Annotated in this window: 52 protein-coding genes and 6 pseudogenes; 36 read left to right on the top strand and 22 right to left on the bottom strand. The window is 66.0% G+C overall.

Annotation, left to right across the window (positions count from 1 at the left end):
- Window positions 1–228 precede the first annotated feature (228 nt).
- The 4 genes from BKG60_RS07830 to BKG60_RS32370 all read right to left on the bottom strand — a co-directional run bounded on the left by BKG60_RS07830 (window position 229) and on the right by BKG60_RS32370 (window position 3356).
- On the bottom strand, window positions 229–954 hold the full coding sequence (locus BKG60_RS07830; protein WP_047041163.1) for a hypothetical protein: 726 nt from the start codon (window positions 952–954) through the stop codon (window positions 229–231).
- Between the two features lie 18 nt (window positions 955–972).
- Window positions 973–1845 carry a P-loop NTPase family protein gene (locus BKG60_RS07825; RefSeq protein WP_224863914.1) on the bottom strand — a complete coding sequence of 291 codons (873 nt, stop codon included), beginning with the start codon at window positions 1843–1845 and terminating at the stop codon, window positions 973–975.
- 818 nt (window positions 1846–2663) lie between these two features.
- Window positions 2664–2966 (bottom strand): hypothetical protein, encoded by a 303-nt coding sequence (locus BKG60_RS07820; protein ID WP_224865614.1) that lies wholly within the window; start codon window positions 2964–2966, stop codon window positions 2664–2666.
- 111 nt (window positions 2967–3077) lie between these two features.
- Window positions 3078–3356, bottom strand: a complete 279-nt coding sequence (locus BKG60_RS32370; protein ID WP_224863913.1) for an immunity 63 family protein — start codon at window positions 3354–3356, stop codon at window positions 3078–3080.
- 245 nt (window positions 3357–3601) lie between these two features.
- On the opposite strand from BKG60_RS32370, the gene BKG60_RS07810 reads away from it, so the two are divergent.
- Window positions 3602–6637 (top strand): Tn3 family transposase, encoded by a 3036-nt coding sequence (locus BKG60_RS07810; RefSeq protein ID WP_011331220.1) that lies wholly within the window; start codon window positions 3602–3604, stop codon window positions 6635–6637.
- 126 nt (window positions 6638–6763) lie between these two features.
- Here the strand turns inward: BKG60_RS07810 and BKG60_RS07805 are convergent, their stop codons facing one another.
- Window positions 6764–7351 carry a TetR/AcrR family transcriptional regulator gene (locus tag BKG60_RS07805; RefSeq protein ID WP_011331219.1) on the bottom strand — a complete coding sequence of 196 codons (588 nt, stop codon included), beginning with the start codon at window positions 7349–7351 and terminating at the stop codon, window positions 6764–6766.
- Between the two features lie 101 nt (window positions 7352–7452).
- Here BKG60_RS07805 and BKG60_RS07800 point away from each other — a divergent pair, with 101 nt between their 5' ends.
- The 7 genes and pseudogenes from BKG60_RS07800 to BKG60_RS07770 all read left to right on the top strand — a co-directional run.
- The gene (locus BKG60_RS07800) at window positions 7453–8319 is read left to right on the top strand and encodes a CoA transferase (RefSeq protein WP_011331218.1); all 867 of its coding nucleotides are present in this window, start codon (window positions 7453–7455) and stop codon (window positions 8317–8319) included.
- Complete coding sequence (locus BKG60_RS07795) at window positions 8316–9491, top strand: thiolase family protein (RefSeq protein ID WP_011331217.1); 1176 nt, start codon at window positions 8316–8318, stop codon at window positions 9489–9491. The genes BKG60_RS07800 and BKG60_RS07795 overlap by 4 nt, the downstream gene beginning before the upstream one ends.
- Window positions 9492–9498: 7 nt before the next feature.
- Window positions 9499–11166, top strand: coding sequence for a long-chain-fatty-acid--CoA ligase (locus BKG60_RS07790; RefSeq protein WP_011331216.1), 1668 nt, complete (start codon window positions 9499–9501; stop codon window positions 11164–11166).
- Entirely contained in the window at window positions 11163–11951 is a 789-nt protein-coding gene (locus BKG60_RS07785; protein WP_011331215.1) for an enoyl-CoA hydratase/isomerase family protein, read from the top strand. Before BKG60_RS07790 ends, BKG60_RS07785 begins: the two co-directional genes overlap by 4 nt.
- An 8-nt stretch (window positions 11952–11959) precedes the next feature.
- Entirely contained in the window at window positions 11960–13120 is a 1161-nt protein-coding gene (locus BKG60_RS07780) for an acyl-CoA dehydrogenase family protein (RefSeq protein WP_011331214.1), read from the top strand.
- A gap of 91 nt (window positions 13121–13211) precedes the next feature.
- On the top strand, window positions 13212–13970 hold the full coding sequence (locus BKG60_RS07775) for a 3-hydroxyacyl-CoA dehydrogenase (RefSeq protein WP_011331213.1): 759 nt from the start codon (window positions 13212–13214) through the stop codon (window positions 13968–13970).
- A pseudogene (locus tag BKG60_RS07770) lies at window positions 13967–14206 on the top strand (MaoC/PaaZ C-terminal domain-containing protein); the annotation flags it as partial. The gene BKG60_RS07775 and the pseudogene BKG60_RS07770, both read left to right, overlap by 4 nt.
- A gap of 335 nt (window positions 14207–14541) precedes the next feature.
- Here BKG60_RS07770 and BKG60_RS07765 read toward each other — a convergent pair.
- Together BKG60_RS07765 and BKG60_RS07760 are read right to left on the bottom strand one after the other, a co-directional pair.
- Window positions 14542–15168, bottom strand: a complete 627-nt coding sequence (locus BKG60_RS07765; RefSeq protein ID WP_011331207.1) for a tyrosine-type recombinase/integrase — start codon at window positions 15166–15168, stop codon at window positions 14542–14544.
- Window positions 15169–15198: 30 nt separating this feature from the next.
- On the bottom strand, window positions 15199–15462 hold the full coding sequence (locus tag BKG60_RS07760) for a hypothetical protein (protein ID WP_225330463.1): 264 nt from the start codon (window positions 15460–15462) through the stop codon (window positions 15199–15201).
- Between the two features lie 167 nt (window positions 15463–15629).
- On the opposite strand from BKG60_RS07760, the pseudogene BKG60_RS07755 reads away from it, so the two are divergent.
- Both BKG60_RS07755 and BKG60_RS07750 read left to right on the top strand, forming a co-directional pair.
- A pseudogene (locus BKG60_RS07755) lies at window positions 15630–16053 on the top strand (transposase); the annotation flags it as partial.
- A gap of 40 nt (window positions 16054–16093) precedes the next feature.
- Window positions 16094–16372: pseudogene (locus BKG60_RS07750) on the top strand (serine hydrolase domain-containing protein); the annotation flags it as partial.
- 186 nt (window positions 16373–16558) lie between these two features.
- Here the strand turns inward: BKG60_RS07750 and BKG60_RS07745 are convergent.
- Window positions 16559–17332: a FadR/GntR family transcriptional regulator gene (locus BKG60_RS07745; protein WP_075909486.1), complete on the bottom strand. Its 774-nt coding sequence runs from the start codon at window positions 17330–17332 to the stop codon at window positions 16559–16561.
- Between the two features lie 695 nt (window positions 17333–18027).
- On the opposite strand from BKG60_RS07745, the pseudogene BKG60_RS07740 reads away from it, so the two are divergent.
- A pseudogene (locus BKG60_RS07740) lies at window positions 18028–19147 on the top strand (adenylate cyclase regulatory domain-containing protein).
- Between the two features lie 372 nt (window positions 19148–19519).
- Here the strand turns inward: BKG60_RS07740 and BKG60_RS07735 are convergent.
- Window positions 19520–19771: a zinc finger domain-containing protein gene (locus tag BKG60_RS07735; protein ID WP_420865449.1), complete on the bottom strand. Its 252-nt coding sequence runs from the start codon at window positions 19769–19771 to the stop codon at window positions 19520–19522.
- Between the two features lie 405 nt (window positions 19772–20176).
- Here BKG60_RS07735 and BKG60_RS32765 point away from each other — a divergent pair, with 405 nt between their 5' ends.
- Window positions 20177–20461, top strand: a complete 285-nt coding sequence (locus BKG60_RS32765; RefSeq protein ID WP_324614534.1) for an ANTAR domain-containing protein — start codon at window positions 20177–20179, stop codon at window positions 20459–20461.
- A 117-nt stretch (window positions 20462–20578) separates the two neighbouring features.
- Window positions 20579–20875: a hypothetical protein gene (locus BKG60_RS07725; protein WP_131721944.1), complete on the top strand. Its 297-nt coding sequence runs from the start codon at window positions 20579–20581 to the stop codon at window positions 20873–20875.
- Between the two features lie 95 nt (window positions 20876–20970).
- On the opposite strand, the gene BKG60_RS07720 is transcribed toward BKG60_RS07725, so the two are convergent.
- Window positions 20971–21207, bottom strand: coding sequence for a three-helix bundle dimerization domain-containing protein (locus BKG60_RS07720; RefSeq protein ID WP_047040632.1), 237 nt, complete (start codon window positions 21205–21207; stop codon window positions 20971–20973).
- Window positions 21208–21338: 131 nt separating this feature from the next.
- Between BKG60_RS07720 and BKG60_RS07715 the strand changes: the two genes are divergently transcribed.
- Both BKG60_RS07715 and BKG60_RS07710 read left to right on the top strand, forming a co-directional pair.
- On the top strand, window positions 21339–21935 hold the full coding sequence (locus BKG60_RS07715; RefSeq protein ID WP_052773270.1) for a Chromate resistance protein ChrB: 597 nt from the start codon (window positions 21339–21341) through the stop codon (window positions 21933–21935).
- A complete protein-coding gene (locus BKG60_RS07710) occupies window positions 21932–22387 on the top strand; it encodes a YkvA family protein (protein ID WP_047040634.1) in 456 nt (151 codons plus the stop codon). Before BKG60_RS07715 ends, BKG60_RS07710 begins: the two co-directional genes overlap by 4 nt.
- Window positions 22388–22730: 343 nt before the next feature.
- Here BKG60_RS07710 and BKG60_RS07705 read toward each other — a convergent pair whose 3' ends face one another.
- The 5 genes from BKG60_RS07705 to BKG60_RS07685 form a co-directional block, all read right to left on the bottom strand.
- Complete coding sequence (locus BKG60_RS07705; RefSeq protein ID WP_047040635.1) at window positions 22731–23543, bottom strand: enoyl-CoA hydratase/isomerase family protein; 813 nt, start codon at window positions 23541–23543, stop codon at window positions 22731–22733.
- The gene (locus BKG60_RS07700; protein ID WP_052773271.1) at window positions 23540–24709 is read right to left on the bottom strand and encodes an acyl-CoA dehydrogenase family protein; all 1170 of its coding nucleotides are present in this window, start codon (window positions 24707–24709) and stop codon (window positions 23540–23542) included. Before BKG60_RS07700 ends, BKG60_RS07705 begins: the two co-directional genes overlap by 4 nt.
- 11 nt (window positions 24710–24720) lie before the next feature.
- Window positions 24721–25866, bottom strand: coding sequence for an acyl-CoA dehydrogenase family protein (locus BKG60_RS07695; protein WP_052773272.1), 1146 nt, complete (start codon window positions 25864–25866; stop codon window positions 24721–24723).
- Between the two features lie 3 nt (window positions 25867–25869).
- The gene (locus BKG60_RS07690) at window positions 25870–27057 is read right to left on the bottom strand and encodes an acyl-CoA dehydrogenase family protein (RefSeq protein ID WP_047040638.1); all 1188 of its coding nucleotides are present in this window, start codon (window positions 27055–27057) and stop codon (window positions 25870–25872) included.
- A gap of 669 nt (window positions 27058–27726) precedes the next feature.
- A complete protein-coding gene (locus BKG60_RS07685; protein WP_047040641.1) occupies window positions 27727–28608 on the bottom strand; it encodes an SDR family NAD(P)-dependent oxidoreductase in 882 nt (293 codons plus the stop codon).
- Window positions 28609–28844: 236 nt separating this feature from the next.
- On the opposite strand from BKG60_RS07685, the gene BKG60_RS07680 reads away from it, so the two are divergent.
- From BKG60_RS07680 to BKG60_RS07655, 6 genes are all read left to right on the top strand, one after another.
- Entirely contained in the window at window positions 28845–30443 is a 1599-nt protein-coding gene (locus BKG60_RS07680; RefSeq protein WP_047040644.1) for a long-chain-fatty-acid--CoA ligase, read from the top strand.
- Window positions 30444–30700: 257 nt separating this feature from the next.
- Window positions 30701–31855: an acyl-CoA dehydrogenase family protein gene (locus tag BKG60_RS07675; protein WP_047040646.1), complete on the top strand. Its 1155-nt coding sequence runs from the start codon at window positions 30701–30703 to the stop codon at window positions 31853–31855.
- A gap of 111 nt (window positions 31856–31966) precedes the next feature.
- Complete coding sequence (locus BKG60_RS07670) at window positions 31967–33151, top strand: thiolase family protein (RefSeq protein ID WP_047040673.1); 1185 nt, start codon at window positions 31967–31969, stop codon at window positions 33149–33151.
- Window positions 33148–33552: a Zn-ribbon domain-containing OB-fold protein gene (locus tag BKG60_RS07665; protein ID WP_047040647.1), complete on the top strand. Its 405-nt coding sequence runs from the start codon at window positions 33148–33150 to the stop codon at window positions 33550–33552. Before BKG60_RS07670 ends, BKG60_RS07665 begins: the two co-directional genes overlap by 4 nt.
- Window positions 33552–34565, top strand: coding sequence for an FAS1-like dehydratase domain-containing protein (locus BKG60_RS07660; protein ID WP_052773273.1), 1014 nt, complete (start codon window positions 33552–33554; stop codon window positions 34563–34565). Before BKG60_RS07665 ends, BKG60_RS07660 begins: the two co-directional genes overlap by 1 nt.
- Window positions 34562–35383, top strand: a complete 822-nt coding sequence (locus BKG60_RS07655) for an enoyl-CoA hydratase/isomerase family protein (protein WP_047040650.1) — start codon at window positions 34562–34564, stop codon at window positions 35381–35383. The genes BKG60_RS07660 and BKG60_RS07655 overlap by 4 nt, the downstream gene beginning before the upstream one ends.
- Window positions 35384–35739: 356 nt before the next feature.
- Here BKG60_RS07655 and BKG60_RS07650 read toward each other — a convergent pair whose 3' ends face one another.
- Window positions 35740–36927 carry a lipid-transfer protein gene (locus BKG60_RS07650; protein WP_047040653.1) on the bottom strand — a complete coding sequence of 396 codons (1188 nt, stop codon included), beginning with the start codon at window positions 36925–36927 and terminating at the stop codon, window positions 35740–35742.
- A gap of 808 nt (window positions 36928–37735) precedes the next feature.
- Between BKG60_RS07650 and BKG60_RS07645 the strand changes: the two genes are divergently transcribed.
- From BKG60_RS07645 to BKG60_RS07590, 12 genes and pseudogenes are all read left to right on the top strand, one after another.
- Window positions 37736–38503, top strand: a complete 768-nt coding sequence (locus BKG60_RS07645) for an MlaE family ABC transporter permease (RefSeq protein ID WP_176470772.1) — start codon at window positions 37736–37738, stop codon at window positions 38501–38503.
- A gap of 9 nt (window positions 38504–38512) precedes the next feature.
- The gene (locus BKG60_RS07640; protein ID WP_082131860.1) at window positions 38513–39367 is read left to right on the top strand and encodes an ABC transporter permease; all 855 of its coding nucleotides are present in this window, start codon (window positions 38513–38515) and stop codon (window positions 39365–39367) included.
- Between the two features lie 6 nt (window positions 39368–39373).
- Window positions 39374–40771 (top strand): MCE family protein, encoded by a 1398-nt coding sequence (locus BKG60_RS07635; RefSeq protein ID WP_047040657.1) that lies wholly within the window; start codon window positions 39374–39376, stop codon window positions 40769–40771.
- A 33-nt stretch (window positions 40772–40804) separates the two neighbouring features.
- Window positions 40805–41833: a virulence factor Mce family protein gene (locus tag BKG60_RS07630; protein WP_047040659.1), complete on the top strand. Its 1029-nt coding sequence runs from the start codon at window positions 40805–40807 to the stop codon at window positions 41831–41833.
- Window positions 41830–43140, top strand: a complete 1311-nt coding sequence (locus BKG60_RS07625) for an MCE family protein (protein ID WP_047328217.1) — start codon at window positions 41830–41832, stop codon at window positions 43138–43140. Before BKG60_RS07630 ends, BKG60_RS07625 begins: the two co-directional genes overlap by 4 nt.
- On the top strand, window positions 43137–44468 hold the full coding sequence (locus BKG60_RS07620) for a virulence factor Mce family protein (protein WP_047040154.1): 1332 nt from the start codon (window positions 43137–43139) through the stop codon (window positions 44466–44468). Before BKG60_RS07625 ends, BKG60_RS07620 begins: the two co-directional genes overlap by 4 nt.
- Window positions 44465–45604, top strand: coding sequence for a virulence factor Mce family protein (locus BKG60_RS07615; protein ID WP_047040152.1), 1140 nt, complete (start codon window positions 44465–44467; stop codon window positions 45602–45604). The genes BKG60_RS07620 and BKG60_RS07615 overlap by 4 nt, the downstream gene beginning before the upstream one ends.
- Window positions 45605–47071 (top strand): MCE family protein, encoded by a 1467-nt coding sequence (locus BKG60_RS07610; protein ID WP_047040150.1) that lies wholly within the window; start codon window positions 45605–45607, stop codon window positions 47069–47071. It begins immediately after the preceding gene.
- Window positions 47038–47721, top strand: a complete 684-nt coding sequence (locus BKG60_RS07605; RefSeq protein ID WP_047040148.1) for a hypothetical protein — start codon at window positions 47038–47040, stop codon at window positions 47719–47721. The genes BKG60_RS07610 and BKG60_RS07605 overlap by 34 nt, the downstream gene beginning before the upstream one ends.
- Complete coding sequence (locus BKG60_RS07600; RefSeq protein ID WP_232530501.1) at window positions 47718–48317, top strand: hypothetical protein; 600 nt, start codon at window positions 47718–47720, stop codon at window positions 48315–48317. The genes BKG60_RS07605 and BKG60_RS07600 overlap by 4 nt, the downstream gene beginning before the upstream one ends.
- A 52-nt stretch (window positions 48318–48369) precedes the next feature.
- Entirely contained in the window at window positions 48370–48714 is a 345-nt protein-coding gene (locus tag BKG60_RS07595; RefSeq protein WP_047040178.1) for a DUF732 domain-containing protein, read from the top strand.
- Between the two features lie 79 nt (window positions 48715–48793).
- Window positions 48794–49201 (top strand): annotated as a pseudogene (locus tag BKG60_RS07590) (CAP domain-containing protein); the annotation flags it as partial.
- Between the two features lie 154 nt (window positions 49202–49355).
- Here BKG60_RS07590 and BKG60_RS07580 read toward each other — a convergent pair.
- The 6 genes from BKG60_RS07580 to BKG60_RS07555 all read right to left on the bottom strand — a co-directional run bounded on the left by BKG60_RS07580 (window position 49356) and on the right by BKG60_RS07555 (window position 54651).
- Entirely contained in the window at window positions 49356–50399 is a 1044-nt protein-coding gene (locus BKG60_RS07580) for an MBL fold metallo-hydrolase (protein ID WP_047040146.1), read from the bottom strand.
- Between the two features lie 52 nt (window positions 50400–50451).
- Window positions 50452–51078, bottom strand: a complete 627-nt coding sequence (locus BKG60_RS07575; RefSeq protein ID WP_232530502.1) for a TetR/AcrR family transcriptional regulator — start codon at window positions 51076–51078, stop codon at window positions 50452–50454.
- Window positions 51079–51332: 254 nt separating this feature from the next.
- Window positions 51333–52853 carry an aldehyde dehydrogenase family protein gene (locus tag BKG60_RS07570; protein WP_047040141.1) on the bottom strand — a complete coding sequence of 507 codons (1521 nt, stop codon included), beginning with the start codon at window positions 52851–52853 and terminating at the stop codon, window positions 51333–51335.
- Window positions 52854–52914: 61 nt separating this feature from the next.
- On the bottom strand, window positions 52915–53127 hold the full coding sequence (locus tag BKG60_RS07565) for a ferredoxin (protein ID WP_064895175.1): 213 nt from the start codon (window positions 53125–53127) through the stop codon (window positions 52915–52917).
- Window positions 53128–53184: 57 nt separating this feature from the next.
- Entirely contained in the window at window positions 53185–53424 is a 240-nt protein-coding gene (locus BKG60_RS07560) for a hypothetical protein (protein WP_064895177.1), read from the bottom strand.
- 105 nt (window positions 53425–53529) lie between these two features.
- Window positions 53530–54651: an NDMA-dependent alcohol dehydrogenase gene (locus BKG60_RS07555; protein WP_047040138.1), complete on the bottom strand. Its 1122-nt coding sequence runs from the start codon at window positions 54649–54651 to the stop codon at window positions 53530–53532.
- A 328-nt stretch (window positions 54652–54979) separates the two neighbouring features.
- On the opposite strand from BKG60_RS07555, the gene BKG60_RS07550 reads away from it, so the two are divergent.
- The 3 genes and pseudogenes from BKG60_RS07550 to BKG60_RS31925 form a co-directional block, all read left to right on the top strand.
- Window positions 54980–56497: an FAD-dependent oxidoreductase gene (locus BKG60_RS07550; protein ID WP_198419699.1), complete on the top strand. Its 1518-nt coding sequence runs from the start codon at window positions 54980–54982 to the stop codon at window positions 56495–56497.
- Window positions 56494–57273 (top strand): annotated as a pseudogene (locus BKG60_RS32365) (AMP-binding protein); the annotation flags it as partial. The gene BKG60_RS07550 and the pseudogene BKG60_RS32365, both read left to right, overlap by 4 nt.
- A gap of 50 nt (window positions 57274–57323) precedes the next feature.
- Window positions 57324–57448: helix-turn-helix domain-containing protein (locus BKG60_RS31925; protein ID WP_165617844.1), on the top strand; the 125-nt coding region annotated here is incomplete at its 3' end.

Raw genomic sequence — 57448 nt, 5'->3', positions numbered from 1 at the left:
TTCTGGGCAGCTGTCGGAGCGGGGCTAGCGGGTGCTGCGGTGTCGGAGCCGCGGCTCAGTAGGACAGCTGCGATTACCGAGGTGGCGATGATGATGGCCGCGACGATGATGGCGACCGGAAGCCAGCGCCGCGACGGCTTGGCAGTCGGATAGTAGGGTGGCCACTGGGGTGGTGTCATAGGTAATATCACTACCTCTGTCAGGGGTGATGTTGCGCGTGGGGTTGCGCTAGCGGCTGCGCGTGCTCGGATAGCTGGCGTCTAGGGCGGCAGTGACGATTTCCGAACGCGTCGACTTTGGCCGCCCGGGGTGGCCCGCCAAGATGATGCTGTTCACCCAGTCCACAATGCGGCGCAGCGCTTCAACCTCACCCGCAATGGGCCGCATGTACACCGGCACAACAGGTTCCGCCTTCTGGACAGGTGCGCGCCTGACGAAAAAGCCAGGGGGCTGCGTGGCGTTCTCTTCGGGTCGGCGGGCAAGCACGAGTTCGGGGAGATCCGCGAGGTGGCTGCTCACTGCTTCCATGATGAGCTCGGTCTGTGGTGCCGACCCTGGCTGGTCGGCGACGGCCTTGAATCGCGCTGCCACGGAGTTGGCGACGCTGACCCGCGTCGGTGAGGCGACATGCATTAGCGGGTCGGTCCAATCAATCTCCAGCGCGGGCAGATCCCGCCGGGAGGGCGAGTGATCCACGTCGGCTGTCACCTCGGTCTCGGTCTCGGTGACGGCGGGCGCAGGCGCCGGCGCAGCCCGCGGCGGCGTCGCGCTGACAGTTACTGCCGGCTCCTCGGCGGGGGCCGGAGCAGCGGTCGACGAGCTGGGGAGCCTGTCATCTGCTGGGCCCGCATCAGCACTGACCGGGGCGGCCGGCTTCGGGTGACGGGGAGGGGGCGCTTGGCGCCCTGCCCGCTCTGCTTTGCGGTTGCGCAGGGATGCGATTCCGTCGGACATGGGTGTTCCTCTCCCCCGTTACTGTTGAGCCTTGAGCGCGAGGTCAAGGACGCTGCGCGCCACCTCGTGCATTTCTTCAACGAAACCAGCTGCCCGAGCGGGTATTTCGCCGGAACGACCAGGGGCGCATACCGCCATCGTGAGCTTGCGCCGCTTGAGGAAGGTGTGGCTGGAAACCACGGGGCCAACCGGGATGTCGAAGGTGTCGCTCAGCTTCTCCAGCTGGCGAAGTTCGGCTTCTGGGGCTGCTTCCACGCGGTTGATGACAAACAGCAGTGGATAGCCTCCCTGCAATTCCTTGGCCATGCTCTCGGTCGCCTTCAGCGCCCGGGTCTCAAGGTTGACCGGGACCACGATGACGTGTGCGGCCGCGACCGCCCCCATCGTGGAGCTCACTCCGCCCGGGTGTGTGTCGACCACCAGCGGTCGGCCTAGCGACTGCGACCACTTCTCCAGTGTCGAGGCCATCTGGTCAGCCGGTGGCTGGTGGATGGCGAAGTCGGGATGCGACGGAATGAGGTCAGCGCGCACTCCCCCGCCCGAGAGAGGGCGTGGCACGCGGCCAGCCTCCAGCGCGTCAAGAAGAGGTGCGGTGGTTCTTGTCTCATGGCGGTACCCCCACGCGCGGGTGGCCCCTCCCTCGTCCCAGTCCAAGTCGACGAGGACTCCGCCGAGCAGGAACGCCAACTCCTTGGCGAGTTCGGTCTTGCCCACTCCCCCCTTCCACGCCGCAACCGTGACGATTAGGCGGGGCAGGAGTTCCATCAGCGCCGGCGACGAGGCGACACCGAGCCGCTCTAGCGCGATGCCGGGCTGCTGCGCCTCAGCGCCGCCTGCCCGCCGCTTGCCGCTGACATTGCGTGTCGCAACACCTGCAGTGCTGTCTGGCATATCGCGCACCCCTTCTGTGCGTGTGTGCACCGCTGACAAGGTGCATATGTGCTGCGTTCGATATTAGTCGACCACGCTGTGTGTGCGTGCACAACTTGTATCGCGGCGCGCCGCACAGCCGATAGCACCCTGACTATTACCTGCCTGCGTGTCAGCATGTACCAGAGCCACTATCACAGCCAATAGCGCAAGACCGTGCCGCGTGCAATGTAATCCTTGATATTGGACGTGATGTTGTCGGCAGTGTTGTGCGCAATGTTGCAGGTGACATTAGCCCTGCTCGGAGGTGCAACATTACAAACTGCGGCCTGTAGTCGCTGCTGACCAACGGTAGCCGCTCGCAGCGCCAGGCATATGGCGGACGTGTCGAAAGCGCGTCAGCGGGCCCTACGCGGCGTTTTCCCAGGTGATCTTCAACCCCCACCGCCCGAGGCCGGGGGGCTCCGAAGGGGCCGGCGAACCACGTGATGCAGACCCAAGCATGCGCACATATGTTCGAGCACGCACCTAGAATGTGGAGCTGTGACGAGGCTACGGCGGACCCGGCGCGGGTATGCGGAACCCGGCCCGCCGCAGCATTGTCCTGGGGGGCATCCGCTCCGTGGGCCGCAGCTGGTGCTTGTAGGGACGCAGCAGTGCTCAACGTGCGCCAACCGGGGGATGGGCCCGCACCGCTCGTATACGTGTAGGAACTTGCGACAGGACGGTCTACGACCCGCCGGCCACCTCGGAGTGTGCCTTCATCGCTATGGATGGCCGCGAAGTTCCGAAGCGCTGAACAGGACCGGGCGCCGCCACAACGAGTCAGCGTGCACGGCTCACCGGCGCGAGCGGTGCACGGTGTAGTTCGTCCACGCAGGGAACTCGCACATGATGATCGGGTCGCGGCCGGCGCGCGTGCAGAGCACTTGGAGAACCCCGTCGCGGACGACCGCGGCGACGTCGGCGTCGGCGGGCAGGTAGCGGGTCGCTGAGACGATGGTGGTGTCATCGTCGGCCACGTCGACCTCGACACTGCCGGCTCCCGCGATCTGGCACTCGCGGTAGTAGTCGACGCTCATCTCCATCAAGCGGCTGGGGGCGACATCAAAAACGAGAATCTTCGGGCTGCGAATCTTCATGGTCACGTCGGGTTTCCTTCCCTCTGATGCACGACTTTCGTGCTGAGGGAACCCTAGAAAACGACAGTGCAGCGATTGAGTCGTCGCGGCCCTCACCTGCGCATTTAGTGGTTAGCTCGCGCGTCGGGTGGGTTTGGAGTTGTGCAGGAGAGCGTCAATCGTGGCCTGCGTCTTCGAGCCCCATCGCGGGTCGAGCGCACTGACGAAGGCGGCCCACAATGGCAGGGCCACGGTCGCTTTGAGCGTGTCGGCGCCGGTGCCGCGCGCGGCGGGGGAGCGGTAGGCAAAACTCCAGGCGACCGCGCGAGCCGCGTCGTCGACGATCCAGTACACCAGCTCGTCGGCGTCGACAGTTTGACGCGTGCCTGGCTGACCGGTCAGTACATCCATGCACCGATAGTGGAGAGAGTTCTCCGCGTCGAGGGTATAGGCGGCGCCGGGGGCATCGACTGCGGGAAATGCTTGGAACTGTGGCCGGGGGAGGGTCCGCCTTGCCGCAATCCTGGCGACCGCGCTCAGTTGCGCCAAGGCGTGCTCAATGCGGTGTTCTAGGGGGTCGGGGAGCAGATTGACGAAATCCGGCGCTAAGGGGCAATCGCCGAGCGACCTTGCGCTGTAGGTGATTTCATGTCGTCGTGACTGATGAGGGCGGCTATGGCCGGTTCGGTGCGTTGTCTCGGCAGGAGCTGGAGCGTTACTGCTACTTGGATGACGAGGACCGGCGGCTGATCGCTGCGCGGCGGCGCGACTACAACCGTCTGGGGTTCGCGGTGCAGGTGGTGACGGTGCGTCACCTGGGAATGTTCCTGGCTGATCCGCTGGATGTCCCGCCCGCGTTGATCGAGTATCTGGCCGAGCAGTTGGAGATCTCCGATCCGTCGATGGTGAAGCGGTACACCGATCGGGAGAAGACCAAGCTCGAACACGCCTGGGAAATCCAGCAGGTGTACGGACTCAAGCCGTTCGGCGAGATGGAGTCGGAGCTCACGTCGTGGATCGTCGACCAGGCGTGGATGACCGGCGACGGACCGAAGGCGATCTTCGGCGACGCAGTGACATGGCTGCGGAAGCGTCAGGCGCTGCTGCCGGGGATCACCACGTTGGAGCGGCTGATCGGCGACGGCCGCAACGCGGCGGACGCCCGGTTGTGGCGCCAGCTCGGCGAGCAGCTGACCTCGGAGTCCGCGTCTGCCTTGTTGCGGCTGCTGGAGGTTCCTGCGGAGGGCGGGCAGAAGGTCAGCGAGCTGGAGCGGCTGCGCAAGGGCGTGTTCAAGGCGTCGTCGAAGGGGATGCTCGCGGCGCTGCGCAGGGTTGTCGACCTGCAAGCGGTCGGGGTGGACAGCATCGACGTGAGGGCGATCCCGCCGCGTCGGTTGACGGGGTTGGCGACCTACGGGTTGGCGAGCAAGGCCGCCGCGCTGCGGCGGCTGCCCACGCGTGAGCAGCGCTTGGCGGTGCTGGCCGCGACGGTCGTTGTGTTGAGCGCGCGGGCGGTCGACGACGTGTTGGAGACCTTCGACATGTTGATGACGACGAAGCTTCTGTCCAAGGCCGAGCGGGAGTCTCGCGAGGAGAAGCTGCGTCGCTATCCGAGGGTGTCACGCAACGCAGGCAAGCTCGCGGCAGCGGTGAAGGTGCTGCTGGAGATGGTCGAGGTCAACCAGGACGTCGGGCTGGGCGTGGTGTTGGACATGATCGAGAAGACCGTCACCCGGGCCGAGTTGCGGCACGCGGTCCAGGCGGTCGACGAGCTGGTGCCCGCCGACGACGCGGAGCTGGATGGGCAGCGGTTGATCGAGTTGGCCGGCAAGTTCGCCACGGTCCGCCCGTTCCTGTCGATGCTGATGGACACGATCGAGTTCGGCGCGACCAGTGACGGCGCCGCCGTCCTGGCGGCAATGAAGACCCTCGCCGAGCTGCTGACATCCAGGTCGTCGGGCAAGATCCCGGCAAACCTGCTGGACGCCCGCAAGGTCGACCACGACTTGATCGTCGGCGCGTGGAAGCGCTTGATCTACACGCCGGGCCGACCGGAGGGCACCGTCGACCGGAACTCCTACACGATCTGCGTGTTGGAACAGTTCCACCGACACCTCAAGCACCGCAGCATCTTCGCGGTGCGTTCGTCGCGGTGGCGCGACCCGCGGGCGCACCTGCTGGCAGGCGAAGCCTGGGAGGCTGCGCGTGACGCCGGCATGAACGCGCTGGGCCTGCCCGCCGCGCCGACGCAGCTGCTGACCGATCACGCGACGGCGTTGGAGACCGCTTATCGGGAGTTGGCCGCACGGCTGGGCGAGGACACCCCAGCCAGCATCGACGCCGACGGCAAACTGCACGTCGCCGCGCTGGACGCCAAGGCCGAGCCCGCGTCGCTGGTCGACCTGCGCCGCCGGGTGGAGGCGATGATCCCGCGTGTGGACCTGCCGGAACTGGTCACGGAGGTGATGAGCTGGCATCCCGGTTTCACCGAGGCGTTCACCCACACCTCGGGCAACGAGGCCCGCGTCGCCGACCTCGGCTTGTCGGTGGCGGCCGTGCTCTGTTCCTATGCGATGAACGTCGGGTTCAAACCGGTGACAACGCCTGGTGTCGACGCCCTGACCAGGGATCGGCTGCTGCACGTCGACCAGTGCTACGTGCGGGCCGAGACCATCGAGGCGGCCAACGCCGTGCTGGTCGACGCCCAGGCCGACATCCCCCTGGCCCAAGCGTGGGGCGGCGGGCTGGTCGCCTCGGTGGACGGGATGCGGTTCGTGGTGCCCGTGCGCACCCATAACGCCCGCCCGAACCCGAAGTACTTCGGCCGGAAACTGGGCATCACCTGGTTGAACATGCTCAACGACCAGTCCGCCGGGCTGGCAGGCAAGGTGCTGCGCGGAACACCTCGCGATTCGCTGCACACCATCGACGTGATCGTGTCCCAGCACGGCGGGCGGATTCCGGAGGTCATCATCACCGACACCGGGTCGTATTCCGACATCGTGTTCGGACTGCTGCATCTGATCGGCCGCCAGTACCGGCCGCAGCTGGCGAACCTGCCCGATCAGCGGTTGTGGCGCATCGACGCCCGAGCCGACTACGGGCCGCTGGACAAGGCGGCGCGCGGGGTGATCGACACCGCCAAGATCGCCGCGCACTGGGAGGACATGTGCCGGATCGCGGTGTCGATCCACTCCGGTGAGGTGTCGGCGCACGAGGTCACCAGGATGATCTCCCGCGACGGGCAGCCGACCGCGTTGGGCCAGGCCATCGCCCATTTCGGGCGGATCTTCAAGACCCTGCACATCCTGCGCCTGGCCGACGACGAACCTTACCGGCGCGAGGGCAAGGCCCAGTCCAATCTCGTCGAGGGTCGTCACGACCTGGCGCGCACGATCTATCACGGCCGCAAGGGCGAGATGACCCGCGCCTACTACGAGGGCATGGAAGACCAGCTCTCGGCGCTGGGATTGGTGCTCAATTGCGTCGTCGTGTGGAACACCGTCTACGAGAACCGCGCCCTCGCCGCGCTGCGAGCCGGCGGATACCCGGTGCTCGACACCGATGTCGAGCGATTGTCGGCGTTCGTGCGCGCCCACATCGGCATCGACGGGCACTACAGCTTCCACCTGCCCGACCCCAGCGGAGTTCACCGACCGCTGCGCGACCCGGACGCCGACGACGACGAGTAGCGCGAGTCGAAGGGTGGCGGATGACCGCTCAGGACCTGACGACGCATGTCGGCGGAAGTCTCTCCTGAGCCGCGAAACAGGCCACGGCCTGCACCTCTACCTCCGACCTGACCCAACAAACTACCGCTAGATTACGGTCACGGAGAGCGTCAGTTTGTCGCTGTGCGGCACGCCCGTCCGGTCGAGGAAGTCACACATGTCATCGATCATCGGCTGCATGAGCAGCTGCCCCAGCTGACGAACCATCAGCCCGATGACCTGTGAGGACTCGGATCGCCGTGTCGAGGTCTTGCCCGAATAGCGGAGTTTGGAGATCTCTCTGCGACTCAGGTCGGTCAGCCGCTCGAGTAACTCGCTCTTTCCCTGCGGATCGAGCACAGCGCGCCGGATGTAGTTCACCACCGTCGGATGCGTCGCGAGCATGTGCCGCACCGCCTCGTCTCGAGCGGCGGCGACCTGCGCTGGGGCGCCCTCGTCCGGCACAGAGGCGATCGCCAGAGCGTAATAGTCGACGACCAGTTGCTCGACGGCGACGCGTAGCCCGTCCTTGGTCTTGAAGTGGTGCTGCACCAATCCCACGGCGACCCCGGCGGCGGCGGCGACGGCGCGCATCGAGACGCGATCCTCGCCGCGCTCGGCGTAGAGGTCGAGCGCGGCGTTGCGAATGCGGGCCTTCGCGGTGAGGTCCTCGTCACTGGCGCGGGGGTCGGTCACAGAAATTGCCTCCTATCAGGGAAAAAAGCATACACCCTTGACATTAGACAGTACATGCGCATTAATGGCTATACATCAGTATAGTCAAAAAGGGGTTGATGATGTCGCAGTCGAGTTCGCTGCAGGGCGTGCAGGTGGTGTCGCTCGCGATCAATCTGCCGGGCCCGCTCGCCGCCGCGCGGCTACGGGCGCTGGGCGCCACCGTCACCAAGATCGAACCGCCGGCCGGCGACCCGCTGCGGGCCGTGGCGCCGACGTGGTACGACGAGCTCACTGTGGGCCAGCGGGTCGTGACCCTCGACCTCAAGGACCCCGCTGATCGGGCGGTGGCGGCGCGCGAGCTGTCGCGTGCCGACCTGATGCTCACCGCCATGCGCCCCTCGGCGCTGGTCAAGCTCGGCCTGGACGAGTTGACCGCGGCGAATCCGCACCTGTCGCATATCGAGATCGTCGGGCACGACGGGATCGCGGCGGAGCAGCCCGGCCATGACCTGACGTACCAGGCCCTGCACGGCACTCTCCAGCCGCCGACGATGCCGACCGTCCCGGTGGCCGACCTGCTCGGCGCCGAGCGCGCCGTGTCCGCGGCCCTGCTCGCCCTGCGCGTGGCCGCGGAGTCCGGCGTGGGACACCGCGAGCGGGTCGTCCTCGAACAGGCGGCCGCCGACGCCGGCGCCGCAGTTCGGCACGGTCTGATGGGAGCGGGCGCGCCGCTCGGCGGGGCGCATCCCGGTTACCGGATCTACTCCAGCTCCGACGGCCACGTCGCGCTGGCCGCGCTCGAGCCGCACTTCTGGGAGCGCGCCCGCGCCGGTCTCGGTGTCGAGGGCACCCAGGAGGAGCTCGAGCAGACGTTTCTTTCCAAGCCGACGCGCGAATGGGAGGAGGTCGCGAAGCGCCTCGACATTCCCCTGATCGGAATCCGCGATTCGGCACCCCGTAATTCAGCACAAGGAGCTTTGTCATGAGTGTTCGCGAGGCCGTTATCGTCGGCGCGGTCCGGACCCCGGTCGGCCGTCGCGGAGGGATCCTCAGCGCATGGCATCCGGTGGACCTGCTCGGGCAGACGCTGCGGGAGCTTGTGGCCCGCGCCGGCGTCGACCCCGCCGCGATCGAGGACGTCATCACCGGCTGCGTCATCCAGCACGATGTCCAGTCGGGCAATCTCGGCCGCCACGCGGTGCTCGCCGCCGGGCTGCCCGAGTCGGTCCCCGCGGTGACGATCGACCGCCAGTGCGGTTCAGGGCAGCAGGCGGTCAGCTTCGCCGCCCAGGCGGTGATGGCGGGTTCCCACGACCTGGTGATCGCCTGCGGCGTCGAGTCGATGTCACGGGTGCCGATGCCTCCGGCGTTCCTGCCCGGCGCGCCGCTCGGCCCGCAGTACAGCCCGCGCGAACTCGACCGCTACGACGGTGGGCTGATGGCGCAGGGCCCGTCGTCGGAGCTGATGAACGAGAGGTTCGACCTGAGCCGAGCGGCGTTGGACGCGTTCAGCGCTCGCAGCCACGAGCGGGCGCACGCCGCGACGCGGGCCGGGAAGTTCCGCGACCAGATGGTGCCGATCACCGCCGACCCCGACGACCCGACCGGTCCGGTCATCGACTCGGACGAGGGCATCCGCGAGCACATCGACCCCGCCAAGATGGCGAGCCTGAAAGCCGTGTTCGGCGCCGACGGGCGGACCACGGCGGCCAACTCCTCGCAGATCAGCGACGGCGCGGCCGCGCTGCTGATCGCCGACCGCGAGTACGCCGAGCGCAACGGCCTCATCCCACGCGCCCGGTTCCGCGCGCTGTCGGTCGCCGCCGCCGACCCGATCATCCAGTTCACCGCGATCCTCGACGCCGCCCACAAGGCGCTCGGCCGAAGCGGGTTGGCCGTCGAGGAGATCGACCTGTTCGAGGTCAACGAGGCCTTCGCCGGTGTGCCGCTGATCTTCCAACGGGAATTCGGCGTCCCGGACGACAAGCTGAACGTCAACGGCGGCTCCGTCGCCCTCGGCCACCCGCTGGGCTCGACCGGAGCCCGGATGCTCACCGACCTGCTCTGCGAACTCGAACGCTCCGGCAAGAGGTTCGGCTTGCAGACCGTCTGCGAGGCCACCGGCACCGCGAACGCCACCATCATCGAACGCATCTGAGGACGTCATGAGCCACGAGATCGTGAGGGGCCTGCCCTCCACCCACGGCGACCACTATCAACTCAACACCACCACCATCATCCGGCACGCCGCGCGCACCTATCCCGAGCAGGAGATCGTGTACCGCACCGCGGACGGCGGCTGGGACCGGTACACCTACGCCGATGCCTACGCGCGAATCCAACGAAGTGCCAATGCACTTCGCTCGATCGGCGTCGGGCCGGGCGATGTGGTCGGGATCCTCGACTGGAACAGCAAGCGGCACTACGAGCTGTACTGGGCGATTCCCGGCCTCGCTGCCGTGATGTTGCAGATGAACCTGCGTTTGGCGCCAGAGGATCTCGCTTACGTCACCGGACACAGTGATGCATCGGTGGTCCTCATCGACGAGTCGCTGCTTCCGGTTGCCGAGGCGCTGGCACCGCATACGCCGAACGTGAAGACGTGGGTGGTGATGACCGATAAGCCGCTGGCCGACATCACCACCACGCTCCCGCACGCGGTGCACTGGGAGGACCTGCTCGCGGACGCCGGCCCGGAGATCGACTGGCCGGTCATCGACGAAACCTCCTCCTACAGCGCGTGTTACACCACCGGCACCACCGGCAGGCCCAAGGGCATCTACTACTCGCATCGCGGCATCTACCTGCACACCCTCGCCGAGGTCGCCGGACTCGGGATGAGCAGCGACGATGCCGTCATGCTCATCACGCCGATGTTCCACGGCCAGGGCTGGGGCCTACCCCAGGCGGCCGCCTACAGTGCCGCAAAAATCGTGCTGCCCGGTCGCTACATCGCCGAGGACACATCCGTCCTCGTGGACGCGATGATCGCGGAGCAAGTCACCGTCGCAAACGGTGCGCCGGCGATCTTCCAGCCCATGATGAACTACATCAAGACGCTTGCGGTCGCACCGGACTTCTCCCGCGCGCGGCTGCTGTCCGGTGCCACCGAGCCGCCGCTGTCGCTGATGCGCGACTTCCACGACATCACTGGAGCCGACGTCATCCACGCCTACGGCGCCACCGAGACCACCCCTCTGGTCGCGGTGAACCGGGGACTGAAGCCCTCGCTGCGCGGTGTGATCTCGGACGAGGAGAAGTGGGATCTCAAGCGTAAGCAGGGTTTGCCGGTCAACGGCATCGACATCCGGATCGTCGACGCGGAAGGCAACGATCTCCCGCACGACGGCACGAGTCAGGGTGAAGTGCTGCTGCGCGGACCGTGGATCATCGAGCGCTATCACAAGCTCGACGACGACGCCGACAAGTTCCTCGACGGGTATTGGCGTAGCGGCGATGTCGGGACCATCGACCCGAATGGTTACTTGAAGATCACCGACCGGATCAAGGACGTGGTCAAGTCGGGTGGCGAATGGATTTCCTCCATCGACATGGAGAACGCACTCGTTGCCCATCCGAAGATCGCCGAGGCGGCCGTCATCGGCGTCCCGCACCCGAAGTGGCAGGAGCGTCCAGTAGCACTCGTCGTGACGACCGACGGGCAGGAACTTCCACTGTCGGAGATCCACGAATTGCTCGCCGATGCATTCGCCAAATGGCAATTGCCCGAGACCGTCCTGTATCTGGACCAGCTGCCCCGCACCAGCGTCGGCAAGCTCGACAAGAAGGCCATGCGCGCCGCGCACACCAACGTCTACGAGGACGTCCGATGAACCCCGACAACGCCCCGCTACGCACGGCCCGCGACAGCCACCTCCTGATCCTGGAGATCAACCGGCCCAAGGCTCGCAACAGTCTGAACGAGGCGGTGCTCACCGCCTTGAACACCGAGCTCGTCGCGGCTCGGCACGACGACGAGATCCGTGCCATCGTGCTCACCGGCGCCGGCGGGATCTTCTGCGCCGGAGCCGACATCACCAATTTCGACGCCATTCGCGACCAGTCGCTGCTCGGCGATCGAGCCGCGCTGGGCGGCACCATCTGGGCCGACCTGGGCCGATTCCCGAAGCCGGTCCTCGCTGCGGTCGAGGGCCTCGCACTCGGCGGCGGCTGCGAGTTGGCGCTTGCCTGCGACATCGTCATCGCCGGCGAATCCGCCAAGTTCGGTGTCCCGGAGGTGAAGCTCGGCGTGATCCCGGGCGGCGGCGGAACCCAGCGCCTGATTCAGGCCGTCGGCAAGTCCAAGGCGATGGCCCTACTGCTCACCGGCGACTTCCTGTCCGCACAGCGGGCGTGCGCGGCCGGCATCGTCGCCGAGACCGTCCCGGACGGCACCGCCCTCGAAGCGGCGGTCGCCATGGCGCAGCGGATCGCCGCCAACTCACCGCTCGCGGTGGCGCTGGCCAAGGATGCCGCCCTCCAGGCCCTGGAAACCTCTCTGGCGCAAGGACTCGAGCACGAGAAGCGCAACTTTCACGTTGCCATCCATTCCGCCGACAGCCGCGAGGGCCAGGCCGCGTTCCTCGCCAAGCGCGCCCCCGAATTCACCGGAAAGTAGGACCGATCATGAGCGAGCTGTTCCCCGATTACCGCTCCCCGTGGGAGACCGACGATCAGGCGCTGCTGCGTAAGCACGCCGCCGAGTTCTTCCGCAAGGAAGCCACCCCGAACCAGGACCGTTGGGCCGCGCAGCACCAGGTCGACCGCGAGTTCTGGACCAAGGCCGGCGCCGCGGGACTGCTGTGCCTCGACATCGCCGAAGAATACGGCGGCGGGGGCGGCAACTTCGGCCACGAGGCGATCGTGCAGCAGGAGATCGCCTACGCCCACGACACCGCGTTCGGCTTCGCCGTGCACTCGACGATCGTCGCGCACTACATCGCCGCCTATGCCACCGAGGACCAGAAGAAGCGCTGGCTATCGAAATGTGCGAGCGGTGAGAGCGTCCTCGCCATTGCGATGACCGAACCCGGCACCGGCTCGGACCTGCAGGCCGTACGGACCACCGCGGTTCGCGACGGCGGCCACTACGTGATCAACGGCTCGAAGACGTTCATCTCGAACGCGTCGCACTGCGACCTGCTCGTCATCGTCGCCAAAACGGACCCGAGCCAAGGTTCCAAGGGTATCTCGCTGCTCGTCGCGGAGACGGAGAATCTTCCGGGGTTCGAGCGTGGGCGGGTGCTGGACAAGATCGGCCAGCACGGCCAGGACACCCGCGAGTTGTCGTTCACCGACATGCGGGTGCCGGCAGCGAATCTGCTCGGCGGCGTCGAGGGGCAGGGCTTCTACCAGCTGATGGGTCAGCTGCAGCGTGAGCGGCTGATCCTCGGTGTCGGCGGTGTCGCGGTGGCCGAGGCCGCGGTGGCGGAGAGCATCAGGTACGCCAAGGAACGTCACGCCTTCGGCAAGCCGATCCTGAACTTCCAGAACACGAAGTTCGTACTCGCCGAGTGCAAGACCGACGTGCTGGCCGGCAAGACCCTGATGGACCACTGCATCCAGCGTCACCTCGACGGCACCCTCGACGCGGCGACCGCGTCGATGGCCAAGCTGTGGGGCAGCGACAAGCAGTGCGAGATCGTCGACCGCTGCCTGCAGGTCTTCGGTGGCTACGGCTACATGATGGAGTACCCGATCGCGCAGATGTACGCCGCTTCCCGCGTGCAGAAGATCTACGGCGGCACCAACGAGATCATGAAGGAACTCATCGGCCGCGCCTTATGAGGTTGACCTTCGCGCAGTGACACCACTGCGTCAGTCACACCTCACTTTGTCAAAAACCCGATGTTCTCAACCTATTTCGTCAGGAGTATTCATGCATATCACCGGAACCAACGCACTCGTCACCGGCGGAGCCTCGGGCCTCGGACTGGCCACCGTCACCGCCCTCGCCAAGTCGGGCGCCCGGGTAATCGCCGTCGACCTGCCCACCGCGAACACGGATGCGCTGGCTGCTCTCGGCGACACCGTGGAATTCGCTCCGGCGGATGTCACCGACGAGGCCGCGGTCACCGAGGCGGTCGAGCGCGCCAACGCGGAGTCCTCACTGCGAATCACCGTGAACTGCGCCGGCATCGGCAACGCCGTCAAGACCGTCGGTAAGAACGGACCGTTCCCGCTGGCCGAATTCGAGAAGATCGTCAAGGTCAACCTGACCGGAACCTTCAACGTCATCCGCCTCGCCGCGCACGCGATGTCGCAGAACGAGCCCGTCGACGGCGAGCGCGGCGTGATCGTCAACACCGCCTCGGTCGCGGCCTTCGACGGGCAGATCGGACAGGCCGCGTACTCGGCATCGAAGGGCGGGATCGTCGGCGCCACCCTGCCGATCGCCCGCGACCTGGCGTCGCTGCTGATCCGGGTGAACACCATCGCGCCCGGCCTGTTCAAGACCCCGCTGCTGGGCACGCTGCCCGAGGCGGCTCAGATTTCGCTGGGACAGCAGGTGCCGCACCCGAACCGGCTCGGCGACCCCGCCGAGTACGCGCAGCTGGTCGAGGCGATCGTGACCAACCCGATGCTCAACGGCGAAACCATCCGCCTCGACGGCGCGATCCGCATGGCGCCGCGGTGAAACCCGTCGGCGTGCAGGTGGGATCGCACCATGAGCACACACGCCTTGTATACGCCGAGGACCTGGGCATCGGCCAGCGTTTCGACTTGGGCTCACACACGGTGACCGAGGCCGAACTCGTCGACTTCGCCACCCACTGGGATCCCCAGTGGTTTCACATCGACCGGGCGGCGGCGCAGGACGGCCAGTTCGGTGGCCTGATCGCCAGTGGAATCCACACGTTGGCGATCCTGCAACACCACGACGCCGTCCATATCCGATACGGCCTGACCGAAGCCGCGCTCCCGCGCGCTCATCTCCCACGGCTGTTCCAACCCCGGCGAGGTCTCGCGCGACCTCACGGCCCTACTCTCGGCCGTGCCCCCGCCGGATCCGACAAACACCACGACCACGCACGCCCGGCAGCGGCTATGAGTTCCCGGACGCGGAAGACCACACCCATCGACGGTGCCGCACTTGATTGGTCTCTTTCGGCCCCCCTCGAGCAGATGCGCTCGGGCCGAACAGTCAAGGTGCTGAACAAGATACGCAGACACGCGCCGGAACTCGTCACCGTCAGCTACTGAGAGATTCAGCGGGAGCGCCGCCGCGCAGCGGGATCGGTCTCGGCCTGCCAGCGCCCCAGCGCCTCGGCGGAGACCTTCGCGTATTTGACCAGGCTGCGCACCGAGGTGTGTCCGCTCAACGCCATCAGCATCGGCGTGGAAGCGCCCTTCTCTGCGGCGTGGGTCAGTCGCGAGTGCCGCAGCTGGTGCAGCGTGAACGGTCCGCGTCGCATCCCTTCGGTGTGCTCCTCGAGGAGCGTCGCGGCGCGGCGGTAGGAAAGTCGGGCGCGGCCGGTCGAGTTGTCGGTGTCGGTCTTGGCGACCGACGGCTTGGCTTTGCGGTCGGTCAGGAACAGCGGCCCGGACTTCCGTCCGGCGATCAGCCGGGGCAGCGGCCGTGCGGTGCCGGTCTGCCAATAGATCACCTCGCGGGCGCCGCCCTTGCGGGTGACCGTGGCGCATCGGTTCACGGTGTCCAGGTCCTCGATGTCGAGATTCAGGATCTCCTCCGCCCGCGCGGCGGACTCATACAGCATCGACCAGAACACCCGCTCGCGCAGGGCCGCGTCCATGCCCAGCAGCTCCGCAACCTCGGCGGCGGTCATCGCCTTGCTGTTGTCCGGCGCACTCGGCCGCGCCCGCAGGCGCGACACCGGATCGCCGGTCAGCCACTGTTGATCGCGTCAGTAGGCGCACGCCGCCGACACCGCGGTCAGCCGGAGGTTGTAGGTCTTGGGGGCCTTGTCGCCCCACACGTAGTCGAACCACCCCGACACCCGATCCGGGTTCAACAACCCGACATCGCCGTCCGCGCCGAAGTCGCGCACCATCCGATCCAACGCCGAGGCGTAGGCGCGGCGGGTGTTCACCGCCGCGATCGTGCCCAGAAAGGTCCGCGTCGCGTCCGCCAGCCGGATCCCGGCGGCCCGCGCCGGTAGCGAGCTCACCGATCCCACCCCGACCGCCCTTCAGCACTACGGCAGATAGTTTCCGGAGTCGCCCATCTCCGGAACGACCATCGCGGCAGGACGACTCACGAGTTACGGCAGATAGTACGCTACTATCTGCCGTAAATCCTTAGCGCCGGATTTCGAGAATCTGCTCCCCGACCCCCAAGAAGGACTGGGCGGCGATCGCCAAGGATCTCAAATTGGTCTACACCGCGGCAAGCGAGTCGGCGGCGTTGGATGCATTCGTCGCGTTCAGCGAGACCTGGGGCCAGCGCTACCCGGCGATCGTCAAGCTGTGGGACAACGCGTGGGCCGAGTTCGTGCCATTCCTGGCCTTCGACAAGGAAATCCGCGGCGTGATCTGCACGACCAACAGCATCGAAAGCCTGAACTCGCGCATCCGCAGGGCCGTCAACGCCCGAGGGCACTTCCCGACCGAGCAGGCCCGCCCTGAAGTGCGTCTACCTGGCGATCATGAGCCTCGACCCGACCGGCAAAGGCCGACAACGCTGGATCAACCGCTGGAAGGCACCCCTCAACGCGTTCGAGATCGCCTTCCCCGGACGTTTAACCCCAGAACGAAAGTAACACTACAACAACGAGTTACACCGTTAACTTGACAGTCTCGGGCGCGCTGCCGGTATACCTCGATGGCAGACCGGTTGTTGATGTGTGGATCGGGTGGGGCCGATCGTCATGGCAGCGTACCGTCGGCGGCCAACACCGGCGCGATGGCGTTTTCAGCGACAGAGGGATTGGCTTCCACGGTCATCCGTCGGCTTGTCGACCGGGGATTGCTTCCTACGACGTGCCGGTCGCCGAATACTGGCCCGAGTTCGGCGCGAACGGCAAGTCAGCCATCACAATTCGCGACATGATGCGCCACCGCGCCGGGCTGTCTAACCTACACCGCCCAAGCCGTCCATCTCCTCGATGACGAGCCCAGTCAATAAAGATCATTGTTGTCTGCATCAACCCTGCCAAGCCAGGGACGCGACGCGGGCTGCGTGTTGGGCATGCATCGGTGGATGGCTTCGCTGCCTGATGCCCCGTAAGCGCGTTGTGAAAACGGTGACGAGCGAGGGGGTCGGCGTCACTGGAGCCAACGCTCTCGGGGGAGCAGCGGCTCGTCGAGGCGGCCGTTTGTGTCGAGCATTCGCTCGAACTGGTTCAGGTGACGTTGCATTGCGCTCGACGCGCGGTCGGCGTCGCCGGCAGCCACCGCACGCGCGATGCTCTGGTGCGCCCGGCGGGTATCCTCCATGTCTAGCTCGGTGAGCGACTCACCTGGGACGTGCCACGACAACTCTTGCTCGAACATCGATATGACGAGCCGCAAGACCTCGTTGTTGCTGCAAACCGCGAGAGCCTCGTGGAACTCCACCGATGGTTCCCATGAGCCGTTTCGAGATGTGGCGTCAGCGATCGCGAGTAGCCAGCCGCGCTGCTCGTCGGTGGCCGACCGGGCTGCCATAGCGGCAATAGCGGGTTCGAGGAGTTTGCGGAACTCGTAGAACTTTCTGGTTGAGGTTTCAGCGAGGGTCAGTAGGAGCGCAACGGATCTGCTGATCTGCCGCAGGTCGGGACGAGTTACCCGAATGCCACCGCGTGGGCCTCGGCGGATTTCGATCAAACCATCGGATTCGAGCAGGCGCAGCGCCTCTCGCACGGTGCCTCTGCTAAAGCCCTCTCCGGAGATCAACTCCGCTTCCGAAGCCAGTTGGTCGCCGGGCCGCATCGCGCGGCCGAGGATTTTTGCGCGGAGCCGGTCGGCCAGAATATCTGACGCCTTGGGTACTCTTGTATAGCGGCGCGCTGCATGCGGTATCTCAGATGTGTTTGCCGCCTGGTCGATATCGCTGTCCACTCCCGCTCCTATGCCCTGCTTGGCGTGACGTGGGGCGGAGCTTCAGCTCCAGCCTGCAGCCCTCTGATATAAATCATACTGAATTGCACGAGAATTCGCTGACGTGACTCGCAAGTCATTGCCTCGCGTAGTCTCGTGGTCAACTCAAGGGAGTGTGGGGCGGCGTCACGGATAGCCCGGCGTTGTCGGTTCTGTGGTCATTCGCGCGATCGGCTATGGTCAGTCACCGGCGGACGAGGGACGTAAGCCAACTCTATAGCAGGTCAATGGGTATCCCGCTCGGCGGGATCTTGGCATGGCGGGCCCGCGGTCAACCTCTGCACCTGTTAGCGATGTCGACAAGCAACGGGACCGAGTCACGGTTCAGGATCCCGTGTAGCGGCAACCCGGGTCGGCCGTGGAGGCGATGTGATCGCGACGCCCGAAAAGTGTGGAGATCATCCCAAGCGCCAGACGGGGTGGCCGGTCGTGGCCGACGCCCGGGAATTCTTGCGAGTCACCGTTGGATATCGGGCTATGCCCAAGTTGCTCGTGGGGCCGTGGCGATATTTGGCGTGCAAATACCTCACTGATTCGGAAGCCCGGTTCCGCATGGACCGAGCGCGAAGTTTCGCGAAGTTGTCCGAACGCACCCGTCGACTTGTGGCGCTGCGAATCGATGCGGTAGGCGATGCATCGAGCAGTACGTTTGCGGTATGGCAGCTAACCACGACATCGAGGAGTTTGGTATGCTCGACGGCCTTGAGGGCCAAGCCCGCGAAGAGCGTGCCGACCTCGTCACATGGCTGATCGGAAAAGGCTACCCCCTCGACGAGATACGTAGATCGCTCGCTACGCCTCTACTGCTGCCCGCGAACACGATCTTCGGCGACGACGGGACCTATGTGTCCGCGCGTGAGATCAGCGAATCCACAGGGATCGAATTGGACCTCCTGCAGCGCCTCTACGGCGCGGTCGGAAGGCCGAGGATCGACGACCCCGACGCAGCCGTACTGCTGCGCGCCGACGGAAAAGCGATCGCGCACGCGAAATTCTTCCTCGACATGGGCGTCGAGCCGGACGAAACGGTTGCCGTGATGCGCATGCTGATCGCGGGACTGGGGTGCCGCCGCGACGATGCGCGATGCGGCCCTCAACACCCTCCTGCGGCCGGGGACAAGTGAAATCGAGCTGGCGCAGGCGGTCGAGCAGCTGGCGCGTCGATCCGCGCCTCACCTCGGACCGCTGATCGAAGACCTATTGTTTATGCAACTTCGCACTTCGTTCCAGGTTGAGGCCGTGAGCGCCGCTGAGCGGGCTGCCGGAAGATTACCCGGGGCCCACCAGGTAACGGTGGCGTTCGCTGATGTTGCCGGCTTCACCAAATTGGGGGAGGTGCTGCCACCTCTGGAGCTTGAACGCGTTGCCAGTCGGCTCGCCGAATCGGCCCAGCACGTAGCGGTCACCCCGGTGCGGCTGGTGAAGTCGGTGGGTGACGCCGTGATGCTCATGTGCTTCGATCCGGCGCCATTGCTGCGGGCAATCCTCGACTTGGCTGACGACGCGGCAGCAAATGGCTTGCCGCGCTTGCGGATCGGCGTGGCTTCCGGACTGGCGATCACACGCGGGGGCGACTGGTTCGGCAGTCCTGTCAACGTGGCCAGTCGAGTAACGGCAGCGGCGCGGCCGGGGACGGTGGCGGTCGCCGACTCCACGCGCGAGGCCGTCGGCAACGCTGCGGACTTCACCTGGTCGTCGATGGGCGCACGCCGGCTCAAAGGCGTGAGCGGCAAAGTAAAGCTCTTCAGGGTCCAGCGCGCCCGGCAGGCTGAGTAATCGCCTTCACCGACTTGCGTATGGCCTTGCGTTGCGGTCGCAGACTCCTGGTTCGGGAAGACAAACGGTCCAGGCTCCGGATAGCGACGAGGTGTCGGTGCCGTGGCACGCCGATCTGGCTGTAGCATTCACCAACGCCGCTGGTTGATTCGGCATGATTAGATGGTGTCGCGCGAGGGGACATCGAAAACCGTGCTAGCCGCGATTGTTGACCGCCTCACCGCGACCGCTTATCTGTAATGAGATGAACAATTGGCGTGTTCTTGCTGGTAGCAACGTAGATTACATGTGTAGAACGTCTGCTCTTTCAGCGACACGTGCGACACATGTTGCCGACGACTTCTCGAACTAGTTGAGCCGTAGTGCCCGGCCTTAGTCGGACTGGCGGTAGCCGTCGCGGATGATCGGGCGTTGTGTCCGGCGGCGCCACAGGAAAAGTGGGTGCTGGGTGGATTCGTTGACGAGCGTGTACTTGATGTAGCCCAGGTCGAGGAGCTCATCGTGGCGGTAGCCGCGCTCGCGGTGGTAGCCGACGAGACTGGCGCCCGGGCGCACCGTTTCACAGGGTCGGCGACTTGGGGCGCCGCAACGTGGGCATTGGACGCTGGCCCGGCCGTCGTCTATGTCACCGATGATCAGGTCGCCTTTTCACGGTTGCGGGTGCAGTCAGCGTGCATGGTGTGCACTGTGACGACGGGCGTTGCGCTGGGCCGACCGCGGCGATCGGTGCGGTGGAGGGGGCGAAGGGAGCCTGGTGGAGGAAATGTGGAAAACGGTCCACCTGTTCGTCCCTTCGGATCGGACAGCAAGCGAGGTTCTAAATTACCTCCGGGAGCAGATCAATGTGATCGCCCACGAAGCAGGCGAGTTCGTCTGTCGGATCAGAATCGGTGATGGCGTCGACCAGGCCAACGGTTGGCATAAGTGGTCGGCGTCGTACCTGCCTGGACCTCCCGGGGGCGTCGGAGGAAGAGATGACTGAGCACCGCGATCGCCGGGTTCGGCGTCGCGAGTTTGTTCTTCTGCGAGGTGGCTGTTGTTCATAGCCCGGGGGTACACAGGGTTGATCGAGATGATTCCGGCGCGGAAAGGGTGGACGAGGTGAGCCAGTTGGGCCGGGGTGCGGACCCGTCGTCACGCCGAGTGATCGATGTAGCGATCGGCGTTTTGATCGGATGGCGTGGGTGTTCTGAGCGGGACGCGTTCGACGAGATCGCCTGTGCGGTCCGAGAATCCGGGGTGGGAATCGGGAGCATCGCGCGGTGGCGCTGCGTCTGTGGGGCGATGTCATGCCGGCGCGGTTGGCGTTGGTGAACGCGTCGACGAGCTGAACGCCGCAGTTCCTGGCCCGCGGTGCAACGGGTGGCGGTGGAGCTTTTTGGCTCGTTGTTGCCCGCGCGCATGGTCTGGTGCTCGGTTACGGTGTGCCAGATGAGCACGTCCACCGTCTCAGACCACGACATCGCAGCCGCGCGAGCCGCGGATGTTCGCCAGGCCGACTACTACCGGGGTGAGCTTTCGCGCCAGCGTGAGCTGCTCATTGACCGGATGGCGGCCCACGAGGCCGCGCTGGCCAAGTATCAACTGCGCGGCGAGATGAACCAGGTCCACCGCATCAGACGGGAGATCCGGCATCGCGAGCAGGAACAGTACGCGCTGCAACGCCTGCTTGATGCGATCGAGGAGCGATTCCCCGCTGCGGCAGGGCCCGGGCCGGCACACCTCTGACCGCTACCCAACCACGGAGCTGATCGGTTTGGGTGGTCGCGATCTCGATCTGGTGCCGCTGAGCGGTGCAAAGCGGGGCGGGCCTGCGCTGACGCCTAGGACGACCAGGTAAGCAGACCGGCGCTGCGGGACAACTCGGCGCGGGCATGCCGCTCGACGAGCAGCGGCACGAACTCCCGTATCGGGCTCTGCTCGAACCGGGCGTGCGCGCTGCGCACGGCGCCGGCCACATGGTCCGGCGGCAGGTCGGCGTAGCTGGCGGTGAGCCGCGCCACGACCTGGTCGATCAACAGCGTTTCGCTGATCTGGGCCACGTCGACAGCTTGGGGCATACACGCTGACCGCGTCAACGGGATCAATCTCACGGCTGCCGCAGCGAGGTTGGGTGCAGCTGCTGGCCACCAGATACCTCAGCCCGCGTAGCTGCTGTATCAGCATGATGTTACGGGTGTAACATCTCATTGTGGCTAGGGGCGACGAACTCGATTGGCTGGTGATCAGCGTGTCGACTGCTGGCGCGGCGGGCACGCTGCGGGTGCAGGTGTGGCGCAAACTGCGCTCGCTCGGTGCCTTATATCTGCAGCAATCGGTGTGTCTGCTGCCCGCCCACGCACATGTGGTCCGCGAAGTGCGGCGGCTGGCCGATCGGATCCATCACCACGGCGGCACCGCCCGCGTCCTACCGATGAGCTTCGTCGATCCCGCCGACGAACAGGCCGTGATCGACGAGCTTAACGCCGCCCGCGACGGCGAGTACGCCGAAGTCCTGGAGCGGCTCCCGGCGCTGCGCCAGGAGCTGGCCGATGAACGCGCTCGCGGACGGCTCACCTACGCCGAGGTCGAGGAGTCCGAAGCCGACCTGGACCGGTTCCGCAGCTGGCTGGCCAAGATCGCCGCCCGTGACTACTTCACGGCCCCCGGTGGGCACGCTGCCCGCGCAGCCGTCGACGCCGCGGCTGCTGAGCTGGCAGCGTTTGAGGACGCTGCCCTGCAGGCCGAAACATCCGCGCAAACCGATGCGCGCACCTCGCAGCGGCTGCACGTGGCGCACGAATCGTGACGGGCTCATTCGGGTGGGATCTCCTCATCGGCGTTGGCGGCGCACTCCTATTCGCCTGGCTGGCATTGCTGGTCGCACTGGCAATTCTCCGGCCGCGGGGAGGGCTACTGCGCGAGGCGGTGCGCATCCTGCCCGACGTGCTGCGGCTGGTGCGTCGCCTCGCCGGCGACAGCACCCTGCCGCGCGGGATCCGCGTCCGCCTCGGGTTGCTGCTGGCCTACCTCGCGATCCCGATCGACCTGATCCCCGACTTCATCCCGGTGCTCGGATACGCCGACGACGCCATCATCGTCGCCGCCGTCCTGCGCAGCGTCGTCCGCCGCGCCGGCCTCGACACCGTTCGCGCACACTGGCCCGGAACCGACGACGGATTCACCGCACTGACCCGACTCACCGGGCTGGCCAAGCCCTCCAGCCGACAACACAGAGACGTACCACCCCAACGTGGGTGACACCGTTACAGATAACACTGTCACCTACGACGTCAAACCGCGCTGAGAACCACGTGGGGAACAGTCCTACACACCCCTCAACCGTTACAGATAAGACTCTTGCCCTTCATCACGAAGGTTGGCGCCGGGGTAGAGGCCGCTAGAGCGCCGTCTCGGTCGCCGTGCTGCGAGTGACGTTGTCCAAGCACGGAACGTGCTTCTACAGCTGACGGCCGCGAGCGCGGAGATATCGTAGCGTCGGCAACGTCGTCAGTGGGACTCTGGCAGCCCGGCCGCGCGGCTGACGTAGTTGAGCACTGCCCGCGACAACGGCCTGCTGGCCTTAGCGGCTCAGGGTCACCGCTCAGCTAGCTTCATCGGCGGATCGGCGGATCTTGGAGAAATCAGGATCGCGCTTCTCGACAAAGGCTGCGCGGCCTTCGGCAGCGTCGGGCCCGGTCAGATCGAGGGTGGCCGACAGCCATTCGAGTTCGAGGAATCTTTCCAGCGGTACATCGAGCGCGCCGCGGATCATGCCTTTGGTCAAGCGCAGTGCCTCTGCAGGGCCGCGGGCGAGGGTTGCGGCGAGGTCGGTGGCGACGGTCAGCGCTGCGCCAGGCTCGGCGAGTTGACTGACCAGACCCGCGCCCGCGGCCTGCGGCGCGGTGAGCCGTTCGCCGCTCAACAGCAGCGCCGCGGCCCGGTGCCGGCCCAGCGCACGGGTTAAGAACCAGGCGGCTCCGCAGTCGGGCACTAGGCCGCGCGCCACGAACGGGGCCGCGAACACGGCGTCGCGGGCCGCTACAACCAGGTCGCAGGCTAATGCGAGGCTCCAGCCAGCACCCACCGCGGGCCCCTCGACAGCGGCAAGCACTGGTTTGGGCAACTTGAGCAGCGTGTCGAGCACGCGCTGTCCGACCAGCAACCGCGCCGCGGGCGCGCCGAGCCCCGCTCCGCGGGCCGGGGAGGTCTTGACGTCGCCGCCGGCGGAGAATGTCCCGCCGGCGCCGGTGAGTACCACCGCGCGACAGTTGTCGTCGGCGGCCACCTCATCGATTGCCTCACCCAGCTGGTGCCAGGTTTGCCAACCGAGGGAGTTGCGCGCACCCGGCCGGTTGAGGGTGAGAACCGCGACACCGGGTCGCGGCCGGTCGAACAGCACCTCGGGTTCACTCACTTGCTCGTCCTCCCCGCCGCGGCCAGCCTGCCGTGTGGTGCGGATGGCACAAGACGTTCGTCGCCGCGTAGCAGTGCGGCGAGCGCTGAACGTGCCCCGACCACAGTATCGGCGCCCCGACCGGCAACCGCGGCGCGATACCAGAGGTGCAGCCGCTGATCCCAGGTGAACCCCATACCCCCATGACACTGGATGGCGGCCTCGGCGGCCGCGAGGTAGGCCGCCGAGGCCCACAGGCGGCTGGCCCGAACGTCGCACATCGCGCCGGGCGCGCCCGCGGCGACGTTCCAGGCCGCCTGGTAGACGAGTGAACGGGCTCCCTCCACGCCGCTGGCGGCGTCGGCGAGCCGATGCCGGATCGCCTGGAACGCCCCGATCGGCCGCCCGAACTGCGTTCTCGTAGTGCAGTAGTCCACACTGCGCGCGATCACCTCGGCGCCGCCACCGACCGCCTCCGCATCGAGAAACAGGCTGTACAGCGTCGCGCAGCGCTCCTCAAGCGCCGACAGGCCAGGGTCGGTGTACAGCGCTTCGGCCTCCAGGCGGGTCCGGCGCAGGCGGACATCTGCGACGGGCCGACGCAAGTCCACGCCGGCTGACACGCCGACTTCGACTCCCGCCTGGTCACAGCCCACGAGCGCGAGCCCTGGTACGCCGTCCAGGTCGACCGGCACCACCACCGCCTGAGCGTCGCCGGCGGCGGGAACCCGCGCCAGCACTCCGCTGACCCGAATCCGGTTCGCTTCACGCACGGCGCACAGACGCCGGTGCCGCCACTGCGGCACCCCGTCGCGCCCGGATATGTCCGGAACCGGGGGCGCCGCGGTGATGACGCTGCCGGTGTGCAGTCGTTCGAGCAGCCCGCTCATGCCGGCGGCCTTCGCCAGCGGCATCAGGTAGCCGGCAACCACGTCCACCGGTCCGGGCACGGGGACCGCGCCGAACGCTTCGGCCACGTGCACGCCGCCGACCCAGTCCGCCGGCGCCCCGGTTTCTCCGGTTGCCGCGCCGAAGTGCTCCAACCATCCGGCCGACACCAGCTCCCGCCACGCCGTTGCCCGGTTGTCCCGGGCGGGCTCCCGGATCAAGTCGGGCATCCGCGCCTCGAGAAACTCCCGCAGCGCGGCCCGCAGCATTGCCAGTTCGTCATCGATCCGGTAGTCCATTCCACCCTCTTTCACCGGCGGTCGCTCGGCAGGCCGAGCGCCTTCGCGATCAGGTTGCGCTGGATCTCGCTTGTGCCGCCATAGATCGTTTCGGCGCGGGCAAACAACAACGAGCGGGTCCATTCCGACCACCCGGCACCGGCCGCAGCCACTTCTGGTCCGGCCGCCTCCAGCAGGGTGGCCAGTTGCTTCTGGTGGCTTTCGCTCCACAGAACCTTCGCGATCGGTGCGAGCATCCCTGGCTCGGCTGCATCAGCATCGAGCGCGAATACCCGGCGTACTGTGCTGTCCACCACGCGGGTGCGCACGAACGCGTCGACCAGGGCGTTCTCGGCGCACGCGTCGCGATGGACATCGTCCAGCGCGCTCAGCATCCGCGTCAGTTCACGCGACAGTTGCAGTGACCGCTGGGCCAAGGCGCTGGAGCGTTCCCGAGCCAAGGCGTAGGTGGCGACCGGCCACCCGTCGCCGATCCCGCCGACCACGTCGGCCGCATCGACGACCACGTCATCGAAGAACACCTCGCAGAACTCGCTGGTGCCCGTTAGATTGCGCAGCGGCCTGACGGTGATGCCGGGGCGGTCCATGTGCACCACGACCAACGTCGGGCCGGGCGAGTCGGCAACCTTGACCAGTAGGTAGCACCGCTGCGCGAACAGTGCGTAGGATGTCCACACCTTCTGGCCTGATACGAGCAAGTGGTCTGCCTTGGCAACCGCCCGGGTGGACACCGCCGCCAGGTCGCTGCCGGCCTGGGGTTCGGAGAACCCCTGACACCAGATGTCGTCGTGGCACAGCATCGGGCGCAGATACCGTCTTCGCTGCTCGTCGGTGCCGAATCGCATCAGCGCGGGGGCGAAGATGCCCATGCCGTTGGTGTTCATCGGCTCCGGCGCGCCGGTTTCGACCAGCGTTTCGACGAACGCGAGCTGTGCGTCTACCCCTAGTCCTTGGCCGCCGTACTCCGTGGGCCAATGTGGGGCAAGCCATCCCGCCTCGAACAGGCGCCGGCCCCACTCCCGGCGCATCGCGACGTAGGACTCGTCGTCGCCCGTTCCGACCGGGATGTCACGCCACCGTGGCGGCAGGTTCGCTTCAACCCAGTCTTTGAGCCCGGCTCGGTAGTGCTCGGCGCTTGCGCTCAGCCCCAAATTCACGACTCAGCACCGCCGCTGGCTGGTGCGCACGCCGGTGACCTCTGCGGCGATCATGTTGCGCAGGATCTCGGTGGTGCCCCCGCCGATGCCCATTCCGCGCACGTCGCGGAAGTACCGTTCCATCGGGTAGCGGGTGAGATATCCCTTGTGCCCCAGCAGCTGGATCGCCTCGTTGCACACCCGCACCGCGGCCTCGTTGGCGTACAGCTTGGCCATCGCGGTCTCGCGGATACCCGGGAAACCGGCGACATCGGTGCGCGCGGCGCGCCATAGCAGCAACCGCGCGGCATCCAGCTCGGTTGCCATGTCGGCGATCTTCCACTGGATGCCCTGGAACTCCAGGATCGGGCGGCCGAACTGCTCACGCTCCTTGGCGTATTCGACGGCGTCCTCCAGGGCGGCGCGCGCGACCCCGATCGACATCGCGGCGTTGCCGCACCGCTCGGGATTGAACTGGCGAATCAAAAACGAGGCGCCCTCTTTGGAACCGGGACGCGGTTCGAGGATCACCTGATCGCGGCGCACGGGGGCGTCGGTGAACCGCAGCACCCCCTCGGCCACGCCGCGACCGCCCATCTTCTCCTCGGTTTCGATCGGCGCCAGGCCTTCGACGTCGGCGTCCACCAGCACCGCGCCTATCCCGTCGGGACCGTTGGTCTCGGGCGCGCGACAGAACACCAGAAAGGTGTGCGCCTGCAGCGCGCCGGTGATGTGGCACTTGGCGCCGGTGAGCCGAAAGTCGTCGCCATCGGGGGCTAGTGTCGTGGCCAGCGCGGTGCCGTCCGATCCGGCCTGCGGCTCGGTCATCGCGACGGCGAACCGCCGAGTGCCGTCGACCACCTCGGGCAGGTACTGCTGGCGCTGCTGTTCGCTACCCATCCGGGCGATCACCCGCGGGGGTCCGTTGAGCTGCATCTGGATGGTCAGCGCGCTGGCCATGCAGCCCACCGCCAGCTCCTCGAGGACTAGACAGGCCTCGAACACCCCGAGGCCGCGACCGCCGTACTCGGTCGGCACGGTGAGCCCGGTGAAGCCGTTCTCGCGCAGGATCTGGTAGGAGCGCTCCGGGAATTCCTGGCGGCGGTCCCACTCAGCGGCGTGCGGGCGAAGCTCAGTGCCGGCGATGAGGTGGGCGCGTTCGACGAGTTCCTGTTGCGCGTCGGTGAGCTGGTCGAGCGCCGGGGTGGTCATTGGCACGTCCTTTCGTTCGCGGGAGCCGCGGCGTCAGCGTTGGGGCGCCAGATGAGCGCGATTTCCCAGCTACGAACCGCCATCGACCATCATAAAGTATAACTATTATCAGATAAACACAACATTTTGAAGTAGCGCCCGTGCCGCGGAGCCCGCGAACGCTACGGCTGGCGCGGCTCTACCCAACGTGACGCGGAGTCGCCGACGCGGTCGACCGAGCTGTCTGCGTGACCGCGTTGACCCAGCCGGCGCTGAGGGGCGAGATCGGGCGGTGCCAAGGTTTCGGCCATAAGCAGCACCTGTTGACTGCTGGTGTTGCCATCGCCCGCGAGCTGGCCGCTGGTCCCGGGTCAGTTGCTGTCGTGAACTGACTACGACACGATCGCCGAATGGCATCCAGCCCGGTCGGCGGCAAGACAGTCGAACCGGATCTGCAGTAGGGCTGTGAACCGCACCGGATTCGGCGATGCCGGTGTCTGTTCGCCCTGGAACAAGCATCGTTCGCGCCGAAATCCTTGCGCTGCGGCGATAACTCCGTCACCGTCGTCCGGGCAGCGACTGCCTCACACGGCGAGGCCGATCAAGCGACAGCCGCGCAGGGTTTCACCTGCCAGCTGACAACCTGTCAGCTGACAATCGGTGTCGGCGTATCAATTGCCGTTGGCCGACTCATCCCGAGCCCGCATGGCGTGCGGTGGCGACCGCCGCCTGACCCTCCTGTGCGCCAGACAGGTCGGCGATCTCCGCCCATCTGGCTGCGAGGTGATCATCGGACGGTGGGGACGGGAAGTCCACGCCGCGCGATTCGACGATCCGTACGCGGCTGAAATGGCGACCGTGAACCCGCACGATCTCGGCCGTCAGATCGCATTCCTCGGCGCATAACCAACCGACGGCGGCCGATACCCAGGCTGGGTCGAGGTCGCTGGCATCGTCGAGCAGGCCGACGGTCATCCGGGTCAGCGCGACCGGGGCGACGGCATTGACCCGAATGCCATGGCGGGCACCCTCCAGTGCGAGTGTATGCATCAGTCCGACCACACCAAGCTTTGCGGCCGCGTAGTTGGCTTGTCCGAAGTTGCCGAACAGGCCGGCGCCGGAAGAGGTTACGACGACCCTGCCGTAGCGTTGCTCGCGCAAATGGGGCCAAGCCGCGCGGGTCACAAACGCGGTTCCATCCAGGTGCACCTGGCGGACGGCCTCCCACTGCTGCACAGTCATCTTGTGAAACGTCGCGTCTCGCAGGATGCCCGCGTTGTTGACTACGATGTCTAGCCGGCCGAAGGCCTCGAGCGCGGATTTGACCGCCTCCTTCGCGCCGGTCTCGGAAGCGATGTCGTGGTCATCGGGCACGGCGACACCGCCGGCGGCCCGGATCTCCGCCACGACGTCCTGCGCCGCCGCAGCGTTCGCGCCACCCCCCTCTTTTCTCACCCCAAGGTCATTCGCGACGACCAGCGCGCCCCCCGCCGCCAGGCGTAGAGCATGGCTGCGACCGAGGCCGCGGCCCGCCCCAGTGACGATCGCCACCCGTCCGTCTACTCCTGGCATGAGCCCCGCCCTTCGCCCTTGATCCGTGTCTTGAGGTGCGTTCCGCTTCGCGGCCCACTCGACCCCCAGCCACTACCCAGCGATTGCTACGTCGCGGGCCGGATTCGCAAGACTCAACGAAATAACTATGGATAATCATTACACTATGTACACGGATTGCACGCAAGCTGCCGGACGCCAGTTCATCGGGACTGCACCGCCCGTTAGCTGCTTTCCATGGCGGAAGGAGAGCGCCGATGACCGCGGTGGATCTGCAGAAGAATCTTGTGACACGCGTCAACGTCGGGGACATGCTCACCCGCACCGCGTGGCGGCGCCCCGAGCACGAAGCCGTGGTCGACGGCGAGCGCCGGCTCACCTATCGTGCGTTGAACGCCGCGGTGAATCGGCTGGCCAACGCGCTGGCGACCGCGGGCTACCAGCGGGGTGACGCGCTCGCTCTGGCCTGCGGCAACAGCATCGAGTTCCTTCTCACCTATTACGCGTGCGCCAAGACCGGAGTGGTGTGTGTCCCGATCAACCTCGCTTGGGGCGCGTCTGAGACGGCCTACGTGCTTGAGCATTCCCACACCAAAGGGGTGGTTGTGGAGAGCCAACTGGCCGAACTCGTCGGGGCGGCGTTAGACCGCCTCGAACAACGCAAGGTGACCGATGTGATCGTCGCACCTGGCACCGGCACACAATGGGAATCCGCCGGTTCGCATTGGTGGCGGGCGATGAGCGAGTTCGTCGGCGACGCCTCCGACGCCGAACCGGAATGCTTCGTCGATGACCGCGACGCGATCAGCTACCTCTACACCAGCGGAACGACGTCGGCGCCAAAGGGGGTGGTGAGCAGTCATCTCGCGGTCTACATCGAGTCACTCACGGCCCCCCTGGTGTTGCGGTTCAGCGAGCAGGACCGGTCAGCGGTGATGATGCCGCTGTTTCATACCGCCCAGCTCAACGGGTTCACCACGGGGCTGATGTACGTCGGCGGCACCGCGGTGTTGATGCGTGCGTTCGACCCTGGCGCGCTGATGGCGACCATCGAGGCGGAACGGGTTACCCAGATCTTCGGGCTGCCGATGATGTACCGGGCGATGATGGACCACCCCGACATCGCCAAGCGTGACTTGTCGAGCCTGCGTCTGGCGTTGTATGCGATGGCGCCGATGCCCGACACCGACCTACGCATCGCCATGGAGGTATTCGGCTGTCAGTTCGCGCTCGGTTTTGGCCAGACCGAGATGAACCCGCTGACGACCGTCTTTCCGCCTGAGTATCAGCTCTCGCATGCGGGCTCCGTCGGCCTGCCGGTTCCCAATGTTCAGGTGGGGATCATGGACGACGCCGGCAATCTGCTCCCTCCTGGTGAGGCTGGCGAGATCGTCTATCGCGGCCCGCACGCAATGGAGGGTTACCTGCGCAACCCAGAGGCCACCGCCGAGGCGTTCGCGCACGGTTGGTTTCATTCCGGCGACATCGGACGCTTCGATGCCGACGGACTGCTGTGGTTCGCCGACCGCAAGAAGGACGTGATCAAGACCGGCGGTGAGAACGTGGCCTCCATCGAGGTCGAAAAGGCGCTCTACGACGGGGAGCCCCGAATCCAGGAGGTGGTCGTGGTCGGATTGCCGCACCAGCGATGGACCGAGGCGATCGTGGCGATCGTCACCCCCAAACCGGGTGCCGAGCTCACCGAGGATGACGTGCTGGCTGCGGCGCGCCGCCGGTTGTCGGGGTTCAAGGTCCCGAAGGCGGTGATCTTCACCGACAAGATGCCCCGCACCGCGACGGGCAAAGTGCAAAAGAATGTGCTACGCGACCAGCACCAAGGATATTTCCAGACCTAACCGTCAATCGCTTGCCTTGGGACGCGTCGGAGACAACGCTGGCGGCGGACGCTCCCATATGGTGGCTTGCGCCCGGATGTTAATGGCCGATAACGTGTGATCGTGGGCTGAATGCTCCGCGCCGCATCGCCGGGCCGATCGGTCGGTCGGTCGGTCGGCAGACTGTGCAGTCGACGCCGACGGGTTGCGGCTGCAACGTCGTTCACCGGGTCGTTGGACCGCCGGTAATGCTCAGTTGACAGGAAAGGTGTGTTGGGATGGAGCTTTGCGAAAGTGACGAGCGACGGGATTTGCGGGCGGCGGTGGCGGCGATTGCGCGTTCGTATGGCCATGAGTACTACCTGAGCAAGTCGTTGGCGGGGGAGAAGTCCACAGAGCTGTGGCGGGAGATCGGCAAGCAGGGGTTTTTGGGAGTGAACATTGCCGAGGAGTACGGCGGTGGGGGTGGGGGTATCTACGAGCTGCACGCGGTGGGTGAGGAGTTGGCCGCGGCGGGTTGTCCGCTGTTGATGACGGTGGTATCACCGGCGATCTGCGGCACGATAATTCAGGCGTTTGGCAGCGAGGAACAAAAGCAGCGGTGGCTGCCCGGGATCGCCAGTGGTGACATGATCATGGCGTTTGCGATCACCGAACCGGATGCGGGTTCTAATTCGCACAACATCGCCACGACCGCGACGCGTGACGGCGACGAGTGGGTGCTGCGCGGCACCAAGTACTACATTTCCGGGGTCGATGAGGCCCAGGCGGTCCTGGTGGTGACCCGGACCGGCACCGACGAGCGGGGTCGGGGGCAGCTGTCGCTGGTGGTGGTGCCCACCGACGCTGCCGGGCTCCAGAAGACACTCATCCCGGTGCAGGCAGTCACCCCCGAGAAGCAATTCACGCTGTTTTTCGACGACGTGCGGGTGCCCGCCGAAAACCTGGTCGGGGAGCAGGACGAGGGGCTGCGACAGGTGTTTATGGGGCTGAACCCGGAGCGGATCATGGGCGCGGCGTTGAGCACCGGGATCGGCCGCTACGCGCTGGACAAGGCGTGCGCTTACGCCAGGGAACGCCAGGTCTGGAATACCCCGATCGGCGCGCATCAGGGCGTGGCGCATCCGCTGGCGCATGCCAAGATTCAGGTCGAACTGGCGCGGCTGATGACCCAGCGGGCGGCCGAGTTGCATGACGCCGGGAATTCTGGTGCGGGAGAGGCCGCCAACATGGCGAAGTACGCCGCGGCGGAGGCGGGGATCCTGGCGTTGGATCAGGCGATCCAGACACACGGGGGCAATGGGATGGCCACCGAATACGGGTTGGCAACGCTGTGGGGGCCGGCGCGGCTGATGCGCACCGCGCCGATCAGCCGGGAGATGATCCTCAATTTCGTCGCCCAGCACAGCCTGGGCCTACCCAAGTCCTACTGACGTCGGGGGCGATTCCTGGTGAGCGCATCGGCGACGGCCGCTTTGATGACGTTCGACGGGTTCTTGTACGGGCTGGCGACGTATTGGTATCTGAACGATTGCGAGGTTGTCATGAGTTCGCGTGCCCTTGCCGGCCGTCCCGCCATCGCGGCGGTCGAGGAACTGCGCCCAGGGCGATATCCCGACGAGGACGGGGCGGGCATGCCGGAATTGGTGCTGCGCCGGTTCTTGGAAGGCGCTCAGGTTGGGCCCGACGACGTCGATGGTCTGCTGGTGTGCCCGGCGGGCATGGCCGCGGGGCATGGCGCTGATATCTTCGTCCATGAGCGGCTCAACGACGCCCTGGGGATTCGTCCACGGTTCTGCGAGACGATCAACGCGGGCGGCGCGACCTACACGATCATGCTCTCGCGTGCAGCGCTGGCGATCGGCGCGGGCCTTGCGGACTCGGTGCTGTGCGTCGGGGCGGGCAAGTTTCCCAAGGTGGGCGCGGGCGGCGCAGACGCCATGGCACGCATGATCAGCCACCCCGACTTCGAGTATCCCTATGGCAGCTTCATTCCGGCGCTTTACGCGCTGGCGGCCACCCGGCACATGGCCGAACGTGGTACATCGCGGGACGCCCTGGCGGCGGTTGCGGTTTGCAGCCGCGACTGGGCGCTGCGACACCCCGACGCCCTGATGCGTGACGCCGGCCCGCTCACCATCGAGATGGTGCTGGATTCACGCCCGATCGCGTGGCCGTTCAACCTGCTGGACTGCTCGGTGCCCTGCGAGGGAGGCGCGGCGTTCCTGGTCACGAGCGGTGAGCGGGCTCGCGAACTCACCGAACAGCCCGCATATCTGCTCGGCTTTGGGGAGTTCCACGACCACGGCAACATCAGCCACGCAAGCGACTTCGCCACGATGGGCGCCGGCGTTTCGGCGCGCGCCGCATTCGACATGGCGGGCGTGTCTCCGTCCGATGTGGACCTCGCCGAACTCTACGACGCGTTCACCATCAACCCGATCTTGCTGGTGGAGGAGACCGGCCTGGTCGAGCCGGGCAAAGGAGGCCACTTCTTCCTGGACGGTCGCGGCGCCCCGGGCGGCGATCTGCCGATCAACACCTACGGTGGGTTGCTGTCGTTCGGGCACACCGGCGACGCTTCGGGCATGTCGATGCTCGTCGAGGGGGCACGTCAAGTGATGGGCCAAGCCGAAGGCCGCCAAGTGGACGCCGAGATCGCGCTGGTTCACACCTACGGCGGCGTGATGGCCGACCACTCGACGGTCCTGCTGGGAAGGACACCATGACAACCCCACCGGTTCCCGCGCTGACCGCGAGCACGGCGGTCTACTGGCAGGAAGCGGCCGCGGGCCGGTTCGTGCTGCCACGATGCCGCGCCTGCGGCCGGTTTCACCACCATCCTCGCCGATGGTGTCCGTATTGCTGGGGAACCGATCTGACGTGGGAACAACCCTCGGGGCGAGGGACGGTGCTCACCTACACCGTGGTCTACCAGCCCCCGTCGCCGGCCTTCGCGGTGCCCTACGTGCTGGCCGTCATCGAATTGTCGGAAGGCCCGCGAATGATGGCCAACGTGGTCGACTGTTCGCCGGAGGACGTTGAGGTCGGCACACCGGTCGAGGTCACGTTCGAACCGCGGGGCGAACTCGCGATTCCGCAGTTCCGCCCGATCGGGTCCGCACGCTGATGGGCGTTAATTACGCCGACGCGCTCAGCTACGTGGTCACCGGGCCGGCCGAAGAAGCGGCCGTCTGGGTGGGCCGCGAAGTAACCAGTCGGTCGCCGTTCGCGGTCAACGAAGCCCAAATCGCCTACTTCTGTGCCCTGATAGAGGATGCTGACGAGAATTACTGGGATACTGAGGCCGCGACGACGAGATACGGGGCTCGGATCTCGCCGCCGGGCATGCTCATGGTGTGGGCGTTCCCGCTGCCGTGGAACCCGCGGCGCAAGCCCGAACACGCGCCGGTGCTCGCGCTGGAGGTGCCGCTGCCGGGTACCACGCTGATCAACGTCTCGACAGACAGCCGGTTTTTCGCCCCGATGCGGGTCGGGGACCGGCTCATCTCCACCGAGCGGGTGGAATCGATCTCGGCAGAGAAACGAACCGCACTGGGTGTCGGGCACTTCGTGACCACGCGCAGTGAATGCCGCAACCAGAATGGCACCCTGGTGGCGACCAACGACAACGTGCTGTTCCGCTACGTTGTTGGGGCGGGCGGAACCCCTCAACGACGACCGGGCCCGGCCGAACAACCCCGCGCTGAGCCCGTCGAGGTGTTGCCTGAGGTGACGATGCCGGTCACCGTCACGCGGTGCGTACTAAACGCGGCCGCCACCCGCGACTTCTTCCGTGGTCACCACGACCAGGCCTACGCCAAAGAGCAGGGTGCCCGCGATGTCTACCTGAACACGATGTTCTTCCACGGGTTGGTGGACCGGATCGGCAAGGCGTGGGCCGGCCCGCAGGCATGGCTTGCTCGTCGGCAGTTGCAGATGATGGCCCCGGTGTGCGCTGGCGATACGCTGCGGACCGACGGGCGGGTGCTGGCAGTGAACCAACGCGACACCGCGCGGACAGCCACCGTCGCCGTCGACTGTCACACCGAACACGGACTTTCCGCGCGGTCCCTACTCACTTTCAACCTCGACGGTCTCCGTGCGCGGCGCCTACTGTCTGATCAAGGAGAGACTCGATGAGCAGCTATGACCAGTACCAGCACCTCACGTTCGACCGCCCCAGCGAGGGCGTTCTGCAAGTCACCATCAATCGGCCCGACCGGCTCAATGCCGCCAACAAGCGGTTGCACTGGGAGTTGGGCAAGGTGTGGCTCGACGTCGGCACTGACTCGCAAACTCGGGTCGCCGTTGTCACGGGCGCTGGCAAGGCTTTTTGCGCGGGGGGTGACCTCGACATGGTGCTCGATCAGGCAAACGACTTCTCGCAGATCGTCGAGACAATGGCCGAGGCACGCGACATCGTCTACAACATCGCGAATTGCGACAAACCAATCATCTCGGCGATCAATGGGGTGGCCGTCGGTGCGGGACTGGCGGTAGCTTTGATGGCTGACGTTTCGGTGATAGCCGAGGACGCGCAGCTGACTGACGGCCATCTACGACTCGGGGTTGGCGCCGGCGACCATGCCGCAATCGTCTGGCCCATTCTGTGTGGCCTTGCCAAGGCCAAGTATTATTTGCTGACCGCAGATTTCATTGACGGGAAAGAGGCCGAGCGAATCGGCTTGGTCAGCCTGTGCCGTCCGCCCGAGGAAGTCCTGCCCACCGCCCTTGAAGTGGCTCAAAAGCTGGCTGGTGGCCCGCAGCACGCCGTTAGGTGGACCAAACGGGCGTTGAACCACTGGGTGCGAAACGCGGGTCCGATTTTCGAGGCTTCACTGGCGCTTGAGATGCTGAATTTCTTCGACGTAGATGTGATTGAGGGCGCGTCCGCCATCAAAGATCGCCGCCCTCCGCGGTTTCCTTCCGCAGCTAACCACGAACGTGACGAGGGCTAGGGCCGAGCGCTGAAAAAAACGGTAGCGAAATGTCTGCTGCGCTCGGGCATGAACTGCGGTCCCTGAACGGTGCGCGAACAGCAATCGATGTGTGACTTCAATGCGGTCCCAGGTCAACGCATGCTGATATGGGGCATGTCGCCTGCGATGATCACTAACCGGCTGTTCGAGATTGATTGCCACCAGAAAAGGCGGCTGAACCCTCAGTCGGAGGGCGCGGGCGGCGCCGTGGTCGAAGTAGACGGGATCGGCCTGTCCGGTAACTTTGGCGCAGAAAGCGGAGCCTGCCGGCGTCGATCGTCATGGTCATCTCGGGCAACGCTTCTTTCGTAATACCGCCTCACTACCGGGGCATGTCAACGTGTTTTCTCGTAGAGCGTGACGACCGCGGCCCCGCCGAGACCGATGTTGTGTTGCAGCGCGAGGTTGACGTCCTCCACCTGCCGCTCTGCGGCCTGGCCTCGGAGCTGCCACACCAGCTCGGCACACTGGGCGAGGCCCGTTGCCCCCAGAGGATGCCCTTTGGAGAGCAGCCCGCCGGAGGGGTTGGTCACGACCTGGCCGCCGTAGGTGTTGTCGTCGTCGGTGATGAATCTTTCCGCGGTGCCCTCTGGGGTGAGCCCGAGCGCCTCATAGGTCAGCAGTTCATTGGTGGTGAAGCAGTCGTGCAATTCGACGACCCGGATGTCGATGGGGTCGACCCCGGCTTGTTCGTAGACCTGCCGTGCCGCCGACTGCGCCATGTCATAGCCCACCAGCTTGGCCATGTCGGCGTCGGCGAAGCTGGTGTCGGTGTCGGTGGTCAACGCCTGCGCGGCGATAGCGACCGTGGTGTCGAGGCCGCGGCGGCGGGCGAACTCCTCGCTGCACAGCACCGCGGCCGCCGCTCCGCAGGTGGGCGGGCAACACTGCAACCGGGTCAATGGGCCATAGATATGCGGGGAGGCCAGCACCTCTTCCACTGTCAGGGGATCACGGAACACCGCGTAGGGGTTATTGGCCGCGTGTCGGCGCGCCTTCACCGCGATCTTGGCGAAGGTCTCCGGACGGATTCCGAACCGGTCGGCGTACTGGGCGCCCGCGCCGCCGAACCACAGTGCCGGCATGGGTACCCCGTCGGGGCAGTCTTGCGCTCCGCTGGCGGCCTCGGCGAACCGCGCGAAGGGTGTCGGCCGATCATCCCAGTGCGACTTCAGCGCGCCACGTTGCATCTGCTCGAACCCGAACGCGAGGACGCAGTCTGCAGCACCACCGGCCACCGCCTGGCGAGCTAGCCACAACGCCGAGGAGCCCGTGGCGCAGTTGTTGTTCACGTTGACCACCGGCACGCCCGTCATCCCGACTCGATACAGCGCATTCTGTCCACACGTCGAATCGCCGTAGACATAACCGGCATAGGCCTGCTGCACGTCGGCGAGATCCACACCGGCATCGGCCAGCGCGGCTTTGACAGCGCCTTCTGCCATCACGTCGTAGGGATCACTGTTGCTCGGGGTGGCGAACGGCACCATTCCCACCCCGACCACAAAGCTCCGCCCTGTCATCCGCTCCTCCAGTCGCAAATCGACCCGATGATGTTACTAACCTTTCACTATCCGGTGGCGACTGTCCGGTCTCGCCGGCTCGCACGCGTACACCAACCGTACGGACCGGGAAGTGGCGTTGCGACAGGATCGCAGCCAGGCCGCCCTCCCCATTCTATCCTCATGATGATCCATATGTATAGCTCGGCCCCCATTCTCCCGCAGCTTACTCGCAGCAAACTCAACAGGATCCCTGGCCGCCAGTTTCCTGGGAAGACCGCGGCGCTCGCCGCTCAGGCGCGCCACCTAGAAGCGACCCATAGGCGATGCAGTGGTATCGGCGGCTTCATGGTTTTCGGCTCGCCCACCGAGCGGAATTGCGGATGTCGTCACGTCGTATGTGCTGCCCTCCTCCTAATCCGTCTCTGCACCACGGACACGCTGTTGCTTCTCCTGAGTCCGGTTGGCGCGGGCTGCGCAACTCGGCTCCGGTCTAGTTCGCCGGGACCGAACCGGTGGAAGGCGCCGGTGGCGGGCAGGTGCGCGCAAGCCGAAAGGCTGGCCAGCGGTATCTCATGCAACACAGCATGGGCGGGCAATCTCTGGCAACGATGCAAAGGGGGGTGACGGCAATCACAACGTCCTCTATAGTATCGCCAATGCTTACCAGAAATCGGTGTGCCGGGGACGTGCGAAAGAACGGAGGTGGTCTGATGACGGTGCTGGCTGTGACGCGCACACCTGAGCTACTGGTCATTCACGCAACGCTCAGCGGCCCAGCCGGCCGTCAGCGGCGGTCGGAGGGCGTGGTCAGCGGGAACCCGTCGTGATGGCGTCGCGCGTTCTATTGACCCCGATGCGCGGTGTCGGCGACTTCTTTGCGATGTCGCTAGACACGTTTGTGCAGATGTTCCGCCCGCCGTTCGCGTGGCGTGAGTACCTGAGTCAAACCTGGTTTGTGGCGCGGGTGTCGATGCTGCCGGCACTGATGTTGACGCTGCCGTACTCGGTGCTGTTGGTGTTCATCTTCAGCATTCTGCTGACCGAGTTCGGAGCGGCGGATTTCTCCGGCACCGGCGCCGCGATCGGGACAGTGAACCAGATCGGCCCGATCGTGACGGTTCTGGTGGTGTCCGGCGCGGGCGCCACCGCGATGTGTGCGGATCTGGGTGCGCGGACGATTCGCGAGGAGGTCGACGCGCTGCGGGTGATGGGCATCAACCCGATCCAAGCGCTGGTGGTTCCTCGGGTGCTCGCCGCCACCACGGTGTCGTTGGCCCTGGCCTCCACGGTGATCTTGGTGGGCCTGACTGGGGCGTTTTTCTTCGTCGTCAGCATCCAGCACGTCTCACCGGGTGCGTTCGTCGCGGGGCTAACGGTGCTCACCGGCGCCGCCGATGTTGTCGTCTCGTTGACCAAGGCGATGCTGTTCGGGCTGGCGGCCGGGCTTATCGCGTGCTACAAGGGCATTTCGGTGGGCGGCGGCCCGGCCGGTGTGGGCAATGCGGTGAACGAAACCGTGGTGTTCACCTTTATGGTGCTGTTCGCCATCAACGTCATCGTCACTGCCGTCGGCATCCAGTTCACGGTGCAGTAAGGGCGATCCATGAGCAGCAGTGTCGTCTCGAGTTTGCACCCGGGGCTTCGGCGCGCCCTCGAGTCGCTGATCGCCGGGTGGAACAGCATCGGCGCACAGACACGGTTCTACGTCACGACCCTGAGTTCCATCCCGGACGCCGTTGTCCACTGCAGGACCGAACTGCTGCGGCTCATCGCCCAGATGGGTTTGGGCTCTGGGGCATTGGCCGTGGTGGGGGGCACGGTCGCGATCGTTGGCTTCTTGACGATGACCACTGGCGCGTTGGTCGCGGTGCAGGGCTACAACCAGTTTGCGTCCGTCGGGGTGGAGGCGTTGACGGGGTTTGCCTCGGCCTTCTTCAACGTCCGGCTCATCGTGCCGGGCACCACCGCGGTGGCGCTTTCGGCCACCATTGGCGCCGGCGCCACCGCTCAGATCGGAGCGATGCGCATCAACGAGGAGATCGACGCGCTCGAGGTGCTCGGTGTTCGCACCGTCGCCTATCTGGCCTCCACCCGGGTATTGGCCGGTGTCATCGTGGTGATTCCGCTGTACTGCGTGGCGGTGATGATGGCGTTTCTCGCCGCGCGCACCGGCACCACGGCGATTTATGGGCAGGGCTCGGGCGTGTACGACCACTACTTCAACACATTCCTCAATCCCACCGACCTGATCTGGTCGTTCTTTCAAGCGGTCGCGATGACGGTGGTGATCCTTCTGGTGCACACCTACTACGGGTACACCGCAACCGGCGGTCCCGCCGGTGTCGGGGAGGCCGTGGGGCGTGCGGTGCGCACCTCCATGGTGGTCGCGGCGGTGGAAATCGTATTCGTCTCGCTGGCTATCTACGGCCAGTCCGGCAATTTCAACCTGGCGGGGTGACCGGGGATGAATCCCAGGCCGGGTGAGAACCGGTTCCACTCCGCGTGGTGGACGCTGATTCTGTTTGTGGCGATCGCCGCGTTTGTCTTCGTGACTTCGAGCACCTTTGCCGGCACCTTCAGGTCCTTTGTGCCGGTGACGCTGACGTCTGATCGCGCGGGTGTGGTGATGGAGACCGGCGCGAAAGTGAAGATGCGCGGTGTTCAGGTCGGCCGCGTCGCCCAGATCACCGCTGGCAAGAACTCCGTGAGCCTCACGTTGGAGATTGAGCCGGATCAAATCCGGTACATCCCCGCCAACGTCGAGGCGCAGATCAACGCCACCACGGCGTTCGGCGCCAAGTTCGTCGAGCTGATCCCGCCGGAGCACCCGAGTGTCCAGCGGCTTGCCGCCGGCGCGGTGCTGCGCTCGATCAACGTCGCCACGGAGATCAACACCGTGTTCGAGAACATCGTCGATTTGATCGGGGTTATCGACCCGGCCAAGTTGAACGCCGTGCTGACCGCGGTGGCAGAGGCCGTGCGCGGACAAGGCGAACGCATCGGTGAGGCCACCACCGACCTCAACCAGGTGTTGCTGGCGCTCAACGCCCGCAGCGACACCCTCCGCCAAGACTGGCGCTCGTTCAAGAGCTTCAACGACACCTACAGCAGTGCCGCAGAGGACATCGTGGCGGTTCTGAATGCGGCCAGCACCACCAGCACGACCATCGTGGATCACGCAGAAGCGCTGGACGCGTTGCTGCTCAACGTCACCGGCATGTCCACCGCCGGGATCAACCTGCTCGGTGCGAGCAAAGACAATCTCGTCCGGTCGGTGGAGGTTCTCCAGCCGACGACGGACCTGCTGCTGCAGTACAGTCCCAGTTACGCCTGTGCGCTGCAGGGCGCGACGTGGTACCTCAACAACGGCGGCTACACGGCGTGGGCGGGTGCCGACGGGCGGTCGGCCCAGTTCGATGCGGCGCTCATGTTCGGTAACGACCCGTTTCTCTATCCGGACAATCTGCCCATCGTCGCCGCCAAGGGCGGCCCCGGCGGAAAGCCGGGATGCGGCTCGATGCCCGACCCGACCAAGAACTGGCCGGTGCGACAGTTGATCACCAACGTCGGCTGGGGGACAGGCCTGGACTGGCGGCCCAACCCCGGCATCGGACACCCCTGCTGGGTCGACTTCTTCCCGGTCACCCGCGCCGTCCCGGAACCCCCGAGCATCCGGCCCTGCCTGCCCGGGCCGGCGCCCGGCCCGGTTCCCTACCCGGGGGCGCCGCCCTACGGGGCGCCGCTGTACGGACCGGGCGGAACACCCCTGTGGCCCGGGGTGCCACCCCCGCCGCCGCCACCACCGACACCAGGCACGGCCCCGACCGCGGCCATACCGGCTCCCGTGCCGCCGCCCGGGTGACCCGACCGTGAACGACAGGGAACAGGAGAGAGTGTGAGCAAACAGCTGAAGGGCACCATTTGGCGCCTGGCCGTCTTCCTGTCGGTTTGTGCCCTCGGCACGTTCGCCCTGCTGGCGGTCTTCGCGGAATTCCGGTTCGACGTGGGCAAGACCTACTTCGCCCAGTTCAGCAACGTGTCCAATATGAGAAAGGGCAGCCTCGTCCGCATCGCCGGGGTGGAGGTCGGCAAGGTGCGCAGCATCTCGGTGAACCGGGACTCCACCGTACGAGTCGAATTCTCCGCCGAGAACTCGGTCGTCCTGACCGAGGGAAGCCGCGCGGTGATCAGGTACGACAACCTGTTCGGCGACCGCTACCTAGCACTTGAGGAAGGCGCCGGGGGGGTCAAGACATTGCAGCCCGGTGACATGATTCCGCTGGCCCGCACCGAACCCGCGCTGGACCTCGATGCGGTGATCGGCGGCTTCCGGCCGCTGTTTCGCGCGCTGGACCCAGATCAGGTCAACGCCCTCACCGGCCAGCTGATCCAAGCGTTTCAGGGCGAAGGCTCCGCGATCGGATCATTTCTGAACCAGGCCGCGGTATTGACCAACACACTGGCGGACCGCGATCAGCTGTTCGGGCAGGTCATCACCAACCTCAACGTGGTGCTGGGGTCACTGGGTGACCAGTCAGACCAGCTCGACAAGGCGGTCACCTCGCTGTCGGGCCTGATCGACGGGCTGGCCGGCCGCAAGAAGGACATCGCTAACGCAGTGGCCCACACCAACGCGGCCGCCGGTTCGGTGGCCGATCTGCTCACGCAGGTCAGGGAGCCGTTCCAGAAAGTTGTGCACGAGACCGACCGCGCCGCTGGGATCGTGGTCGCCGATCACGACTACTTCGACAACCTCCTAAATACGCTGCCAGACAAGTACAAGGCGCTGGCGCGGCAAGGGATTTACGGCGACTTCTTCAGCTTCTACCTGTGCGACTTGATCCTGAAGCTCAACGGAAAGGGCGGGCAGCCGGTGTATGTCAAGGTGGCCGGACAAAGCACGGGGCGGTGTGCGCCGAAATGAAATCCTTCTCCGAACGCAATACCCCGCTGATCGGGGCCATCGGCGTCGCAGCCGTCGCGGCCATCGTCCTTGCCGCGCTCAACTTCCAGAAACTCCCCTTCCTGAACCAGGCCAACGAGTATTCGGCCTATTTCGCCGACGCCGGCGGGCTGCACACCGGTGCCTCGGTCGATGTCTCCGGTTTTCCCGCGGGAAAAGTGTCCAGCATGGAACTCGACGGGGCACGCGTGCTCGTCACGTTCAGCGTCGACAGGAAGATCTTTCTGGGCGATCGCACCGAGGCGGCGATAAAGACCAAGAGCCTGCTGGGCAGCAAGGTGCTCGACGTCATATCCCGCGGGGACGGCGAGCTCACCACCACCATCCCGATCGAGCGGACGGTGTCGCCCTACCAGCTGCCCGACGCCCTCGGCGACCTGGCCACCACGATCAGCGGGCTGAACACCGACCAGCTGTCGGACTCGCTGGCCACCCTGGCGCAGACTTTTTCCGGCACCGCACCAGAGCTGAGGAACGCGGTGCAAGGGGTTGCCCGGTTCTCCCAGACACTCAACGAACGCGACGCGCAACTGCGCAACCTGCTCGCCAACGCCAGAAAAGCCACAACGGTACTGGCCCAGCGCACCGATCAGATCGTCACCCTGGTCAAGAGCACCAATGCCCTGTTGGTTGAGCTCCGAACCCAAAGCAGCGCAATCGATCAGATCTGGAACAACATCTCGGCGGTCGCCCAGCAACTGAAGGGGTTCATCGCCGAGAACCGGCAGCAACTGCGGCCGGCGCTGGAGAAGCTCAACGGGGTGCTGGCCATCGTGGATAACCGCAAAGAGCGCATCCAGGATGCGATCAAGCGGCTCAACGCCTACGCGCTTTCGCTGGGCGAAGCCGTCTCATCGGGGCCGTTCTTCAAGGCATACCTGGCGAACCTGCTCCCGGGCCAGTTCGTGCAGCCCTTCGTCGACGCTGCGTTCTCCGATCTCGGGCTCGACCCGGCCACCGTGCTGCCCTCCGAGCGTATCGACCCCCCCACCGGCCAGCCCGCAACCCCGGCGCTGCCGGTGCCCTACCCGCGGACCGGGCAGGGCGGCGAACCCAGATTGACGCTGCCCGACGCGATCACGGGCAAGCCGGGTGATCCGCGCTATCCGTACCGGGAGCCCCCGCCGGCCCCGCCGCCAGGTGGACCCCCGCCCGGACCGCCCGCACCGCCGCCGCCCGGCGTGCAAAACACACCCGAGCCGACACCCTCCCCGGTCTACGTGCCAGCACCGGGTGAGGTGCCCGCACAACCCGGAGGACAGCCATGACCAGGGCGCGTCTCATCCGCGCAGCCGCCGCGACCGTCCTCGTGGCGGTGCTCGTCAGCGGGCTATTCGTCGCCCTCGGCCGCACCGGCGCGGCGGCCAAGACCACGGTGGTCGCCTTCTTCCAGAACAGCAACGGCCTGTTCGCCGGCGACGATGTGCGGATCCTGGGTGTGCCCGTCGGGCGCGTCGCCACGATCGAACCGCAGCCGCAGCGGGTCAAGGTCACCTTCTGGATCGACCGCAAATATTCGGTTCCCGCCGACGCCAAGGCGGTCATCCTGTCGCCTCAACTGGTGACCGGGCGCGCCATCCAGCTGACCCCCGCCTACACCGGCGGACCCGTGATGCGCGACGGCGCGGTGATCCCGCAGGACCGCACCGCGGTCCCGGTCGAGTGGGACGACTTCCGGGCGCAGGTTGAGCGGCTGACCGAACTGCTGCGGCCCACCCAGCCCGGAGGCGTCAGCACGCTGGGCGCGTTCATCAACACCGCGGCCGCCAACCTGCGCGGCCAAGGTGCGAACATCCGCGACACCGTCGTCAAACTGTCGCAGGCGTTGTCGGCCCTCGGCGACCACAGCGACGACATCTTCTCCACCCTGAAAAACCTGGCGACGCTGGTGTCGGCGTTGCACGACAGCAGTGGCCTGCTCGGACAGCTCAATGAGAACCTGGCCGCCGTCACAGGGTTGTTGGCCGACGATCCGGACAAGGTCGGTCGGGCGGCCGGGATGCTCAACGACGTGGTCGCCGATGTGCAGAGTTTCGTTGCGGAGAATCGCGATGCGCTGGGCACCACCTCGGACAAGTTGGCCTCGGTCACCACGGCGATGGTCGACAGCCTCGACGACATCAAACAAACCCTGCACATCCTGCCCTCGACGCTGCAGAACTTCATCTTCATCTACGAACCGGCCGGCGGTACGATGACCGGCGCCATCGCGGTCAACAACTTCGCCGACCCGATCAGTTTCCTGTGCGGCGCGATCCAAGCGGCCTCCCGTCTCGGCGCCGAACAGGCGGCGAAACTGTGCGTGCAGTACCTCGCACCGATCGTGAAGAACCGCCAGTACAACTTCCCGCCACTGGGCGAAAACCTCATCGTCGGGGCATCGGCACGGCCCAACGAGGTCACCTACAGCGAGGACTGGATGCGACCCGACTACGTGCCGCCCCCCGTCGAGGCGGCCGCGCCCCACCCGCCCGAGCCTGCGCCGCTGGCCGCCGAGGCTGCTGCGCCGGATGCCGCCGCGCCGCCCACGCCGGTCACCACCAACCCATCCGATGGCCTCCCCGGCCTCATGGTCCCCCCCGGAGGCGGCTCATGACAGCGCGACAATCCTCCCGCGTCGCGGTGAAACTGCTCATCATCCTCACGCTGGCCGGGCTGCCCGGCTGCGGCTGGCGCGGGCTGAACTCGCTTGCACTGCCCGGCACCGAGGGCGCCGGGCCGGGTTCCTTCGTCGTGCAGGCGCAGATGCCCGAGGTCAGCAATATCCAACCGAACTCCCGCGTGCAGGTCGGTGACGTGACCGTCGGCACCGTGACGAGAATCGAGCGTCAAGGCTGGCATGCCCTGGTGAGCATGCGGCTCAACGGCGACGTCGACCTGCCCGCCAACGCGACCGCCAAGCTCGGCCAAACCAGCCTGCTGGGTTCGCTGCACGTCGAGCTCGCCCCGCCAGCGGACGCGCCACCGGACGGCAAACTGCGTGACGGATCGCTGATCCCGTTGGCGCGCGGGGGAGCCTACCCGACCACCGAACAGACCCTGGCCGCGATCTCCATGCTGCTCAACGGCGGCGGACTGGGCCAAGTCCAGGACATCACCCGGGCGTTTTCCACCGCGTTCCGGGGGCGTGAACACGACCTGCGCAGCATGATCGAGCAACTCGACAAATTCGCCACCCTCACCAATGACCAGACCGGTGACATCATCGCGGCCACGGACAGCCTCAACACCCTGGTCGGCAAGTTCGCCGACAACAAACCCGTTCTCGACACCGCGCTGCGCAAAATCCCCGATGCGCTGGCCGAGCTCAACAGCGAGCGGGACAACCTCATCGAGGCCGCCGATCAGCTCGGCAAGTTCAGCGCACTGACCGTCGACACGGTCAACCAGACCAAAGAAAATCTGGTCAAGGAACTCAAGGACATCGGGCCGGTGTTGGAAGCGCTGGCCAACGCCGGCCCCAGCCTGACACGTGCGCTCAGCCTCTACACGACCTATCCGTTCCCCAACGAAACCGTCGAGAAGTGGATGCGCGGCGACTACGGCAACCTCAGCCTGATCGTTGACCTCACGCTCAGCCGCATCGACTCTGCGCTCTTCACCGGTACGCGCTGGGAGGGCAACCTCACCGAGCTGGAGCTGCAATGGGGCCGCACCATCGGGCAACTCCCGAGCCCCTACACCCAATCCAACCCGCTGATCATTCCGTACCGCTGGGACCAGGGACGCTAAATGTATTTGCACAAACGCGTGAAGGTTCAGCTGGCCATCTTGACGGTGCTTGCCGTCGTCGTGATCTCGTTGATGACGCTGCACGTCATGAAGCTGCCGGCCAAGCTCTTCGGTGTCGGCCGGTACACGGTGACGATGGAATTGCCGCAGACCGGCGGGCTGTATGCGACCGGCAACGTCACCTACCGCGGCACCGAAGTGGGGCGGGTGCAGTCGGTGCACCTCACCGACACCGGTGTGGCCGCGGTGCTGTCGCTCAAATCCGGCATCGACATCCCCTCCGACGTCAAAGCTGAGGTACACAGCCAGTCGGCGATCGGTGAACAATATGTCGACCTGCTGCCCCGCAGTGACACCGCACCGCCGCTAAAGAACGGCGACGTCATCCCGCTGCGGGACGCCTCCGTGCCACCTGACATCAACAAGCTGCTCACCGCCGTCAACACCGGCTTGCGGGCGATACCGCGGGATAACCTCAACACCGCCGTAGACGAGGCATACACCGCCGTCGGCGGGCTGGGCCCAGAACTGGCCCGGCTGGTCAGGGCCTCCACCCGGCTGTCGATCGACGCCCGCGCCAACCTCGACTCACTGACGTCGCTGATCGACCAGTCCCAGCCGGTGCTCGACTCGCAGACCGATACCTCCGATGCGATCCAGGCATGGGCGGCCAACCTGGCCACGGTCACCGCCGAACTGCAAACCCATGACAACGCGGTGGCCGGAATCATCGACCACGGCGGCCCCGCCGCCGGCGAGGTGCGACAACTCTTCGAGCGGTTCCAGCCGACCTTGCCGATCCTGCTGGCCAACCTGGTCAGCGTCGGCCAGGTCGCCCTCACCTACCGAAACGACCTCGAACAACTCCTCGTGCTGCTGCCGCAAGCCGCAGCGATCCGCGGCGGAAGTGTCGTCGCCAACGCCAACACCAAGCAGGACTACCGTGGCGAGTGGATCAGCTTCAACCTCAACATCAACCTCCCACCGGCCTGCACCACCGGATTCCTACCCACCCAGCAACGGCGTCCACCGTCCTTCGAGGACAGCCCGGAGCGTCCCGCCGGCGACGTGTACTGCCGGGTGCCCCAAGATTCACCGTTCAACGTCCGCGGAGCGCGCAACATCCCCTGCGAGACCGTCCCCGGCAAACGCGCACCCACGGTGCGAATGTGCGAAAGCGACGAGCAGTATGTGCCGCTCAACGACGGCTTCAACTGGAAGGGCGACCCCAACGCCACCCTGTCCGGGCAGGACATCCCCCAGGGAGCTCCCGGATCACCGCCGACCGGAGCGCCGCCTCCCGCTGCCGTGAGCCCACCCCCACCACCGGTAGCGGCCGCCCAGTACGACCCCGCCACGGGCACCTACATCGGACCCGATGGCCAGCAATACACCCAATCCGACCTCGCGCAGACCGGCCCGAAGGAGAAGACGTGGCAGACGATGCTGACACCACCGGGCAGCTGAGAACCGCCGGCCGCACCTCGACGCTCATGCCGGATGAACGCGCCGCGTCCGCGCCGATCGGTGCTGAACCGACGCATGGCGGCGATGCCGGCACCGCCGAAGACGCCAGCAGCGGACCCGACGGCAAGGACACACACACCGCACCCCCGGGCGAGCCGAGGACGACCCGCTCGCCGCTGCGGGCCGCGATGCTGGTAGGGGTGGCCGTCGTCATCGCGCTGGCGACGCTGGCGGGATGGCTGGGATTTCGTCTCCACCACCTGCACGAGGCGCAGACCGAGCGAAATGCGTATGTGCAGGTGGGCAGGCAGGCGGCGCTGAACCTGACGACGATCGATTGGCAGAACGCCGACGCCGATGTGCGCCGCATCATCGACGGGGCAACCGGGCAGTTCTACGACGACTTCACGAAGCGATCACAGCCGTTCATCGCCGTGGTCAAACAGACCAAATCGACCACCATCGGCACGGTCACCGAGGCCGCGCTGGAGTCGAAGACCGCGGGCACCGCCCAGGTGCTCGTCGCCGTGACCGTCAAGACGACGAATGCCGCTGTGCCCGACCAACGGCCACGGGCCTGGCGGATGCGCATCTTCGTGCAGCAAGTCGGCGATCAGCCCAAGGTGTCTAACGTGGAGTTCGTGCCGTGAGGTGGCCGAAATCGCGTCGTACCGGCGATCCCACCGACACCGACTCGGCCCAGGAAACACCCACCGCGACCGAGGACGACTGCGAGCACACGCCGGCTACGATGAAACGAAGCATCCGCTGGTCACGTGTGCTCGCCTACGGGATGCTGCCCGGCCTCGCGCTGCTGCTGGCCGCGGCCGCCGGCGGGCTGAAATGGCAGGTCGGTTCCCTGCGTGAGGCCCAGCTTGCCAGCGTCGAGTCCGTGCGGGCCGCCACCGACGGAACAATCACGATGCTGTCCTACAAGCCCGACACCGCCGAGAAGGATCTGACCGCCGCCCAAAACCGACTGACAGGACAATTCAAGGATTCCTATGCCTCGCTAACACATGACGTGGTGATCCCCGGGGCGAAGCAAAAACAGATCTCCGCGGTCGCCAACGTTCCGGCCGCGGCGTCGGTGTCGGCCACCGCGAACCACGCGGTCGTCCTTGTTTTTGTCAACCAGACCGTCATCGTCGGCACGGACGCACCCACCAGCACCACCTCATGCGTGCGAGTGACGCTGGACAAACACGATGGCCGATGGCTCATTTCCCAATTCGAGCCGATTTGACAACATGATCGGGGTTCGATTCACAGCGCCGCGCAACATTCAGACCGTATGCATGGCGATGTGCTGGGCGGCAGGGCTCGGTGTGGCAACTGCGCAGGCACCTCACGCTCATGCCGACCCGGTGGCCTATCTGGTCAACGTGACCGTGCGGCCCGGCTACGGCTTTCCGAACGCCGACGCGGCCTTAGGCTACGGTTACGGCATTTGCGACAAGCTGTCCGGCGGCGAAGGCTACGGGCAGCTTATCGGCGATCTGCAGGCTGATTTCCACACCGCCGACGACTATCAGGCCTCCTATCTGATCACCCAGTCGGTCAACGAACTCTGCCCGGCGTTGATCTGGCGCCTGAGGAACTCGGCTGCACACGACTGGCCGCCGCCTAGAGATGACGGCTGACGTCGAGGAGATGAACATGCGGCATTTGCTGTTGACCGTGCCGGCCGTGGTGGTCGTCGCCGTCGGTGCTGTGGTTGGCATGCCGATCGCACACGGCGACAACAAACGACTCAACGACGCGGTGGTCGCCAACGTGTACACCATTCAGCACCAGGCAGGCTGCACCAACGACGTCACGATCATCCCGCAACTGCAACGTGCCGCCGAATGGCACGCCCGGGATGTGCTGAACAATCGCGACCTCAACGGTGATATCGGGTCTGACGGTTCGACGCCGCAAGACCGCGCCGACGCAGCCGGTTTCCAGGGTCGGGTGGCCGAAACGGTGGCGATCAATCCGGCCCTAGCGATCAGCGGTGTGGAGTTGATTAGCCGGTGGTATGACAACGCGGCATATCTCGCCATCATGTCCGATTGCGCCCACACTCACATCGGCGTGTGGTCGGAGAACAGTTTCGACCGCACCGTCGTGGTCGCCGACTACGGGTAGCCAGAGCGGGCCAGATCCCGCACATCGAAGCGACACGGTACATCGGCCGTCGGCCTCACGCCTGTGGTGTTGTCGGAGCTGACGGCACAGCCACGGACATGGGCGGTGCCTGAAGGCGCAATGTCGAGGCCGTCGGATACAGGATCGCGGGTCACTGCTTCGGCCACCATGTGGTGACGGTGTCACGCATCGGTTCTACGCGGTGCTCTGCCGCCAAGAGCGCCAGATGGGCCAGTGTTTCACCGTTGGCGGCCCGGCGCATGAAGTTGGGTACCTGAGCCCAGGGCCGCGACCACCCCAGGCGGGTGGTGATCTGCCAGCAGGTTGCCCCAGGGCAGTCGGCCACCGCGCGTTCGATCTCACCAAGGCGCGTGCGGTGATGGGCGAAAAGTTCGTCCAGCCTGGTTGTGAACGCGTCGAAGCGGTATTCGTGGGCGGGAAGCACCTCGTCGGGTTGATATCCACGCAGTTTGGCCAGCGAGGCGAGGAAGTCGGCGAGGGGATTGGCGGCTTGCTGGGGATGCACGGAGATGTTCGGGGTGATCCGCGGCAACACACAATCGCCGGTCAGCATCAGCCTGCGGTCGGGCTCGGCGAAGCAGAGATGCCCGGGCGAATGGCCGGGCGTCCAGATCGCGCGCAGGTTCCAGCCCGGCAACGGGAGACGATCGCCATCGTCGATGAACCGGTCCGGTTCGGCCTGCCGGACGAACTGCCGGATTCCAAGCGACGCCGAGCTCAGTTCGTCCAACTCGACCTCGGGCACCCCGCAGTCCACCAAGAGGTCCCGCATACTCGCCACGAGAGGTTCTACCTCGCCGTAGCGGGTGGGCAACACCGCGGCATCGGCCGGGTGCACCCCGACCCATGCTCCGGAATGCTCGCGCACCCGCCCAGCCAATCCGTAGTGGTCGGGGTGGACGTGCGTGATCAGCACCGCAGAGACGTCGGTGATGTCGCATCCGGCCTTGGACAGTCCCTCGACGAGGGCCGTCCACGCTTCCTCGGTGTCCCAGCCGGCGTCGACGATGGCGACCCCGTCAGGCAGCTCGAACGCATACACCAGCACGTATCGCAACGGATTGTCCGGGATTGGCACCGGGATCGACCACAATCCCGGTCGCACCTGCTCGACCGGCGGCAACACGCCGTCGACCCAGGCCTGCCGCTGAACGGCCCCCGGCGCCTCGGCCATGGCTGTGTTCCTCCTGTCGCGGTCCCGACGCACACCGTCACACGCACAAATGTTAGTCATCGTTCACAATCCTGGGCAGGTCGTCGCTGGCTGCTATGCCGAGCACCGCGTAACCCATGGCGGCCAGACGGGCAGCGACCCGCTCGGGGGGCAGGCCGGTGTCGCGGTAGTGAAGGATCGACTGGATCGCGCCGATCGCACCATGTACGACCGCGCGGACGTCGGCCTCATCAAGCTCCGGCCGCAACTCCGCGACCACGTGCACCCATTCCTCGAGATACAGTCGCTGCTTACGTCGCAGGCGGCGCCGCTGCTCATCGGACAAGTTATGCAACTCGCGGTAATAGACAATCGCCAGCTCCCGATCGTTGATCACCAGCGAGACATGGTCGGCGACCAGCCCAGTCAACGCCTCACGCTCATCACGAGCCTGGTCCACGATGGTCGAGGCCCGCTCCAGCAGCGCGTCGATCACCCGCTCGAACAGCGACGCGAGCACGGCGGCCTTGCTGTCGAAATGCCGGTAGATTCCCGGTCCCACGATTCCAGCCGCCACACCGAGATCCGTCATCGACACGGCGTGATATCCCCGCTCGGCGATGAGCTCGGCGGCCGCGGCCAGAATCCGCTCACGACGTTCGCTTCCCCGAGTCCGTTGAGTAACGATCGCTCCGCTCACCGTGCCCCTTCCTCTTGGGTGAAACCACATGGGCCGGCGTCGCCTGCTTGTGCCCTGAACTCGCGTGGTCCCACCGCGGCCAACAGCAATGCTAACAGCGGTTAACACGCTGCAGGGCCGGGTAGCGAATTGGCGCGGACGAGGCGAAGCGGTTGCTGACGATGATTGGCCGACGAGGTGTTGGTCGACCGGGCCAGCGGGAAGCGACACCTGCACCGCGGTCGGCGACGCTAGGCGGTGGGCGGCCCCCGCTCCTATTCCTCAGCGGGCAGGATTAGGGACCAGAAGCGCGACTGGCGATCATTCGTCAGGCTCATGTAGATGTGTTTGGCTTCGGTGAAATCGAGGAATCCGTCGTCTCCGAGTTCGCGGCCGATGCCGCTTTGCCGGTATCCGCCGAACGGTGCGTCGGGGCGCAACTGGTGGTGGTCATTGATCCAGACCGTGCCGGCGCGTAACCGGCGGCTGATTTCGTAGGCGTTGACCATGTTGGTGGACCACACCGTCGCTGCCAAGCCGTATATCGTGTCGTTGGCCAGGCGCACCGCGTCGTCGACGGAGTCGTACCCGATGACCGACAGCACGGGGCCGAAAAGCTCCTGACGGGCGATCGGCATGTCGTTGTTGACGTTGTGGATCACTGTCGGCTGGAAGAAGTAGCCGTCGCCGATGTCGGCACGACGACCACCACACGCCACTGTGGCGCCGGCGGCCGCGGCGTCATTGACGACGCGCTCCAGCTCGGCGGCTTTCTCGGCCGAGATCACCGGGCCGAGGTCGGTCTGCGGGTTGCGCGTGTCTCCGAGTCTGATCGTGGCGGCCCGCCGCACCAGCCGGTCGATGAGTTCCTCTTCGCGCCCGCGTGGCACGAAGACCCGGCTGCCCGCTTCACAGCACTGCCCGGCGTAGAAGTTGACGCCGAACAGCACGCCGTCGACGACGAGATCGAAGTCAGCGTCGGGCAGGATGACTGACGGCGACTTTCCGCCGAGCTCTAGGGTGACGTTCTTCAACGTTTGCGCAGCCCCGGCGGCGACGCTCCGCCCGACCCCGGTGCTGCCGGTGAACGTGACATGGTCCACCAGAGCGCTTTCGACGAGGTATTGGCCCACTTCGACGTCCCCGGTGACGACGTTGAATTGCCCGGGGGGAAGATCTGTGCGCGACAATGCTTCAGCCAGTAGCATCGCCGACAGCGGCGTGCGTGGGTTGGGCTTGAGCACGACGCTGTTGCCCATCAGCAGTGCGGGAATGACTTTCCACACGGCCAACAAGAGCGGGAAGTTGAACGGGGTGATGGCCGCGACGACGCCCTCGGGTTCCCGTACGACGTGACTGACGCTAAACGGCGGCGAATGGAACCCCAATGGCTGCTCCAGACGCACGCTTGGGGCCATATCGAGGAAGTACTGGCTGTGGGCCAAGGCGAATCCGACGTGCAGAGCGCTCGCCGTCTTGATCGGAGATCCGCATTCGGCGATTTCCGCTTCCAGGAGGGCGTCCTGGTTTTCGACCAGGTAGTCGATGGCTGGCTGCAGCGCTCGGACCCTGCTTCGCACGTCCAGGCCGGCCCAGGGGCCCTCGTCGAAGGCCGTGCGGGCACACGCGACCGCCGCCTCGACGTCGGCGATCCCTCCGTCGGCGACATCGCCGACGACGGTCGCGGTGGCCGGGTCGATGACCTGCCTGCGTTTGCCACTGACGGAGGGACGCCATGTCCCGCCGATGTATTGCTCGAAGCGCCATCGCACATCGGATTTCAGCGGTGCCGTCATTGTCATCTTGGGTCTCGCTTTGCTGGTTGTAAGACGGTTTTGGTCAGCTGGTGACGAGCTGTCAATCGTGGTAGCGAACTGTGATCGCGTGTTCGGGGCACGCCTGCGCGCCTTCCTCTGCTTCGTTGACCAACTCTGGCGGAACGGGATTGACGATCACGACGGACTTTCCTTCGTCGTCCAGGCCATAAACCGCAGGTGCCAGTGAGTGGCAGCGGGCATGGCCCATGCACCGGTTGAGATCGACGGTGACCTCTGCGGATTTGCTGGTCACGGGACTCGTCACGACCTGGCCTCGAAGATCACCGGCAAAGACTTCACACCCCAGGTGTCACCGGTGTGCCACACCGGTGGCTTGTCGGGATCCAGCCGGTATTCGGGTGTGGCCGCCGTGTTCGACGGAGTGCCCGACCGGGCATGCTTCACGCATCCGGTCGTAGATCGCCAGTCGGTGGCGTTGAACCTCCCGGTCGTGCATGCTCAGATGCTCGATGAACTTGTCGGCCGCTTCGGCGTTGAGCCGCGTGGGTCGTTCGTCATCGATATCGGTGTTGCGCTGTTGTGTCGTCATTGTTGAATTCGCTCCAATCTTCACGAACGGCTATCGGTTTTGCGTCGCGGCCGTGGCCGAGACAACTTTGCACTGCAGGGCGGAATCAGCTCTCCACTTGGGCTGCTAGTCGTCCGACAGAATGACCAACCCGCGGATGTTGCGACCCGCGAGCATGGCCTCGTACCCCTCGTTGATTTGATCAAGCGAGTAGGTGTTGGTCACCAGCTCATCGAGTTTCAATTTGCCGGATTGATAGAGGTCGATCAGCTGGGGAATGTCGGAGAACGGGTTGCTGCTGCCATACACGGTGCCCAGGATCTGGCGTTCGAACATCACAACGTCGAAGGGAGCGATGGGTAGGTGGTCGGCGCCGGCGGGCGGCACGGCGACCAGGACGGCCCGCCCGCCTTTCCCCAGCGCCTGCAGCGCTTGTGCGAGGATCGCCTGGGTCAGAACGCCGGGCGTGGCGATGGACACGTCGGCCCCCCTGTTCCAGGTGGCCTCCAACACCGCGTCGACCGGGTCGACGGCGGTCGGATCGACGACGTGTGTCGCGCCGAACACTTCGTAGGCGAGTTTGCGCTTGGCCTCGTCCGGTTCGACGGCCACGACGACGCGGGCGCCCGACGTAGCGGCCCCCTGGATCGCGTTCATGCCGATTCCCCCGGCGCCCCAGACGACCACGGATTCACCGGGCCGCACCTTGGCCTTGTTGACTGCCGCCCCGTAGCCGGTGGGCACGCCGCACCCGATCAGGGCTGCGGTGCGCAGCGGAACGCTCCGATCGATCTTGACGACGGAAACATCAGGCACCACGGTGTGCTCGGCAAACGTTCCCAGCAAGCACATCTGGCCAGCGCCTTGCGCTCCCACGTGGAATCGGTAGGTCCCGTCGAGCTGCGGACCGGCCAGGATGTTGGCACCCAGGTCGCAAAGGTTGGAGTGTCCGACCGCACACGAGCGGCAGTGCCCACACGCGGGGATGAACGACAACACCACATGATCGCCCGGTTCGACCGCCGTGACCTCGGCGCCGACCTCTTCGATGACCCCGGCCCCTTCGTGGCCGCCGATCACCGGATACGGCATCGGAAGATCGCCTGTCACCAGGTGGTAGTCGCTGTGGCAGAGGCCGGTCGCCGCCAGGCGCACCCGCACCTCGTGCGGGCCCGGCGGGTCGAGATCCACCTCCTGCACCTTGAACTGCTCGTTCTGCCCATGGAGCACGGCTGCCCGAGTCTTCACGAAACTCCCTTCGTCGACCTAATCACATCGATCTTGATCCGCGCGTCGACGCCGGCTGCCCAGACTGTTGTGTCGATCGAAGGGCCCCGTCGCCGTTGTCGGTGTTGACACAAGTCATCGTTGATGTGACTCATGTCATTAAGCACTATGATCATAGGTCATACCCACACCGCTGGCAAGGAAAACGATTCCTGGATTCTGTCGCACCGCCGATCATCGGCAAGCAGTCTTGCCAGTTCACTGGCCACGGACCAGGAGTTTTGTACGCCGGACGGGAAGAAGAGAACGGGAAGAGGTACCTCAATAACGTGATGACAATTAGCCTCCGATGCGGTTCCCCACATCGATGTACGGCTCTGACGCGCAGCCAGACCGGTCAGCACGCTCCGAGGTCGGCGTGACGCACACCGTCGCCCCCGGCGGCGAGGCCCGCGGACCGGCACGCATCGCTGTGGTGGGTGCGGGGCCGGCCGGCCTGTACGCGGTGACCGAACTTGTGGAGTCGGGTCACCCGGTGAAGATAGACGTGTTCGAACGGCTGCCCTCGCCGTTCGGGCTCGTCCGGTACGGAGTCGCGCCGGATAACCAGAAGATCAAGTCGGTCGCCCGCGTTCTGGGCGCACCCTTCACCGCCCATTCAGCCACGGTCCGTTTTCTGGGGAACGTCTCTGTCGGCCGTGATATCAGCCGACACGAGTTGCGAGGATTTTACGACGCCGTCATCTACGCTTTTGGCGCGGAAGACGCCCGAGTGCTGGACGTACCCGGTAGCCGCCTGCCGGGCAGCTTTGCGGCCAAAGAATTCGTCGGCTGGTATTCCGGACATCCCGACGCCGCCGACCGCAACTTCCCACTGCACGGTCGGGGCGTGGCCGTGGTGGGGGCCGGCAACGTCGCCCTCGATGTCGCGCGAGTGCTCGCGCGCAGCGCCGAGGAGATCGCCGCCACCGACGTGCCCGACCGGGTCGTCACCGCACTTGGCTCCAGCGCCATCACCGACATCTATCTGCTGTGCCGACGCGGCCCCGCGCAGATGAAATTCACACCGGTCGAACTTCGCGAACTCGGCGAGCTGTCCAACGCCGATCTCATCATCGATCCGACCGAATTGGCGTTGAGCGAAAGCGAGCGAGCCGAGCTGTTGGGAAGGCCCCAGCTCGAACGCATGGTCTCAACGCTGCGGCAGTGGGCGGATCGGCCGCTGCAGGGCAAACCGAGGAGACTGCACCTGAGATTCCTCCGGAGCCCTGTCGCTATCCTCGGCGACGACCACGTCAATGCCCTGGTTGTCGAACGCAACGAACTGACCGACGACGGCCAGGCGCGCGGTTCAGGCCAGTACGAGGTGCTCGACGTGAACCTGGTGCTGCATTCCGTCGGCTACCAGGTGCGTCCGGTAGCCGACTTGCCCTACGACAGCGGTACGCAAACCATCCGCAACCAAGGGGGCCGCCTAGTGGACGGACAGGGCCATTTCCTGCCGGGCGAGTACGTGACCGGTTGGGCCAAGCGCGGCCCCAGTGGCGTGATCGGCACCAATCGAGCCGACGCCGCCGAGACCGTCAAGAACCTGCTGGCCGACCTGCCCGGCCTCGCACCGCCGAGACACGACCACCGCCGGACGGTCATCGAACTGCTCGAGCACCGCGCAGTCAACGTCGTGGACTGGGCGGGATGGCTACGGCTGGACTCCCACGAAATCCAAGCAGGTCGGCGCCGAGGAAGCCCCCGGGTCAAAACCCCGGATCTGGCCGCCATGCTCGATCACGCCCACCCCCTGGCACACGACGCCCCGACGGACGCCGCGGCCGGCACCCCGAGCCCGGCCGGGCGAACACCAGGATGACCCGCACGTATCGAGTGGTGCGCCCGGGAGCCCGCCGACACCGGCACGCACAGTCGACATCCCAACTCAGGTCCACAACACAGTCTCTGCGAAGGAGCCACGATATGATCGACCGCCACATTCCTTGGATGCAGCCCGCCTCGGCCCCGGGCCGCTTCCGTGAGATCGGCGTGTGGGGCGACCAGACGATCGCGGACGTCGTCGACGACCACGCACAACGGCATCCCGAAAAGACTGCGGTCATCGATTCCCGCGAAAAGCTGACATACGCCCAACTCAGGGACCTGTCGCTGCGCCTTGCGCGGGTCCTGCTCGATCACGGTGTCGAGCCCGGCGACCCGGTCGCCATCCACCTGCCCGGCTGCGTTTTGCTGCCGGCACTGCACCTGGCGTGCAACAGGATCGGCGCGCTGTTCCTGCCGGTGAGCACCGGCTGGCGCGGCGCCGAGCTGCGGTCTCTGCTGGGCACGGTACGGGCTTCGATGCTGATCGTCCTCAACGATAACGGCGGCTTCGACTACGTCGGCCTGGCGGAAACGCTGCGTGACGGGCTGCCCGACCTCAAACACGTGTTGACCGCCCGAAGCGGTTCGCTGGAATCGCTGGCAGCCAACTCGGCGCCTCTGACCGCCGGCGAGCTCGACGAGCATCGGCCGAGCGCCGATGCGCCCGCACACGTGATGTCCTCGTCGGGAACGACCGGTATCCCCAAGGCGTCGGTGTGGAGTTCGAATGACCTGGTCGCCCTGCTCGTCCACCATATGGGCCGCCGCCTCCACCTCGGTGCCGACGACGTCGCCGCCGCCATCGCACCGGCCAGCACGGGTTGCGGCTTGCGCAGGCGGTTGTTGATCAGGGCTGGAGTTTGCGGCGCGCGGCTGAGCGGTTCCAATGTTCGGTGGCCACAGCCAAGAAATGGGCCGACCGTTATCGCGACGGTGGCGAAGCAGC

It is taken from the genome of Mycobacterium syngnathidarum (assembly GCF_001942625.1).
Lineage (GTDB): Bacteria > Actinomycetota > Actinomycetes > Mycobacteriales > Mycobacteriaceae > Mycobacterium > Mycobacterium syngnathidarum.
Note: the sequence above shows the minus strand (reverse complement) of the source record. Positions and strands in the feature narration are given on the sequence as shown.

Coding starts and splice junctions, on each gene's coding strand:
- BKG60_RS07665 (WP_047040647.1), top strand. CDS start 33,148: ATGACAACCCCACCGGTTCCCGCGCTGACCGCGAGCACGGCGGTCTAC.
- BKG60_RS07670 (WP_047040673.1), top strand. CDS start 31,967: ATGAGTTCGCGTGCCCTTGCCGGCCGTCCCGCCATCGCGGCGGTCGAG.
- BKG60_RS07625 (WP_047328217.1), top strand. CDS start 41,830: ATGAAATCCTTCTCCGAACGCAATACCCCGCTGATCGGGGCCATCGGC.
- BKG60_RS07800 (WP_011331218.1), top strand. CDS start 7,453: ATGTCGCAGTCGAGTTCGCTGCAGGGCGTGCAGGTGGTGTCGCTCGCG.
- BKG60_RS32370 (WP_224863913.1), bottom strand. CDS start 3,356: ATGGATGTACTGACCGGTCAGCCAGGCACGCGTCAAACTGTCGACGCC.
- BKG60_RS07635 (WP_047040657.1), top strand. CDS start 39,374: ATGAATCCCAGGCCGGGTGAGAACCGGTTCCACTCCGCGTGGTGGACG.
- BKG60_RS07690 (WP_047040638.1), bottom strand. CDS start 27,057: ATGACCACCCCGGCGCTCGACCAGCTCACCGACGCGCAACAGGAACTC.
- BKG60_RS07560 (WP_064895177.1), bottom strand. CDS start 53,424: ATGACGACACAACAGCGCAACACCGATATCGATGACGAACGACCCACG.
- BKG60_RS07660 (WP_052773273.1), top strand. CDS start 33,552: ATGGGCGTTAATTACGCCGACGCGCTCAGCTACGTGGTCACCGGGCCG.
- BKG60_RS07830 (WP_047041163.1), bottom strand. CDS start 954: ATGTCCGACGGAATCGCATCCCTGCGCAACCGCAAAGCAGAGCGGGCA.
- BKG60_RS07620 (WP_047040154.1), top strand. CDS start 43,137: ATGACCAGGGCGCGTCTCATCCGCGCAGCCGCCGCGACCGTCCTCGTG.
- BKG60_RS07685 (WP_047040641.1), bottom strand. CDS start 28,608: ATGCCAGGAGTAGACGGACGGGTGGCGATCGTCACTGGGGCGGGCCGC.
- BKG60_RS07675 (WP_047040646.1), top strand. CDS start 30,701: ATGGAGCTTTGCGAAAGTGACGAGCGACGGGATTTGCGGGCGGCGGTG.
- BKG60_RS07640 (WP_082131860.1), top strand. CDS start 38,513: ATGAGCAGCAGTGTCGTCTCGAGTTTGCACCCGGGGCTTCGGCGCGCC.
- BKG60_RS07610 (WP_047040150.1), top strand. CDS start 45,605: ATGTATTTGCACAAACGCGTGAAGGTTCAGCTGGCCATCTTGACGGTG.
- BKG60_RS07615 (WP_047040152.1), top strand. CDS start 44,465: ATGACAGCGCGACAATCCTCCCGCGTCGCGGTGAAACTGCTCATCATC.
- BKG60_RS07720 (WP_047040632.1), bottom strand. CDS start 21,207: ATGCCCCAAGCTGTCGACGTGGCCCAGATCAGCGAAACGCTGTTGATC.
- BKG60_RS07785 (WP_011331215.1), top strand. CDS start 11,163: ATGAACCCCGACAACGCCCCGCTACGCACGGCCCGCGACAGCCACCTC.
- BKG60_RS07700 (WP_052773271.1), bottom strand. CDS start 24,709: ATGGACTACCGGATCGATGACGAACTGGCAATGCTGCGGGCCGCGCTG.
- BKG60_RS07820 (WP_224865614.1), bottom strand. CDS start 2,966: ATGAAGATTCGCAGCCCGAAGATTCTCGTTTTTGATGTCGCCCCCAGC.
- BKG60_RS07825 (WP_224863914.1), bottom strand. CDS start 1,845: ATGCCAGACAGCACTGCAGGTGTTGCGACACGCAATGTCAGCGGCAAG.
- BKG60_RS07775 (WP_011331213.1), top strand. CDS start 13,212: ATGCATATCACCGGAACCAACGCACTCGTCACCGGCGGAGCCTCGGGC.
- BKG60_RS07680 (WP_047040644.1), top strand. CDS start 28,845: ATGACCGCGGTGGATCTGCAGAAGAATCTTGTGACACGCGTCAACGTC.
- BKG60_RS07570 (WP_047040141.1), bottom strand. CDS start 52,853: ATGACGGCACCGCTGAAATCCGATGTGCGATGGCGCTTCGAGCAATAC.
- BKG60_RS07650 (WP_047040653.1), bottom strand. CDS start 36,927: ATGACAGGGCGGAGCTTTGTGGTCGGGGTGGGAATGGTGCCGTTCGCC.
- BKG60_RS07645 (WP_176470772.1), top strand. CDS start 37,736: ATGGCGTCGCGCGTTCTATTGACCCCGATGCGCGGTGTCGGCGACTTC.
- BKG60_RS07550 (WP_198419699.1), top strand. CDS start 54,980: ATGCGGTTCCCCACATCGATGTACGGCTCTGACGCGCAGCCAGACCGG.
- BKG60_RS07655 (WP_047040650.1), top strand. CDS start 34,562: ATGAGCAGCTATGACCAGTACCAGCACCTCACGTTCGACCGCCCCAGC.
- BKG60_RS07580 (WP_047040146.1), bottom strand. CDS start 50,399: ATGGCCGAGGCGCCGGGGGCCGTTCAGCGGCAGGCCTGGGTCGACGGC.
- BKG60_RS07795 (WP_011331217.1), top strand. CDS start 8,316: ATGAGTGTTCGCGAGGCCGTTATCGTCGGCGCGGTCCGGACCCCGGTC.
- BKG60_RS07780 (WP_011331214.1), top strand. CDS start 11,960: ATGAGCGAGCTGTTCCCCGATTACCGCTCCCCGTGGGAGACCGACGAT.
- BKG60_RS07725 (WP_131721944.1), top strand. CDS start 20,579: ATGAGCACGTCCACCGTCTCAGACCACGACATCGCAGCCGCGCGAGCC.
- BKG60_RS07595 (WP_047040178.1), top strand. CDS start 48,370: ATGGCGATGTGCTGGGCGGCAGGGCTCGGTGTGGCAACTGCGCAGGCA.
- BKG60_RS07790 (WP_011331216.1), top strand. CDS start 9,499: ATGAGCCACGAGATCGTGAGGGGCCTGCCCTCCACCCACGGCGACCAC.